Genomic DNA, 55,489 nt, shown 5'->3' on the forward strand with positions numbered 1-55,489 from the left:
ATCGCTGCCATACCATCATGAATTGCGCTAAAACCTGCCCGAAAGGGCTGAACCCGGCCAAAGCGATTGCCGAAATTAAGAAAATGATGGTGGAGCGCACTGTTTGAACGATATAGGGTCGGCATAGTATTAATTTTCATGTGTGATGGAAATGCCGACCCTAACTGAACTAAACTCCGAATACAGCGTTGTCTCCAGTGGGCTTGCACAGAGTGGGCCTCAGAACGCCGCGCTCTCTGATGGGCGACAAGTCGTAACCTGGCAGACCAGAACCGGTTTGCTTTACTTCAAAATCGTGGATTCAGAAGGCAAGTCCACGGGCTCTTCAACGCTGGTCTCGACTATCGTTGGACCGAATTCCCCTAGTGATGTCAAAACGTTGTCGGATGGCAGCTTTATTGTCGTCTACACAGAGCAAATCTCTTCGAACAACAGCGAAATTCGTGCGACCCGCTATTCGGACACGGGTCAGAAGATCGGTACAGAGATGAATCTGATGACCGATGCCAGGGAAATCCTGTTTGCTCCAACGGTCACCTCTCTTTCTGATGGTGGGTTTGCCGTATTATCGGGCGGATACAGTTCGAGCGATAGCGATCATTCGACTTTTGTCAGGGCTTTCGATATAGATGGCACGCCGCGCGGGCCGATGGCTCAACTGGATTTGACCACTGCGGGCAAACAGGTTTTCCCCGAAGCGGTTGGTGTCGAAAATGGCGGCCTGGTTGCTGTCTGGACTTCTGGAACCGGCGATGGCTCTGGCACCTCGGTCAAGATGCGACTTGTCGATGGAAACGGGGTTCCTCAGGGACGCGAAATACAAGTCAATCAATACACGCCTAGCGATCAACAAGAGCCGGCAATCGCGCGTCTTGATGACGGCAGTGTCATCGTTGTCTGGCATTCGAAGGGTCAGGATGGCAGCGAAGGTTCAATCATCGCGCGTCACTTTTCGGCCCAAGGTGTCCCGCAGGGAAACGAATTCATCGTAAACGTGACACGCGCAGGTGAGCAGACGCTGCCAACCGTGGTCGCCTTGAACGAGGGCGGGTTCGTTGTCGCCTGGACGAATCTCACGTCTCGCCCGGATACGATGGCACGACAGTATGATTACAATTTGCGTCCTGTGACCGGAGAAATCAAACTGTCTCAGGGAAGCCTCTCCCGCGATATTGGGCCCGAGCTTTCCGCATTGTCCAACGGCGGTGTCGGATTTGTCTGGATGGACATTTCCGTCGTCGCTTCCTTGCCCACCCTTGGTGTCGAGGTTCGAACAACCCATCCTTCGGATTTCAACCCGACCGAGGGGAATGATCTGCTTTCGGGCGACGCCGGCAACAACAGGATCTTTGCCCGTGATGGAGACGATTGGGTCTCACCCGGAATAGGGTCGGACACGGTCGATGGTGGCGCGGGCAACGATATGGTCAGTTTCATTGATCACCGGCAGGCTGTACGTGTCGATTTGTCAGAGGGCCGGGTGACGTCGGGTCGGGATATCAACCATTTGTCGAATGTCGAAAACGTCACCGGGTCAAGCTTTGCCGATTACATCGTCGGTGACGATGGCGATAACCGTTTGCGTGGTGCCGGCAGCTATGACTGGTTCATTGGATCGGACGGCGCTGACTTCTACGATGGCGGTTCCGGTCGCGATATGGTCAGCTACGTCTCTTCCTCTGGTGCGGTTCAGGTGGATCTGACCCGTGGGCGGGGCCAGGGTGGGATGGCCGAGGGGGATCGTTACCAGAGTATCGAACGCGTGACGGGTTCGTCGTTCGAAGATCACCTAACAGGTGATGCCGGTGATAATGACTTGCGCGGGCTGGGCAGCTACGATTGGTTTGTAGGCACCGCAGGTCGCGACCGCTACGACGGCGGCTCTGGGCTGGATATGATCAGCTATGCATCGTCATCCGCCGCCGTTTCCGTAGACCTGTCACAGGGACGGGGAACAAGAGGCGATGCAGCTAAAGACAGTTATGTCAGCGTCGAACGCGTTACTGGCAGCAGTCATGACGATGTCCTGATTGGTGATGACGGTCGAAACGTGCTGCGCGGTCTCTATGGCGAGGACACATTGTTGGGCAATGCAGGCGTTGATCGTCTGCATGGCGGTGCGTCCGATGACTTTCTGGATGGTGGTGCCGGTTGGGACTTTGCCATCTTTGACGGCAATCGCGACGACTACAATGTAACCCGGCAAGGAGAGCGAACACTGGTTGAGCGCGTGTCGCCTGGAAACGAGGGGATCGACACTCTCGTCAATATCGAAGTTATCCAGTTTCAAGACGACTTTCTCTACCTGTAGGTCGGGTCGGTCATCTTTGCATAAGCAAGTAAGTCAAGCGCACCTCAGGTGCGGTGCGCTTGACCGCGGATCACTCTTCAGACAGCAAACTGGGGGGTTTGCGCGTATCTCCTCGAAACACCCATGAAGAGGATATGACCGGTCCCGCACGGGATTGACCGGTGCCGGGTCGGTTCGTTCTGACATTGCTTTTCGCGGTCAACCTCATGCAGTTCATGCATGGCTAGTCTGCTGCTTTGGGGGATGCGGTAGGTGTGCCCCGAGTTTAAATTGAGGCGCAGGGAGGGGCCAAATCTGACACAAAGGATGACGCCCATGAAAGCCGCAAACAAACCCGCCAGCCCCCAAATCCCCGCGCATCAGGCGCTGGCCCTGCTTGAGCAGGCCTGGGCCTATTACACACCCGAGCCGGTCCCGGCTGCACAGGAAGAGCAACCCGACCTGTTCCAATACGCCAACGCAGCCTGAGCACGGATTGCCGATGCGAGCATGACGAGATAGGACGGGAGCATGCCCGTCCTTCTTCTGATCCTGGCGCTTGGCGTGTTTGCCTATTTCTTCTGGCGCGCCCGCAGTACCACACTGTCCCGCAATTGCCGTTGGCGGCTGGATCGCAGGCGGGGCGATTGGGCCTGCGCATATTGCGGGGGGCGTATGGCGGGGCCTGTGGATAAGCCGCCAACCTGTTGCGTGCAAACAGCAAATCGAGGCAGGTAGGCAGAATTTTCCGGTCCGCGAAAATTCCTCTTGAAACGACTCATCTTTGGGCAGATATCGCGATTCAAGACGCCAACGCACGCGCCTCTGTCGTAAGGGACGCACCCTATGGTTACGCAGCGACGGTAACGTCTCCACTTTTGCCGCACGGCTCTGCCGCGTCTGTTGGAGATGACCTTGAACGCAGTTGTAACCGGGCCCTTGGCCTGCGAAAGCGCGACTCTGTCCCGCGCCGAAACCTTTATTCTGGCCAATCGTTTCGATCGCCCCACGCTGGTGATTGACACCCAGGCCGTCGCCCGCCAGTTCGCCGCGCTGGCGCAGGGGCTTGGCCGCGCGGGTATCCACTATGCGGTCAAGGCGAACCCGCTGCCGGAAATCCTGTCGACGCTGGCTCGCTTGGGCAGCAACTTCGACGCCGCCTCGCGCGTCGAGATCGAGCTGTGCCTGGCCGCAGGTGCCTCGGCTGACCGTATTTCCTTTGGCAACACGGTCAAGAAACCGGCCGATATCGCCTGGGCGCATGCCGCCGGGATCGCGCTATTTGCCGCCGATGCCGAAGACGAGTTGGACAAGATCGCAGCCCATGCACCGGGCGCAAAGGTCTATATCCGCATGATCGTCGAGGCCTGTCAGGCCGACTGGCCGCTCAGCCGCAAATTCGGTTGCGCGCCTGACAAGGCCATCGCTGTCCTCGACTATGCGCGCTCTGTCGGTCTCGACCCGGTTGGCCTGTCCTTTCATGTGGGCTCGCAAACCCGGCGCGCCGAGATGTGGGTTCCGGTTCTGGATCAGGTGGCCGCTGTCTGGCACGCTGCCCGCGCAGCAGGGCATGATCTGAGCCTGCTGAATATCGGCGGTGGCTTCCCGGCCTTCTATGGTCAGGAAGTGGATGCGCCCGAACTCTACGCCGCCGAGGTGATCCGCCTGGTGGGCGAGCGGTTTGGTGATGTGGGGCAGATCATGGCCGAGCCGGGCCGCGGCATGGTGGCCGAGGCTGGTGCGATCGCGGCCGAGGTTCTGCTCGTCTCGCGCAAATCCGGCCATGACCTGCACCGCTGGGTCTATCTGGATATCGGCAAATTCTCGGGCCTGGCCGAAACCATGGACGAAGCGATCCGCTATCAGTTTCTGACCGAGCGTGAGCATGAGCCGACAGGCCCCTGCATCCTGGCTGGTCCCTCCTGCGATAGCGCCGATGTGCTTTATGAAAAGAAACCGGTTCAGCTGCCGCTGGGTCTGCGCGATGGCGACCGGATCGTGATCCGCAATTGCGGCGCCTATACCTCGACCTATGCCAGCGTCGGCTTCAACGGTTTCCCGCCACTTGACGTTGTCGCGATCTGAGGCATCGCTGTCGGAGACGGCCTTGCGCCGTCTCCGTTCCGACGGCTTTATGGGGCGGTAGCCAGACAGGTGACCGCCCGATGACCGATGCCCCCGCCGATGCCCCTTTGGATGCCGATGCCCGCCGCGCCGTAAAGCCGGTGATCTGTTATCCCAACGACAGTCTTCCACGCCCCGACCTGGCTCTCTATCGCGCAGCACGCGCGTCTGCTCGCAAGACGGGCGAGGTGCTGGTCCCGCCCCGTGAGGGCCGGTGTTTCGAGGTCAAAGCGGGCCAATTCTTTCGCATCAGCTCGGTCGAAGGGCCGCAGGTGGGTGATCTGAACCTGCACAACCTGCATGACCTGACCGAGCGGTTCTTTTCGGGCAAGACGCGCGCCTTGCACGGCACCCATGTCACCACGGGCGAGCGGCTATGGTCGAACCTGCCTTACCTGCGCCCGATGGCGACGATCATCGAGGATACGCTGGGCTGGTACGGGATCGACCAATATGGCGGCTCGGTTCATGATGTGATCGGCACCCGCTGCGACCCCTATACCGGCAATCTGCTGGCGGGGGGGCACTATCATCATTGCTGCCATTCCAACCTGACCCGGGCCCTGGCCGACCATACCGGCCTGCCGCTGCACGAGGCCGAGATGCTGGTGCATGACGTGTTGAACGTCTTCATGTGCACCGGTTTCACCCGCGATACGGGGCAGTATTTCATGAAGGCCTCGCCAGTGCGGCCGGGCGACTATCTGGAGTTCTTTGCCGAGATCGACCTGTTGGGCAATCTCAGCGCATGTCCAGGAGGCGATTGCTCGTCCGAGCATTCCTCGGATACGGCATCCTGTCATCCGCTCCTGGTGGAGATTTTCGCGCCGGCAGAGGGCATGCTAGGAGATTGGCCCAGTCCGTCGGTCAATGGCTATGATCGTAGCCACGGGCGTTAAGCTTGTGCGAAAACAGCCCGGCAGGGCTGGATGAGCGCATGAAAAACGCGGCCCCCAAGGGCCGCGTTTTTCCTTTTTCATGTCTCAGGCGCCGGGAAAGGCTGCGTGCAGCGCAATCTCGACCATGTCGCCGAAGCTGGTTTCGCGCTCTGCACTGGGCAGGGCAGCGCCGGTCAGCAGGTGGTCGGAAACCGTCAGCACCGCCAGCGCCCGGCATTTGTGCCGTGCGGCCAGAATGTAAAGCTCGGCGGCCTCCATCTCGACCCCCAGCACCCCATGGCGCACCATCTGTTCGTTCAGATCGGGCCGTTCGTCATAAAACACGTCCGACGAATAGATGCCGCCCACATGGGTCCGTACGCCCTTGTCCTCGGCTGCACGCGCAGCCGCGTGCAACAGGGACCAATCGGCGCAGGGGGCAAAGCTCAGCTCGCGAAAGATCCCCCGCGACGGAGTGCCCAGCGTCGATGCCGTCATTGCCAGGATCACGTCACGAACTTCGACACTGTCCTGCATGCCGCCGCAGGATCCGATACGGATCAGTGTCTTCGCCCCATAGTCACGGATCAGCTCATTGGCATAGATCGACAGTGACGGCATACCCATGCCAGACCCGTGAATGGTCACCCGGTTGCCTCGCCACATGCCGGTAAACCCCAACATGCCGCGAACCTCATTCACCAGGACCGGGTTATCCAGAAACGTTTCCGCTGCCCATTTCGCGCGATAAGGATCGCCGGGTAATAGAACCGTTTCCGCAATCTCTCCGGGATTGGCGCCGATATGGATCGTCATTTCCGAAAAATCCGCTTAGATTTCGAGTTCGGAAATATCCGCGCCACCCTGAATGGCATCATGCACCCATTGCGGTTTGCGTCCGCGTCCCGACCAGGTCTGTTCCGGGTTTGCGGGATTGCGGTATTTCGCCTGGGCCTTTGTGCCTTTGGTCGACCGCCGGGCCTCGCCCGACAACTCAGACAGCGAAAAGCCGAATTCAGCAGCCGCCTTTTCCGCTGCCTTCAGCGCTTCCTGGCGTTCACGCTGTTCGGCCGCCTTGATGGCCCCGTCAACCTGGTCCCTCAGGCTGATCAGTTCCTTGCGCGACATTCCGCTAAGATCGATTCCCATTTTGTGCTCCTTACGAGTTCTATTGACCGCCAGAAAAACCCTAGCGGCAATCGCGCCACATTAAGCACATAGAAGGACGCGCTTCAGCATCATATTCGCGTTTCGGCGAAATTATTCCGCCGCTATTTCTGTGTCGCTGACTAGCGTCACAATATCGCCCATTATTCCATTCAATTCGAAATCCTTGGGGGTATAGACTTTAGCGACGCCCATTGCGCGCAGTTTTTGAGAATCTTCATCGGGAATAATGCCACCAACGATCACGGGAATATGCGCGAGCCCGGCCTTCTTCATCCGCTCCATCACCTCTTCGACCAGCGGCAGATGGCTGCCAGACAGGATCGACAGGCCGACAACATGGGCTTGCTGGTCCAGGGCCGAGGCGACCAGCTCCTCGGGGGTCAGGCGGATCCCGTCATAGCTGATATCCATGCCACAGTCGCGGGCGCGGAAAGCAATTTGCTCGGCGCCGTTGGAATGGCCGTCCAGACCGGGCTTGCCGACAAGGAATTTCAACCGCCGCCCCAGCTTGTCGCTGGCCGCGTCGACTGCGGCGCGCAGGTCTTCCAGGCCTTCGGTCTTGTTCGAAACCGATCCGGATACACCGGTGGGGCCGCGATAGGTGCCATAGGCCTTGCGCATCTCTTCGGCCCATTCGCCGGTGGTGACACCGGCCCGGGCCGCCGCGATCGAAGGTTCCATCACATTCGCTCCGGTCCGGGCGGCGGCGCGCAGCGCCTCCAGCGCCGCCGCCACCGCCGCATCGTCGCGATCGGCGCGCCAGCTCTCCAGCCGCGCGATCTGTTCCTGCTCAACCGCCGGATCGACGACCATGATGCCGCCATCCTCGGTCTGCAGGGGCGAGGGTTCGCCCTCGGTCCAGCGGTTGACGCCGACCACCACGGTCTCGTTACGCTCGATCCGGTTCAGCCGTTCGGCATTGGAATCCACCAGCCGCGATTTCATGTATTCGATCGAGGCTACGGCCCCGCCCATCGAGTCGAGATTGGCAAGCTCTGCCCGCGCGCCCGCCTTCAGCTCTTCGACCTTGGCGTCCACGACCGGGTTGCCATCGAAGAGGTCGCCAAACTCCAGCAGGTCGGTTTCATAGGCCAGGATTTGCTGCATCCGCATCGACCATTGCTGGTCCCAGGGGCGCGGCAGGCCCAGTGCCTCGTTCCAGGCGGGCAGCTGCACGGCGCGCGCGCGGGCCTTTTTCGACAGGGTCACGGCCAGCATCTCGATCAGGATGCGATAGACGTTGTTTTCCGGTTGCTGTTCGGTCAGACCCAGCGAGTTCACCTGCACCCCATAGCGAAAGCGGCGGAATTTCGGATCGCTGACGCCATAGCGGCTTTCCAGGATCTCGTCCCACAGATCGACAAAGGCGCGCATCTTGCACATCTCGGTGACAAAACGGATGCCCGCGTTCACAAAGAAAGAGATGCGCCCGCAGAGCGCAGGAAAATCCTCTGCCGGGACACGCGGTTTCAACTCGTCCAACACGGCGATGGCGGTGGCCAGCGCATAGGCCAGTTCCTGTTCCGGTGTCGCGCCCGCCTCTTGCAGGTGATAGGAACACACGTTCATCGGGTTCCATTTCGGCACGTTGGTATAGCAATACTCGGCCACGTCCGCGATCATCTTGAGCGAGGGTTTCGGCGGGCAGACATAGGTGCCGCGCGACAGGTATTCCTTGATCAGGTCGTTCTGAACCGTGCCTTGCAGTTTCGAGACATCCGCGCCCTGTTCCTCGGCCACCGCGATGTAAAGCGCCAGAAGCCATGGGGCGGTGGCGTTGATCGTCATCGAGGTATTCATCTGTTCCAGCGGAATCTGGTCGAACAGTACCCGCATGTCGCCCAGATGGCAGATGGGAACGCCGACCTTGCCCACCTCGCCGCGCGCCAGCACGTGGTCGCTGTCATATCCGGTCTGGGTCGGCAGGTCGAAAGCCACCGACAGGCCGGTCTGACCCTTGGACAGGTTGTTGCGATAAAGCGTGTTCGAGGCCTTGGCGGTCGAATGGCCGGCATAGGTGCGGATCAGCCAGGGACGGTCCGCCTTGCGGTCGGGATTTGCAGTCTGACGGTCTTTTTGCATCTGCGACATGGACGGCCCTTCGATTCTGGTTCGGTAACAAAGTTTCGCTAGAAGGTTCTAAATCGCAATTTTCGGGACATGTCAATTCGCTGCATCGCGGCAATCACCGGGCGCATCAGACGATTGTGAGGCCTCGCATTTGGTGGCAGGGTGCCGGAATGACGCAGACCGTGGAACTTCCGCTTTGGCTCTTTGTGCTGATCGTGCTGTTTGCCGCGGTCACCTTCGCCTCGCATTTCCTGTTCCCCTCGGTGCGCTGGTTTTTTCGGCGCAGGCTGGAGCGTGCAGTCGCCCGTTTGAACACGCGGCTGGCGCGGCCCATTCAGCCGTTCAAGCTGGCCCGCCGCCATGACATGATCCAGCGGCTGATCTACGATCCCGAAGTGGCGCGCGCCGTGCGCGACCAGGCCCAGGCCGAGGGTATCCCCGAGGCGGTCGCGTTCGAGCAGGCGCAACGCTATGCCCGCGAGATCGTTCCGGGCTTCTCGGCCTTTGCCTATTTCAGCTTTGCCATCCGCCTCGCCCGGTTCCTGTCAAACGCGCTCTACCGGGTCCGGCTGCGCCATGTGGATGCCGAAGCGCTGCGTGCGATCGACCCCGAGGCCACGGTTGTCTTTGTGATGAATCACCGCAGCAACATGGATTACGTGTTGGTCACCTATCTGGCCGCCGAGCAATCTGCGCTCAGCTATGCGGTGGGCGAATGGGCGCGCGTGTGGCCGCTTAGCCGGTTGATCAGGGCGATGGGGGCGTATTTCATCCGCCGCAAATCGCGCAGCGATCTCTACCGCAAGGTGCTGGCCGCCTATGTCCGGCATGCGACCGATGCGGGTGTGACCCAGGCGATGTTTCCCGAAGGCGGGCTCAGCCTGTCGGGCGGGTTGGGGCGGCCCAAGCTGGGATTGCTGAAATATATCGTCGATGGCGCGATTCCCGAGGGGCGTGATGTCGTCTTTGTGCCGGTGTCGATCAATTACGACCGGGTGCTCGAGGATACGATCCTGACAGCTGCCGCCAGCCGGGGCGAGCGCCGGTTTAGGGCCCGGATCGGGGTCATCACGATGTGGTTTCTCAAACAGATGTGGTGGCGGATGACCGGCCGGTTCCATCGCTTTGGCTATGCCGCGGTCAGTTTCGGCAGGCCGCTGTCGCTGTCGGAGTTCCGTGTCCGGACCAAGGGCGATCCAACGGTGCCGCTGGCGCGAGAGCTGATGTCGCGGATCGGGGTGGTTGTCCCGGTGCTGCCGGTGCCGCTGGTGGCCTGGCTGATCCTGCGCAACGGGCCGATGACCCGCAGCGCGCTGGCCGCAGGGTTCGATAAGGTGCTTGCTGCGCTGCCGCATGCCCATATCCATATGCCGCGTGACGATCGTCATTATGCGATCGAGGTGGGTTTGCGCCAGCTGATCGAGCGCCGCATCATCGTCGAGACCGACGGCCGGTTCGGCCCCGGGACCGAACGGCAGGATCTGCTGACCTATTACGCGGCCTCTATCGCGCATCTGATGGATGGCGGTGCTGCATATGCAGAAGAACTTTCTGCAATTGCAGGGTCATAAAATTTCAAAACATCGGCCAATAGCTATTGCAATGTTGCGTGACCGTTTGTAGGTCATGCTGAGGGCCGCGATTCTGCGTTGCGGCAAAGAGATCGAAAAAGGAGGCCACCATGGCTTTGGACACCGACAGCGGTATCGCGTCCTACGCGGCGCCCGAGAAAGACCTCTATGAGATGGGTGAAATCCCCCCGATGGGATTCGTGCCCAAGAAGATGTATGCGTGGGCGATCCGCAAAGAGCGCCACGGTGATCCCGATACCGCGATGCAGGTCGAAGTGGTTGACGTGCCGACGCTCGACAGCCACGAGGTGCTGGTTCTGGTGATGGCCGCTGGCGTCAACTACAATGGCGTCTGGGCCTCCAAAGGTGTTCCGATTTCCCCCTTCGATGGCCACGGACAGCCCTATCACATCGCCGGTTCCGATGCTTCGGGTATCGTCTGGGCCGTGGGGGACAAGGTCAAGCGCTGGAAGGTCGGCGACGAGGTCGTGATCCACTGCAATCAGGATGATGGTGACGACGAGCACTGCAATGGCGGTGACCCGATGTATTCGCCCAGTCAGCGGATCTGGGGTTACGAGACGCCGGACGGATCCTTTGCTCAGTTCACCAATGTGCAGGCGCAGCAGCTGATGCCGCGGCCCAAGCACCTGACCTGGGAAGAAGCGGCATGTTACACGCTGACGCTGGCGACCGCCTACCGGATGCTGTTTGGCCATGAGCCGCATGATCTCAAGCCCGGTCAGAACGTTCTGGTCTGGGGTGCGTCCGGTGGTCTGGGGTCCTATGCGATCCAGCTTATCAATACGGCGGGTGCGAACGCGATTGGCGTCATCTCGGATGAAAGCAAGCGCCAGTTTGTCATGGACCTTGGCGCAAAGGGTGTCATCAACCGCAAGGATTTCAACTGCTGGGGTCAACTGCCCACGGTGAACACCCCCGAATATGCCGAGTGGTTCAAGGAAGCCCGCAAGTTCGGCAAGGCGATCTGGGACATTACCGGCAAGGGCGTGAACGTGGACATGGTCTTCGAGCACCCCGGCGAGAGCACGTTCCCGGTCTCGACCTTCGTGGTGAAGAAGGGCGGTATGGTTGTGATCTGCGCGGGCACCAGCGGCTACAACCTGACCTTTGACGTGCGCTATATGTGGATGCACCAGAAGCGCCTTCAGGGCAGCCACTTCGCCCATCTCAAGCAGGCAATGGCCGCGAACCAGCTGATGGTCGAGCGCCGGCTCGACCCGTGCATGTCCGAGGTGTTCACCTGGGCCGATCTGCCCGAGGCGCATATGAAGATGATGCGCAACGAGCACAAGCCGGGCAACATGTCGGTGCTGGTGCAATCGCCCCGCACCGGGCTGCGCACCCTCGAAGAGGTTCTGGACGCCCGCGGTTAACCCAACCGACAGACCTGGCTGACATCATGGCCTGCGAATCACCACTATGGTTCGCGGGCCATTTTCGTTTGCCGAGGCCGTCCACAGGGTTTCAGGAGGTTAGAATTTACCGCCTCGCTACTTTTGGGGAGTGGAAAGCAGCGAATTTCCTAACAGAACCCGCACATGCTATAGTTGTGTTAATCATTCGTTAACCGTTTCGGGGAGACTCTGATGCCGCAAACTGAGTGGATACTGGACGTTCTGTCGGACCTCAAAACCTTCGCCAGTGCGAATGGCTTGAGTGCCCTGGCCGAGCAGCTCGACGACACCAAGATCGTTGCCGCGGCCGAGATCGCGTCCAAGAGAGAAGAGGCGCTGTCACCGACCCATGGGCAGAAAGGTCAACCTGAACCCGATTTTGGAGGATTTGGACGCCACCAGCGCGCTTGAAGACCTCGAACGGGTAACGATCAAGCTCCGCGACACGCTCGAGATTGACCACATCGTCTATCACTGGGTCGACAGTGCGGGCGATCAATATGGCTGTGCGACCTATCCCAAAGCCTGGCAGGAAAGATATCTGGAGCGGAACTATCACCGTATCGACCCGGTAATCTTGGGGTGTTTCCAACGGTTTCACCCGGTTGACTGGAAACGGCTCGATTGGTCGGGCAAGGTTGCCAAGGCCTTCTTGCAGGACGCGTTGAAACATGGGGTCGGCAATCAAGGATATTCGATCCCGATCCGGGGGCCGAACGGGCAATTTGCCCTCTTCACGGTAAACCATGTCTGCGATGACCAGGCCTGGTCCGAATTTACCGAAATCTATGGGCGCGACCTGATCCTGATCGCGCATTTCTTCAACCGCAAGGCGCTGGAATTCGAACGCTCGCGCCAGCCGGACCAACCCCGCAACCTGTCGCCGCGCGAAGTGGATGCAATGACCTTGCTGGCGCTTGGTTACAGCCGGGCCCAGGTGGCGCATTCTCTGTCGATCTCAGAGCATACCCTGCGGGTCTATATCGAAAGCGCCCGCTTCAAACTGGGGGCGCTCAATACAACCCACGCGATAGCAACCGCCATGAGTCGCGGGCTTATCGTGGTTTAGTGGGCGTCCGCCCTGCTGACCAGATATTAACCATTCGGATGTACCCCTTTTGTTCCATAACGGACGGCAAGGGAACGAAAGAATGCTGCGCTATTTGTATGCGGATGAATTGCACCAGTATCCGAAATTGGCCCGATCCATGTTTCTGGATCGCGCGGACCAGTTCAAGACGCGCCTGGGATGGGATGTACATGTCAATGAAGACGGGGAAGAGCGCGACCAATATGACGCGCTCAACCCGCTTTATGTGATCTGGGAAGAACCCGATGGCAGCCATGGTGGCTCGATGCGGTTTCTACCCACCACCGGGCCGGTGATGATCAACGATGTGTTCGGCCATCTGACTGGCGGCAGCCCGATTTGCAGCCCTCTGATCTGGGAGGTGACGCGCTTTTGCATGTCGCGGCGGGCCAGCTCGCGGGTCGCAGGCGCGATCATGCTCAGCGGGGGCGAGGTGATGGAGGGCTTTGGCCTGACTCATATCGCTGGCGTCTTTGACGAGCGGATGATCCGAATCTACCGGCTGATCGGATCCTCACCCGAGGTTCTGGGTAGCGAGGGCGAAGGCCGCGATCGGATCTCGGTTGGGCTATGGCCGTTCTCGCCCGCCGATTGCGCGCGGGTGTCGGAACGGGCGGGTATCTCACGCGAGCTTTCACGGCTCTGGTTCAACCGCGCCTTTGGCAAGGTGAACCGTCGCCGCTTTGCCCAGACGGGATAATTTCCGTCACGGATCGGTCCTCTCTGGCACGGCGCGGCCCCCGCCTGTAGGGTCGCGCCATGACCACAAATGCCGTTACCTACTCCGACGATCAGGCCAGTGCCTTTGATGCCATTACCGAGCTGCTGCGCGCAGCCGGGGTCGATCTGGACGACGATGCGCTGCTGCGCCCGCCCGGCGGTGGCAAGACCGGGGTGATGGCCGTGATCGGCAAGGCCGGATCGGGCAAGACCCTGCTATTGGCCGAGTTGTGCAAGGCCCTGACCACGGCAGGGGTGCAAGTGGTTTCCGGCGACTATGAAGGGCGCAAGAGCAAGGATCGGCGCACCCTCGCCGTGTTGGCCCCGACCAACAAGGCGGCCAGCGTTCTGCGTCTGCGCGGGGTGCCGGCGACCACCATTCACCGTATCCTCTATACCCCGGTCTATGACCCCGATTACGAGCGTATCGCCGAATGGCTGGCCGGCAATGGCGAGCGGCCCGAGATCGAGGGGCTGAGCGACGAGGCGCTCGACCGGGCGGCGGCGTTTTATGCCCGCAACAGCTCGATTCCCGGCGCGCTGGCGGCGGCGGGGCTGCGCGGGTCCGATTTCATCACCGGCTGGAAGCGCCGCGAAGAGCCACTGGACATCGGTTTCATCGACGAGGCCTCGATGCTGGACGACCGCCAGTTCGAGGATCTGAAAGAGATCTTTCCCACCCTGATCCTGTTTGGTGACCCGGCGCAGCTGGCGCCCGTCAACCAATCTGGCTCGATGGTGTTCGACGCCTTGCCCGAACCGCGCAAGCTGACGCTCAGCCGCATTCACCGGCAAGAGGCGGATAACCCGATCCTCGATCTGGCCCATGCCCTGGCCGATCCGGCGGTCGATTTCGAAGCGTTCGAGCGGATGGTCGAGGACAAGGCCCGTCAGGACGACCGCGTCGTCTGGGGCGGGCGGGTCGAGGTCGATCTGATGGCCCGCAGTCCGGTCCTGGTCTGGCGGAATGCCACCCGGATCCGGCTGATCAATGCGTTCCGCTCGGTCCACGGCGCGCCCGAGACCGAGCTGCTGGAGGGCGAGCCGCTGATCTGCGACGGGATCGAATTGCCGTTGAAACACCGCAAGAAACGGCTCGACCTCGAAGCGCGCGGTCTGATCAAGGGGGCGCAGGTGATCTATCTGGGACCCGGCCGCAAGCCGGGATTCTCGCGCCTGCATGTGATGGGCGCCGAGGATCCGCAAGTCAGCGCCGCCTCGATCGTCAAGATCGAAAAGCCCGATGAAGAAGAGCCGTTCATTCCCTTCGCGGCCCGCATGGGGGCGACATTCCTGCATGGGGCGGCGGTGACCATCCACAAGGCGCAAGGGTCGCAATGGGAAACGGTGCAGGTCTTTGCGCCCGATATCTATGCCGCTGCCAGGGCCGGGCGGGTCGAGGCAGGGCAACCCCTGTGGAAACGGCTGGCCTATGTGGCGATCACCCGCGCGCAAGAGCGTCTGATCTGGGTGGTCCGCAACCGCTTGTCGAAACCGACCTATCCGCTGCGGGTGGATGACTTGCGGCAAGCCGCGGCGCCGGTATTGACGCTGGAAGAGGAGCAGGAGGCATGAACACCATCCTGCTTACCGGTCTATGCGCAGCCTGCCGCTGAACGCTGGGGGGCGCTCTCGGCCCTGCATAAGACGCGCTTGCCGTCCGAGGCGAGCATGCTCCTCATGACGGTGAGAAGCGGCCGCGACGCTCCATGACGGCGTGGCCGCGCCCTTAATTTCCGCGCAGCGCCCGGAAGGCGGCAGAGGCACCCCAGCCGGCGGCGATGGCAATGGCCAGAGACATCAGCCCGTAGAGAACCGGCTGCTGATGCGCCAGGTTGAACAGAAACCGTTCCAGGCCGACCTTGCGCACGTCGATCGTGGTCTGAAAGCTCGACACCACCCTGCCGCCCCGGGTCAGAAAGATACGCGCGATATACTCGCCCTCGGTCAGGTTGGCGGGCATGTCGATCTCGGTGCGGAACAGGGTCTGTTCATCCACTGCCACGGTGTTCTCGCGGATCGAATACAACCCCTCGTTCTGCCGGATGCGCATGACAGCGCGGGTGAACTCCTGCGCGTCGGCGATGTTCATGTCGGCTCCGACCGAGCGGATCGCCCGTCTGATCGACACCCGGTGGCGCAGGTCCTCGGTATCGCTCAGGGCCTGGCTGAAGGGGGCGCTGGTCGCAGCGGCATAAAAGCTGGGGGCTGAATCCACCAGAACGCTGTCGGTGTTGACCCAGATGCCCAGCTTCTTTTCCTTGCGCCGGACCAAAACGGGGGCCGAGGGTCCTGAAACCGCCACGATCACTTGCAGCGGGTCGCCATCGGGGATCGGTGTTTCGCGCTTGATCGCGCCAAAGATCAGAATGTCCGAGCCGTCGAAATCCGCGGTGATCGCAACCCGGTCGCGGCTGAGACCCAGCACCACCTGTTCCTCGGTGGCTGTGGCCGTCAGCGGTGCCGCCAGTAGCAGAAGGGCGGCAAGAAGGATCCGGTGCATCTCAATGCCCCCCTGAGGCGCCAAGCGAGTAAAGCTCGCTGGGCATCAGCAACAGGTCGAGAGCCAGTTTCGCACAGACCGCCAGCACCAGCCCGGCCAGCAGGATGCGCAGTTGCTCCGCCTTCATCCGGGCACCGATCACCGTGCCGATCTGCGCGCCGATGACGCCGCCAACCAGCAGCAGGACTGCCAGCACCACATCCACCGTATAGTTGGTGGTGGCATGCAGCATGGTGGTAAACGCGGTCACGAAGATGATCTGGAACAGCGAGGTGCCGACCACCACCTTGGTCGGCATGCCCAGCAGATAGATCATCGCGGGCACCATGATAAAGCCACCGCCGACCCCCATGATCGCCGACAGCACGCCCACCAGCAGACCGACCACGATCGGCGGGATGACCGAGATATAAAGGCCCGAGGTGCGGAACCGCATCTTGAACGGCATCGCATGGATCCAGCCACGCTGGCGTCGCTTGGGGACCGCGCCGCCTGCCTTGCGCGATTTGCGGATTGCATTCAGGCTTTCGATGAACATCAGCCCGCCGATGATGCCCAGAAAGACGACATAACAGAGCTTCACCAGCAGATCGACCTGGCCCAGGCTCTTGAGATAGTTGAACAGAACCACCCCTAGCGCCGCACCGCTCAGACCGCCGATCAGCAGGATCGTTCCCATTCTGAAATCGACCGTGCGCCTTCGGAAATGGGCCAGAACCCCCGAAAAGGACGAGGCGACGATCTGGTTCGCTTCGGTTGCCACAGCCACGGCGGGCGGGATGCCGATGAAGAACAGCAAGGGCGTCATCAGAAATCCGCCACCGACCCCGAACATGCCCGACAGAATGCCGACCATGCCGCCGAGGCCCAGTAGCAGGAACGCGTTGACCGAAACCTCGGCAATGGGAAGGTATATCTGCATGTTTTTTGTTAAACCGGCATGCCCCGCCAAATCAACGGGGAATGCCGCTTTGCAGCGAACAGGACCGAAATTCCTCTCGGAACTGGCCCTATCACCGCTCTTTCACATAGGGTTCACCCCCTGCGCGCGGGGGAATCGCCTTGCCGACGAATCCCGCCAGAATCACGACCGTCAGGATATAGGGCAGGGCGTCCATGACCTGCACCGGAATCACCACACCGCCAAGGTCGATGTTCTGGAATCTGAGCGCGACCGCCTGAAGCAGTCCGAACAGAAGACAGGCCCACATGGCATGCAGCGGGCGCCATTTGGCAAAGATCAGCGCCGCCAGCGCGATAAAGCCGCGTCCGGCCGTCATGTCCTTGACGAACCCGGCCTGCAGTGCGGTGGCCAGATAGGCGCCGGCAATGCCGCACAGCACGCCGCAGATCATCACCGCCGCATAGCGCAGCCCGACGACCGAGACACCGGCGGTATCGACCGCGGCCGGGTTCTCGCCCACGGCGCGCAGGCGCAGGCCGAACCGGGTGCGGTAGAGCAGCCACCAGGTCCCCGGGACCGCCAGAAAGGCGAGATAGACCAGCACCGAATGGCCCGACAGCAGTTCGGCATAGATCGGCCCCAGCACGGGGATGCCGCTCAGCGTCTCGGCCAGCGGCCAGTCGATCGGCTCGAACCGGGCGCCCCCGAACAGCGAGGGTGTGCGCCCGCCCTGCTTGAACCAGTCCTGGGCCACCAGAACGGTCATGCCGGCGGCGAGGAAGTTGATCGCGACCCCGGAAATCAGCTGGTTGCCGCGAAAGGTGATCGAGGCCAGCCCATGCAGCCCTGCCAGCACCAGAGACGAGGCGATCCCGGCAAGAAGGCCCAGCCAGACCGAACCGCTGACCGCGGCGACGGCGGCGGAAAAGAACGCGGCCATCAGCATCTTGCCCTCAAGGCCGATGTCGAAAATGCCCGCCCGTTCGGAATAGAGCCCGGCCAGACAGGCCAGCAACAGCGGCGTTGACAGGCGGATCGTCGAGTCGAGTACCTGGATGATCGTCAGGAAATCCATCACGCGTTGCCTTTCCGCAGGGCCAGGAAGACTTTCTCCAGCGGCATCCGCACCATGTTGTCCAGCGCCCCGGTAAACAGGATCACCAGCGCCTGGATCACCACGATCAGCTCGCGCGGGATATTGGTCCACAGCGCCAGTTCAGCGCCGCCCTGATAGAGAAAGCCGAACAGGATCGCGGCCAGAAACACCCCGAACGGATGGCTGCGCCCCATCAGCGCCACGGCGATCCCGATGAAACCCGCGCCCTCGGTCGAGTTCAGGACCAGCCGCTCGGCCTCGCCCATCACGTTGTTGGTGGCCATGAGCCCGGCCAGCGCGCCCGAGATCAGCATGGCGACCATGGTGATCTTGAAGGGCGAGATCCCGGCATAAAGCGCGCCGGATTCGGAATGGCCATAGGCGCGGATTTCATATCCCAGCCGGGTGCGCCAGATCAGCGCCCAGACCACGACACAGGCCAGCACCGCCACCAGCAGCGACACATTCGCCGGCGCCGCCTTGGAAAAGCTGATGCCGATCGGGGCCAGCAGCTCATGCAGGGTGGGCAGATGCACGGCGGCCGGAAAGCGTTCGCTTGCCGGGTCCATCGAGCCGTCGGGCCGCATCACGTTGACCAGCATATAGTTCAGCAAGGCCGCAGCGATGAAGTTGAACATGATGGTGGTGATCACGATATGGCTGCCCCGGCGCGCTTGCAGATAGGCCGGGATGGCGGCCCAGACAGCCCCGAACAGCATCGAGGCCGCACAGGCGGCAAGCAGCGCCATGGTCCAGTGCGGCCAAGGGATGTAGAGGCAAATCATCGCCACGCCAAGCCCGCCCAGCATTGCCTGCCCCTCGCCGCCGATGTTGAACAGGCGGGCATGAAAGGCGACGGCCACGGCCAGGCCGGTGAACATGAAATTGGTGGCGTAATAGAGCGTATAGCCCCAGCCATAGGTCGACCCCAGCGCCCCCGATACCATCATGTTGACGGCGGCCACCGGATCCTCACCGATACCAAGGATCACCAGTGCCGACAGGATCGCGGCCAGGATCAGGCTGATCAGCGGGATCAGCACCACATCGGCCCATTTGGGCATCTTGTCCATCAGGCGGCCTCCCCGTTGACACCGGCCATCAAGAGGCCAAGTTCCTTTTCATCCGTCTCGTCGGGCAGGCGTTCGCCCATGATATGGCCGTCGAACATCACCGCAATCCGGTCGGCGAGGCCAAAGATCTCCTCCAGCTCGACCGAGACCAGCAGCACCGCCTTGCCCTGATCGCGCAGGGCGACGATCTGCTTGTGAATGAACTCGATGGCGCCGATATCGACGCCGCGTGTCGGTTGGCCGACCAGCAGCAGGTCAGGATTGCGCTCGATCTCGCGTGCCACGACGATCTTTTGCTGGTTGCCGCCCGAGAAATTCTTGGCTGCCAGCCAACCATCGGCGGGGCGGACATCGAATTTCTCGATCTTGCGCTCGGTATCGGCGCGCAGGGCGGCGTTGTTCATGAAGATGCCGGATTGATAGGCCGGATCGTGGTGATAGCCAAAGGCGACGTTTTCCCAGGCGTGGAAGTCCATGATCAGACCTTCACGCTGGCGATCCTCGGGCACATGGGCCACATGGGCGGTGCGGCGGGCGCGCGCGTCGGATCCGGGTCCGCTCAGCGGCAGCGGAGCGCCGTTCAGCCGGATCGCGCCGCTGCCCGGGCGCATGCCGCCCAGAACCTCGAGCAGTTCGGACTGGCCATTTCCGGCAACGCCGGCGATGCCCAGGATCTCGCCCGCGCGCACGGTCAGGTCGATGCCCTTGACACGTTCGACGCCCTTTTCGTCGGTTACGCGCAGGTTCTCGATCTCCAGGATCGGTTTTCCGGGTTTGGCGGGCACCTTGTCGACGCGCAGCAGCACCTTGCGGCCCACCATCAACTCGGCCAGATGTTCGGGGCTGGTTTCGGCGGTCTTGACGGTGGCCGTCATCTCGCCCCGCCGCATGACGCTGACCGTGTCAGTCGCCTCCATGATCTCGCGCAGCTTGTGGGTGATCAGGATGATCGTCTTGCCCTCGTCCTTGAGCCGGTGAAGGATGCGGAACAGCTGATCGGCCTCAGCCGGGGTCAGCACGCCGGTCGGCTCGTCCAGGATCAGGATTTCGGCCTGCCGATACAGCGCCTTGAGGATCTCGACCCGCTGTTGCATGCCGACGCCGATCTCTTCGATCACCGCATCGGGGTCGACATTCAGCTCGTATTCGGCGGCCAGCTCGGCCAGGGTGCGGCGGGCCTTGGCCAGCGAGGGTTTCAGCAACCCGCCATCCTCGGCGCCCAGAATGATGTTTTCCAGCACGGTAAAATTCTCGACCAGCTTGAAATGCTGGAACACCATGCCGATCCCGGCGGCAATGGCCGCCTGGCTGTCTGGGATCTCGGTCTTCTTGCCGTTGATCCATATCTCGCCCTTGTCGGCCTTGTAGAAGCCGTAAAGGATGCTCATCAGGGTGGACTTGCCCGCACCGTTTTCGCCGATGATACCGTGAATGGTGCCGGGGGCGACGCTGATCGAGATGTCCTTGTTTGCTTGCACAGGCCCAAAGGATTTGGAAATCCCTTTGAGCTCGATGGCGGGGACGGTCATGTCTTGTCCTCGATGGCCGAAGGGGCGCTCATCCGCCCGGGCGGGCGTCTTCGCGAGGATGGCCCGCAGGGCCGGAGGAGCGCCGGGTGAATGCGGGCCGGACGGTCCGGCCCGCGATCTGGATCAGAACTTCAGTGCGGGGCAGCTGTCGTTCTCGTAATAGCTCACGACGTTCAGCTTGCCGTCAATGATGTCCTGACGGGCCTGATCGACCGCGGCCTTCATCTCTCCCGAGATCAGGGCGGCGTTGTTGTCATCCAGCGCATAGCCCACGCCCTCTTCGGCGAGGCCCATGTTGAAGACGCCGGTTTCCAGATTTTCGCCGGCCTTCATCGCGTCATAGACGGCCACGTCGACGCGTTTCAGCATCGAGGTCAGCACCTTGCCCGGATGCAGGTGGTTCTGGTTGCTGTCGACGCCGATCGACAGGATGCCTTCGTCAGCGGCGGTCTGCAGCACGCCGACACCGGTGCCGCCAGCCGCGGCATAGACCACGTCAGCGCCCTGGCTGATCTGCGCCTTGGTCAGCTCCGACCCCTTCACCGGGTCGTTCCAGGCAGCCGGCGTCGTGCCGGTCATGTTGGCCACGATCTTGACATCGGGGTTCACCGCCTTGACGCCCTGCGCATAGCCGCAGCCAAAGTGGCGGATCAGCGGAATGTCCATGCCGCCAACAAAGCCCACGGTGCCCGACTTCGAGGCCATCGCCGCCATCATGCCGACCAGATACGAGCCTTCGTGTTCGGCAAAGCCGATCTGGCGGATATTGGGCGCGTCAAGCCAGGTCACGTCCACCGCGACGAACTTGGTGTCGGGATAGTCTGCGGCCACGGCGCTCAGCGGGTCGGCCATGGCGAAGCCCATGGTGATGACCGGGTTGGCGCCCGCCTCGGCAAAGCGGCGCAGGGCCTGCTCGCGCTGGGCTTCCGATTGCAGCTCGATCTCGCGGAAGCTGCCGCCGGTTTCCTCGGCCCAGCGCTGCGCGCCGTTGAATGCGGCCTCGTTGAACGACTTGTCGAACTTGCCGCCCAGATCAAAGATCAGGGCCGGTTCGGCCAGGGCGGCGCCCGCGGTCAGCGCCATCGCGGCGGCGGCTCCCATCAGGGATTTCATCAGGGTCATTTTATACTCCCGTTGGTTATTGTTCCCGGGGCGGTGGGCGGACCAGTCACCCCGCTCAGAGCGAGCAGAACTGCTGTGATGCTGGCAATTAAGGCCGGTTGCAACCCTGCCGGTCAACCGCTTTTTGACCGAATGGTCCGAGAATGCGGCGCTTGCCGTCAGGGCAGGGGGCGCTCCATCACGATGGCATCGGCTGTCTCTCCGCTCGGGCGCCGGTAATAGCCCCGGCGCAGACCGCAGGGCGCATAGCCGCAGGCGGTGTAGAGTGCAATGGCCGGATCGTTGTCGGCCGCGACGTCAAGCAGCGCGCGGGTGGCGCCCGCGCGGGCCGCCTGCGCCTGCCACGCATCCATGCAGGCGCGGGCCAGCCCCTGTCGGCGCTGGTCCGGATCGGTGGCGATGGTCAGCAATTCGGCCTCACCCGCGATCACCTGAAACAGGGCGAAACAGCGGAGATCGCCGACGAGATGGGTATGGGGGTTGCCCAGCAACGCAGCGAACTCCGACTCGCTCCAGGGTCGCGACTGGGTGAAGGCGCGGGCATGCAGCCGGGCCAGCTCTGTCGGTGTCATGGGTCCAGCAGCACTGGCGGCCGGTCACGCGATGGCGCCGCATCTGCCGGGCGGACATAAAGCGGGGCCGGCGGGATGGTGGCATCGCGCCAGCGCGGGGCGGCGGCACGGGCGATGGCCTCGGCCAGCCCTTGCGGGCTGTACTCGGCCTGAAGCGGGCCAAGCGCCTCTGCCTGATCCCGTGGCAACAGCTGCGGGGTGCCGCCATCGGGGGCGAGGTAGACGTGATCGCGGGGCGCGGGGATCGCCGGGTGGACGCCCAGCGGCGTCAGCAGCGCGCGGGCCTCGAACCCGTCCACGCCGACTGCAGGGATACCAAGCCCCAGTGCCAGCCCGCGCGCGGCCGAGACGGAAATCCGGATGCCGGTGAAATTGCCCGGCCCGATTCCGACGCCGATGGCGTCGAGATCGTGCCAGCCCAAGCCAGCCCCGGCCAGTACCTCTTCAAGCAGCGGCATCAGCCGCTCGGCCTGGCCGCGCGTCATCTCTTCGGCGGTGGCGGCGACGATCCGGTCACCCACCAGCAAAGCGGCCGCGCAATGCGCGGCCGATGTGTCGAATGCCAGAATGACCGGGTCAGACGGCAACGGGGCGGACCTCGGTCACTTCGGGGATGTAGTGGCGCAGCAGATTCTCGATCCCCATTTTCAGGGTCAGGGTCGAAGACGGACAGCCCGCGCAGGCGCCCTGCATATGCAGATAGACCACACCCCGGTCAAACCCGTGAAAGGTGATGTCGCCGCCATCCTGAGCCACCGCCGGGCGTACCCGGCTATCCAGCAGCGCCTTGATCTGGGTCACCACCTCGGCATCCTCGCCGCTGTGTTCGGCATGGCCCGACCCGGTCTGCGCATCGGCGCCCATCACCGGCTGGCCCGACTGATAATGCTCCATCACGGCGCCCAGGATCGCGGGTTTGATATGATCCCATTCGACGCCTTCGGCCTTGGTCACGGTCACGAAATCATTGCCGAAGAACACACCGGTCACCCCGGAGACGGCAAAGATACGGGCGGCCAGCGGCGATTTCTCGGCCGCTTCGGCCGAGGGGAAATCGGCAGTGCCCACCTCCAGAACGGTTTGTCCGGGCAGGAATTTCAGCGTTGCCGGGTTCGGGGTCGATTCGGTCTGGATGAACATGGTCGGAATTCCTTATCGCTCCCCTCAGATATGAGGCGGCACCCGCTCGTTGTCAACTTTGGAACGGTTCTAAAGATCGGGTTGGCCGGGATTCGGCCAACCCCTGTGCAAGGTTTGCCGCGATCAGGCGGCAGTCAGGGCGGCGAGCGCCCGGTCATACCCTGCCTGAGGATCGTCCGTCAGCAGCGAAGGCTGGTATCTGACAAAGGTGACATCCGTGATTCCGATCGTCTCGAACCACCATTTCAGATAGGTCGAGTGAAAATCGCTGCCAAATCTGGCATCCGCCCCCTCGGACCAGACGCCGCTTGTCGTCACCACAGTTGCCTTCCTGTTCCTCAACAGGCCGGAATAGCCGTTGTCGGGGTCGAACCCGAACAGCATTCCGGGCTGGGTAATGATGTCGATATAATGTTTCAGGCGATAGGGGATCCCGCCGTTCCACATCGGAACGCCCATCACAACATGATCGGCGGACATGAAACGCTCGGTGATCCTTGCGACCGCCGACCATGCCTGTTCCTTGGAGGGGTCCATCTGACCGACCCCGAAGAAGGTCATCTTGGCGGCGGCCGGGTCGCCGTCAAATGCCGGCAGGTCTTCCGCCCAAAGGTCCAGGTGATCCACCTGAAGCGTGCTGTCCTTGGCGCGTTGCGCGGCGACAAAGGCGTCGGCAAGGGCATTCGATTTCGAGTCGCCGCCGCGCGGCGAGGCGATGATTTGAAGGAGTTTGGTCATGTGTGGGATCCTTTGTAACCACTTAAGATGGTTTAAGTGGTTACCTGCGTCGAGAAACTTGTAAAGAGCGATTTTGCCGGTTACACAACGAGTCACGCCAACGTGACCTGGATCCGGCCTCCTGACCCATGCAAACCGCTCTTCCACCGCCTTACTTGATTGCCGACGATCCGGGGCTCGAGTTGCTGAACTCGACCGGGGCACCCTATGGCACCGAAATCGACTGGTTGCAGAACGGCACCGAGATGCTGGCCTGGATGCAGGCGGTCGGCTTGCTGGGCGCCACAGAGGCCGAGTTGGTTCGCAGCACGCTTGGCGCGCGGGAACTGGATGCCGCCGCATCCGACCTACGGGATTTGCGGGCGATGTTTCGAGAGAACGTGCCGGTGGCCTCGGCCGGGTTTGTCGATCGCCTGAACGCCTGTCTTGCGGAAACCAGTGGGCATGCCCGTATCGTCATGACCGAGGCGGGCACGCAAGAGCTGCAGCATGTGCAAAGGTTTCGAACCGGTCGTGATCTGGTCGGTCTATGTGCCCTCGCCATCGCCGAACTGTTGAGCCAGGGCGAGTCCGGTCGGACCCGGCAGTGTGGCGGACCTACCTGTACCTATTGGTTCCGCGATGTCAGCAAGAACAACCGCCGCAGGTGGTGCAGCATGGCGGTTTGCGGCAATCGGGCCAAGGTGGCAACGCATCGCGCCCGCGCCAGATCGGAGTGAACTCGACCGCTCGCGCAAACGGGTGTGCGCAGGACGCCAAAGCCCCGGCCCACTCAGGACTGGGCCGCCAGCGCCAATGCCTGATCCAGCCGGTCGTCACCCCAGAACACTTCCTCTCCGACCACGAAACTGGGGGCTCCGAACAGGTCGAGCGCGGCGGCGCGTTCGCCCTGCGCAAACAGCGCGGCTTTGATCTCGGGCGATTTGGCCTGCTCCATGGCCTCGGGCGGCAGCCCGGCCTCGGCCCAGCACTCGGCCAGCACTTGCGGGTCCGATATCACCAGCCCACGTCCGAACTGCGCAGCATAAACGGCGCGGACAAAGGGTGCGATGTGGCCCATTTCGCGCGCTACCATCGCCAGCCGCGCCGCCGGAAGCCCGTTTTGCGGGAACGGGTCGGGCCGCGTCAACGGCAGGCCCTGCCGGGCGCAAAGCCGCTCCATATCGCGCCACATGTATCGCCCCTTGGCCGGAAAGAGGTTGAAGGGCGAGCTGGTCCAGCCCTGTGCCGCAAAGATCGGCCCCAGCAAGAAGGGCTCCCATGCGATGGTCACCCCCAGATCGGCGGCGGCCCGCTCGATCCGCATCGCCGAGAGATAGGAATAGGTCGAGGCGAATTCGAACCAGAATGCGATGCGCTTGCCCATGCCGGCCTCAGGTGATCGCTTCGAGCTTTTCCTTGCTCAGATCGCCCGGCACGATAGTGATGGGGATGGGCAGGCTGCCCGACGAGCGGCTGAGCTGCGACACCAGCGGGCCGGGGCCCTTCTTGTCGGTACCGGCACCCAGAACCAGAACGCCGATTTCAGGGTCTTCCTGAACATGGGCGATGATCTCGGGCACCGCCTCTCCCTCGCGGATCACCAGTTCAGGCTCGACCCCCTGCTTGTCGCGCATCCATTTGGCGAATACCTCGAAATGCGCGTGAATACGTTCGCGCGCTTCTTCGCGCATTACCTCGCCGACGCCGATCCAGTGATTGAACTCGTCCGGCGGAATGATCGACAGGATCGCCACCCCGCCCCCCGTATGCGCGGCGCGCATGGCGGCAAACCGCATTGCGTTCAGGCATTCGCGGCTGTCATCCAGTACAACAAGGAATTTGCGCATCTCGGTCCTCCACAATCCCGGCCAATCTGCCTGAGGGGCCTAACGCTGTCCATCGCTTTTCCCTTGCCCCCGTCGGGCGACATCGGTGGCGTAGAGGGTCAGGACAACCGCCAGCACCGACAGGCGAAACAGATGCGCCGCCGCGACAAAACTGGGATCGGCGCCCAGGGCGGCGCTGAGAATGATCATGGTTTCGAGGCCACCCGGCGAAAACCCCAGCAATACATCCAGCAGCGGCAGACCGGAAAGATAGGCCGCCGGCAGCGCCGCCAGGGTCGCCAGCCCGGTGGTCAGCACGACGATGGCAAGACCAGCGGTCAGGCTTTGACGCAGCTCGCGCCAGCCCATGCCGCCAAACCGGCTTCCGATCATCGCACCCATCAGGATCAGCGACGCCTGCGCGGCCCAGCCCGGCAGGCCGCCGGCGGTCCAGCCGGCCAGATGCGTGGTTGCCGCCACCACGATCCCGGCGATCAGCACATGGGCGGGCAGCTTCAACGCTTTCAGAACCGGGGCCAGCAACAGGGCGGCGACAATCTGGCCAAGGATCCAGGCCCAGGGCGTCACGGCCGCGAGCTGGGGCAGGCCCGGGCCGATCTCGATCCCCGCCAGGGATGCGGCCAGCGGTACCAGCAGCGTCAGCGCCATCAACCGGATCGAGGCCAGAACGACCGGGCGGGTCAGCGACAGTTGCAGGCTGTCGGCCAGGGCGATGACAAGGCTCAGATGCCCGGGGGCCGCGGCCAGAAACGCCTCGTCCCGGTCGATGGGCAGCAGGCGCGGGATCAGCCAGCGCCCGGCCCAGGGGGTGGCCAGGGTCAGCCCGGCCAGCAGCCCAAAGGCTACCGGCCAGCGCATCATCGCCTCGATGCTTTCGGGCCCCACCAGCGATCCGATGCTGAGCCCGATGACCAGGAAGCCCGCGTCGCGCAAACGCGGCGAAATATGAAGCGAAAGACCGCAAAGCCCTGCCAACGATACCGCGACGGCGGGGCCGGCCAGCAGCGCCATCGGCATGTGCACGAGGGTCGCGATCAGGGCGCCAAGGGCGCCGACCGCCAGCGTCAGCAGGTCCCGGCGCGGATCGCCGATCTGCGCGATCACGCGGTGGATTTCGCCCAGTCCCAATAAAGCGCGCGCGCGCGCCGGGCGATCGGCCCGATCTGGTACTGGGTGTCGTCCAGCGCAGTAACCGGGGTCACCTTGCTCATGTTGCCGGACATGAACACCTCGTCGGCTGCGTGGAAATCGGCAAAGCTCAGCACCGTTTCGTGCACGGGAACACCGTCAGCGCGCAGGTTCTTGATATGCCGCGCGCGGGTGATGCCGGCCAGGAAGGTGCCGTTTGCGATCGGTGTGAACACCTCGCCATCCTTGACCATGAAGATATTGGCGGTGGCGGTTTCGGCCACATTGCCCAGCGCATCGGCCACCAGCGCGTTGGTGAACCCCTTCGACCGCGCCTCTCGCAGCATCCGGGCGTTGTTGGGGTACAGGCATCCGGCCTTGGCATTGACCACCGCATCCTCGAGCACCGGGCGGCGGAACCGTGTAGTTGTCAGCGTGGCCGAGGCCGTGGCGGGGGCCATCGGGATCTCTTCCAGGCAGACGGCGAAACCGGTGCTGTCGGCCTGCGGGATGATCGCGGTCGGATCCCCGTCGATGCCCCAGTACATCGGCCGGATATAGACTGCCTGATCCGGCCCATAGGCCTTGAGCCCCTCGCGCACGATCTCGACCATGTCTTGGGTCGATACCGTGGGGGTCAGCATCAGCGCCTCGGCCGAGCGGTTGACTCGGGCGCAATGGGCCTCCAGGTCGGGGGCCATCCCGTCGAAATAGCGGGCGCCGTCGAACACGCCCGATCCCAGCCAGGCGCCGTGATCGGCGGCGCGGATGATCGGGGCATCGCCCTCGTGCCAGCTGCCTTGGAAATAGGTGCGGATATTGCTGCCGGTTGCCATGATCGCCTCCCTCGGTTGCGACGAGGGTAGGCCCGACTGGGTCAGAGGTCCAGACCTTTCTAGCGGCGGATCGCGGGCAGGCTGTCGCGCTGGACCATGGTGCGCAGGGCGAAGTTGGACCGCAGGTTGCGGATGCCGGGGATCTGCATAAGTCGGTTCTCCAGGAACGCATCGAATGCCGCCAGATCGGCCACCAGAACCCGCAGCAGGATATCGCGCGAACCGGTCATCAGATAGCATTCCATCACCTCGTCACAGGTGCGGATCGCCCGTTCGAATGCATCGACGGCGGCGCGTTCCTGCCGCTCCAGTTCGACCGAGACAAAGACCGACACGCCCAGCCCCAGCTTGGCCGGGTCGACCCGGGCGCTGTAACCGGTAATCACGCCGTCACGCTGCAACCGTTCCAGCCGCCGGGCGCAGGGGGTCGGCGACAGCCCGACCTTGTCCGCCAGATCCGAGATGGTCATGCGCCCGTCGCGTTGCAGGGCGCGGACAATGCGGTGGTCGATCTGATCCATTGGTGAATGTCTCCAACTTTTGCCAGTGAGTTGGAGAATAGCTCTAATCTTTGCCAACGCAGCGCGCAATCTTGGTGAAAAACAGCGTCGCAGTTGTGGCAGATAAGGGGTCATTCAGCGGAGGATTCCATGCAGATTACACCCGTCGCAGCGCCCGAACACGAACAGGTGGTCCGTATAGCGGACCCTGAAAGCGGGCTTCTGGGCTTTATCGCCATCCACTCCACCCGGCGCGGTCCCGCTGCGGGCGGCGTGCGGATGCGCCCCTATGCGCAAGAGGCAGACGCGCTCAACGACGCGCTGCGCCTGTCGCGCGGCATGACCTATAAGAATGCCGCCGCGGGCCTCGATCTGGGCGGTGGCAAGGCGGTGATCATGGCCGATCCCGCAACCCAGAAGACGCCGGACCTGCTTGCCGCCTTCGGCTCTGCGGTCGAGACGCTGGCGGGCCGTTACTGGACGGCCGAGGATATGGGCATGACCCCCGCCGACATGGCGCGGATCGGCACCCGCACCACCTGTGTTGCGGGTCTGGCCGACGGGGATTTCGCCAGTGGCGACCCCTCGCCGATCACCGCGCGCGGAATTTTTTACGCGATCCGCACGGCGGCGAAACACCGTCTGGGTTCCGTGGACCTGACCGGCCGCACCGTCGCGGTGCAGGGTCTGGGCCATGTTGGTCACTATCTGTGCGGCTACCTGCATCAGGCTGGTGCAAACCTGATCGTGACCGATATCGACCGCGCCCAGGTGGCCCGCGTGGCAGAGCGCTACGGTGCCACCGCCGTCGCGCCCGACGCGATCTACGGGGTCGAGGCCGATATCTTTGCGCCCTGCGCCATCGGAGCCATCCTGAATGCCGAGACCATCCCGCAGTTGAAGGTACGGGTGGTCGCAGGTGGTGCGAACAACCAGTTGGCGACGCCCGAGGATGCCACCCGCCTGCACGATCTGGGTATTCTCTACGCGCCCGATTACGTGGCCAATGGCGGCGGCATCATCAATGTGGCGACCGAGATCCTCAAGATCTCGGGGCGCGAGGCCTGGGTTGCCAGCCGCCTGGCGGCGCTGGACGACACCATGGACCGCATCCTGACCCGCGCCCGCATTCTGTCGGTCAGCCCCGCCGAGGTGGCGGATGCCACCGTGGATGAGATCCTGCAGGCCAAGGCCGCCTGAGCGTGGCGTGACCGGGGCCTATCCGGCCTCGGCCAGCAGCGCGGGGATGTCGAGCGGCGCGTTTGTCATCGCGAGATTGCCCTCGCCATCGCGCGGCCAGTCCTCGGGTGCGCGGTCGCGATACAGTTCGACCCCGTTGCCGTCGGGGTCGCGCAGATAGACCGCCTCGCTGACCCCGTGATCGGCAGAGCCGTCGATCGGTATCCCGGCCTCGATCACCTGCCGGAGCACCGTTCCCAGCGCCTTGCGGTCGGGATAGAGGAAGGCCGAATGATACAGACCGGTCGCCCGCGCGGGCGGTTGCGGGCCGCCCCGGCTGTGCCAGGTGTTCAGCCCGATATGATGGTGATAGCCACCGGCACCCAGAAAGGCGGCGGCGTCGCCGTATCTCTGTTGCACCTCGAATCCCAGCACATCGCGGTAAAAGGCGATGGCCCGGTCCAGATCGGATACTTTCAGGTGGACATGGCCGACACAGGTGCCGGCAGGGGCGGAATAGGTCATGATGCGTCTCCTTTGCCCGAATATCGGATGGAACCGCGTTCCGGCAAAGGGGCGATCCCGCGCAGATCCCCTGCGCGGGCGCACATTAATCCCGGGTGTCAGGACACCATAATCCCGGGTGTTACGACACCATGCCGACGATTTCATAGGTCCGCTTCAGGATCGGCGCGGTGATGGCGCGGGCGCGTTCGGCGCCACGGGCCAGGATGCGGTCGATCTCGGCCTGATCGTTCATCAGCCGCGCCATCTCGGACGAGATCGGGGACAGTTTCGCAACGGCCAGTTCGGCCAGCATCGGCTTGAACTCGCCAAATTGCTTGCCGCCCACATCCGCAAGCACCTGCTCGACGCTCCGGTCGGCAAGGGCAGCATAGATGTTGATCAGGTTGCGTGCGTCCGGCCGCCCCTCCAGCCCGTCGATCTCCGAGGGCAGGGCATCCGGGTCGGTCTTGGCCTTGCGGATTTTCTGCGCGATGGCGTCGGCATCGTCGGTCATGTTGATCCGGCTCATGTCGGACGGGTCTGACTTGGACATCTTCTTGGTGCCGTCCCGCAAGCTCATCACCCGGGTCGCGGCGCCCTCAATCACCGGTTCAGTGACCGGAAAGAAATCGACTCCGAAATCGTTGTTGAACTTGATCGCGATGTCGCGGGTCAGTTCCAAATGCTGTTTCTGGTCCTCGCCCACCGGCACATGGGTGGCATGATAGATCAGGATGTCGGCGGCCATCAGCGACGGATAGGCAAACAGACCCAGCGAGGCGTTCTGCTGGTTCTTGCCGGCCTTGTCTTTCCATTGGGTCATCCGCTGCATCCAGCCCATGCGGGCGACACAGTTGAAGATCCAGGCCAGTTGCGCATGTTCGGGCACTTGGCTTTGATTGAACAGGATCGACTGTTCCGGATCGATCCCGGCTGCGATGAAGCCTGCACACAGTTCCCGCGTGGAATGCGCAAGTTCCTTGGGATCCTGCCAGACGGTAATCGCGTGGAGATCGACCATGCAATAAACGGTCTCCATCTCGGGTCCCTGCATATCCACAAATCGCTTGAGCGCTCCGAGGTAGTTCCCAAGATGCAGGTTTCCCGAAGGCTGGATGCCGGAAAACACACGCGGCGTGAACTGGGTTTCGGTCATGATGGGGAACTCCCGTCTGGAAAATTCGGTCCCCGTCGCTTACCCATGGGGCAAAGGGACGTCAACAGCCGCGAAAGGCCCGCCCATGAGCAGTGATAACGATACATCGCCGGTCAATCCGCTACCGCCCGTTGTGGTGGCGCTGGTGCTCTTCATCATGGGGATCGAGATCACCTTTTCCCTCGGCGCACGCGGCATTGTCGGCGGGCCTCAGGCAGTGGGCTGGCGACTGGCGGCGATGCAGTCCTATGCCTTTTCGCCCGATATCCTGACCTGGATGTGGGAAACCGGGCGCTGGCCTGTCGAACATGTGATCCGTCTGGTGAGCTATCCGTTTGTCAGCGTCTCGTTCACCCAATCGCTGTTTGTCTGCGTTTTCGTACTGGCAATGGGCAAGATGGTGGCCGAGAGCTTTGGCAGCCTGGCGATGCTGGTGGTATTCCTGGTTTCGGGCATCGGAGGGGCGCTGGGATATGCGCTGCTGACCGGTTCGCCGGTGGCGCTGATCGGGGGCTTTCCACCTGTCTATGGGCTGATCGGGGCCTTTACCTGGCTCTTGTGGCGCAAGCTGTCGCTGGTGGGGCAGCATCAGGCGCGGGCGTTCAGCCTGATCGCCTTTCTGATGGGGGCGCAACTGCTGTTCGGCCTGCTGTTTGGCGGCGGGCTGGATTGGGTCGCCGATCTGGCGGGCTTTGCCACCGGATTTGCGCTGTCCTTCCTGCTGTCGCCGGGCGGCTGGGCGCGGATGCGCGGCCGGATCCGCCACGATTAGGACGGTCCGGCCGGGTCGATTTATTTCTTCAGCGGGCAGGTGTTCAGGCCCAGGATGGTGTAAAGCGGGCAGGACCCCACCAGCCCGGTCAAAAGCGGGATCAGGCCAACCAGACCCCACATGGTCTTGGGGCCGATCACGGTCAGCGACAACAGGACCAGGCCCAGAATGATACGGGCGGCACGGTCGAGGGTTCCTTCGTTGCGGGTCATCTTGCGAATCCTTTCAGGTCAGAGGTCTGCGCCCCTTTTGACCGATCCCGCGGCGCCTGTCGGTGACAGTGTCACCGTTCCTCTGCGGCAATCCGTTCCAGCCCGGACCGGTCGCACAGCGTCACCCGTCCACGCGCCAGCTCTACCAGACCCTGGCGCGCAAATTCGGCCAGTCGGCGGCTGACAAAGGCCCGGCCCGAGGCGGTCTCGGCGGCCAGCGCCTCATGCGTCGCGGCCACGGTATCGCCCTTTGCCAGCCGCAACAGAACCCGCGCCAGCCTTGTGTCGAACCCGGTCAGGGCCACGTCCTCGACCAGATGTTCGAAATCGGCAAAGCGGCGCGCCACCGCCTGCATGACCTCGGTGCGGAACGCCTCGTCCCGGGCCAGCGCGGTGCGAAAGTCGGCATGGCTCATCAGATGTCCGCGCACCCGGGTTTCAGCCACCCCCTCGGCGCTGTAGCTGCGCCCCTCGGTCAGGCAGGCGAAGGTCTGCAGGCAGACATCGCCCGGCCTGACCCGGTAAAGCACCACCTCGCGCCCGTTGGCGGCGGTCAGGGTGACGCGGATCGAGCCTTCGTCCAGACGCAGGAAGCCGGGGCAATCCTGCCCGGCGCGGAACAGGACGGTGCCGGCTGGACAGTCGAGCGCGCTCATGACCGCCTCAAGGCGCGGCGGAATTCCGACAGGCGGAAGGCGCCGATCAGATGGCCGACCCCGAAATAGACCACGGCCGCAAAGAGGATCAGCGCCAACAGGCCCAGATAACGCCAGCTGGGCAGGTCGAACACCCAGCCGAGCGGGATCAGCACCGCATAGAGCGCCGCCCCCATGATCAGCGAGGCCATCAGGATACGCCAGGCGCGGCCGTGGAAGCGGGTGTCGAACCGGGCCACCTCGCCCATGCGGCGCGCACCCAGGGCCAGCTGGGCCACCATGGTCCAGCCCGCGACTGTGGTGGCTATGGCGGGTGCGATCCAGCCCAGCAGCGGATAAAGCGCAAAGGCCAGCACCGCGTTGATCACCATGGCGACCACCGCATAGCGGAACGGGCTCTTGGTATCCTCGCGGGCAAAGAACAGCGGCTGGAACACCTTTTGCAGCATGAACGCGGGGAGGCCCAGCCCGTAGATCGCCACTGCGATAGCGGTGGCGGCGCTGTCCTCGGGTGTAAAGGCGCCGCGCTGGAACAGCACCGCGACCAGCGGCAGCGGGATCGCCATCAGCGCCATTGCCGAAGGCAGGGTCAGGATCAGAGAGAATTCGCCCGCGCGCGAATAGGCCTCGCGCGCGCCGGTGTCGTCGCCGGCGCGCAGGCGGCGCGACAGGTCGGGCAACAGCACGATGCCCACCGCAATGCCCACCACGCCCAGCGGCAGTTGATAGAGCCGGTCCGCGGTAAACAGCCAGCTGACCGCGCTTTCGGTGCGCGAGGCGACGAGCTGCCCGACCACCAGGTTGATCTGCGTCACCCCCATCGCCAGCGCGGCGGGAAAGGCCACCCGTACCAGCCGCCGCATAGCGGGGCTGAGCCGGGGAAGACCGGGGCGCAGCCGGATGCCCGCACGTTCGGCCGCGACCCAGACCAGCGCCAGCTGCGCCACGCCCGCGACAGGGATCACCCAGATCAGCCAGTCGATCACTTCGCCACCCAGGGCCGAGCCCGCCAGCATCGCGGCGCAGGCGAAAACGTTCAGCAGAACCGGCGCGGCGGCAGCGGCGGCAAACCGCCCGGTGGCGTTCAGCACCCCGGAGAACAGCGCCGCCAGCGACATGAACAGGATATAGGGAAAGGCGATCTTGCCATAGCCCACCGCCAGGTCGAACCGCTCGTCCCCGACAAAGCCGCTGGCGGTGGCCCAGATCAGCGCCGGCATGAAGATCATGGCCAGCGCCACCAGGGTCAGCACCGCCGCGCCCAGCAAGTTGAACGCCTGCTGGGCAAAGCCCTCGGCATCCTCGCCCCCTTCGAGCCGCTTCGAGAACATCGGCACAAAGGCCGCGTTGAACGCGCCCTCGGCAAAGAAGCGGCGGAACAGGTTGGGCAGGCGAAAGGCCGCGACAAAGGCATCCATCACCGGGCCGGGGCCGATGTAGGCGGCCAGCAGGATTTCGCGCGCAAAGCCAAGGATACGGCTGGCCAGCGTCCAGAATCCGACCGTGAAGAAACCGGCCATCAGGCGGATCGGTTTCATGATGCGGCGGCCCGTTCGGCGCCTTCGGTGATGGCCTTGCGCAGCTTGGTCTCCAGCGTGCGCTGCTTGGCCTCGGAATGGTACTTCAGCCCGAACATGTCCTTGACATAGAAACTGTCGACCACCTGTTCGCCATAGGTCGCGATCACCGCATTGGCGATATAGACATTGGCCGCCGCCAGCGCCCGGGCCAGATCATACAACAGGCCGGGCCGGTCGCGGGTATCGACCTCGATGATCGTGTAGATGTCTGATCCCTCGTTGTCGAAGGTGATATGGGTCGGCACGTTGAACGCCTTTTCCCGCTTCTTGATCTTGTCGCGGGATTTCAGCGCATCGCGGGCCACCACCTCGCCCTTGAGGGTTTTCAGGATCATCTGGCTGAGCCGGGGCAGGCGGGCCGCCTCGTAGGGGTGGCCTTCGGCATCCTGGATCCAGAACGCATCGGTCACATAGCCGTCCTTGGTGGTATAGCTGCGGGCATCGACCACATTGGCCCCGACCAGCGCCAGCGCACCGGCCATGCGCGAAAAGATGCCGGGGTGATCCGCCATTGCGAAACAGGCGCGGGTGGCGTCGCGGTCCTCGTCCGGGTCGAGCCGGATTTCGATGCCGCCGGGGTCGCCGCTGTGTTCCAGCTGGCGCAGCATCTCGGCAAAGGTGACATGGGTTTCGACGTTGAACCCCTGCCAATAGGGGGGATAGTGGCGGGCGATCTCGGTCTTGACCTCGCCAGCGGGCCAGTCGGACAGGGCGGTGCGCAGCGCCTTCTTGGCCTCGTTGCCGCGCCCTTCGCGGTTGAGCGCTTCCATCCCCATTTCCAGCGCCCGCTTGGTTTCCGCATGCAGGGCGCGCAACAACGTGGCCTTCCAGTTGTTCCAGGTGTTGGGGCCGACGCCGCGAATGTCGCAGACGGTCAGCACCGTCAGCAGGTCCAGCCGCTTGGTCGTCTGCACCGCCTTGGCAAAGTCGCGCACGGTGCGCGGATCGGAGATATCGCGTTTCTGCGCCATGTCCGACATCAGCAGGTGATAGCGCACCAGCCATTCCACCGTTTCGCAATCGGCTTTGGACAGGCCCAGGCGGGGGGCTACCTTGCGGGCGATGCGGGCCCCCAGGATCGAGTGATCCTCGGGCCGGCCTTTGCCGATATCGTGCAGCAGCAGCGCCACATAGAGAACCTTGCGGTTCACCCCGGCCTTGAGGATGGACGAGGCCAGCGGCAGCGACTCGACCAGCTCTCCCTTTTCGATCTGGGCCAGGTTGACGATGGTCTGGATCGTGTGCTCGTCCACCGTATAGCTGTGATACATGTTGAACTGCATCATCGCGACGATGGGTTCGAACTCGGGCACAAAGGCCGACAGCACCCCCAACTCGTTCATCCGTCTGAGCGCCCGTTCCGGGTTGCCGTGTTTCAGGAGCAGGTCCAGGAAGATGCGCCGCGCCTCCTTGTCGTTGCGCATTCCGTCATCAATCAGGTCCAGATTGGCGGTGACCAGCCGCATCGCATCGGGATGGATCAGCATGCCGGTGCGCAGCGCTTCCTCGAAGATGCGCAACAGGTTCAGCTTGTCGGCCAGGAACGCCTCGGGGTCGACCACGTCCAGCCGGCCACGGACCACCTTATAGCCCTGCTTGATCCGGCGGCGGCGGCGAAAGATGCGCTCCAGCAGCGGCGCGCCCTTCATATGCGCCGCCTCCAGCTTGGTCAGGAAAATCCGCGTCAGCTCGCCCACGCGCGTGGCCTCGCGGAAGTATTTCTGCATGAACACCTCGACCCCGCGTCGCCCGGCGCGGTCCTGATAGCCCATGCGCGCAGCCACCTCTACCTGAAGGTCGAAGGTCAGCTGTTCGGTGGCCCGCCCGGTCACCAGATGCAGATGCGCGCGCACCGCCCACAGGAATTCCTCGGCTTGCACGAAGGTGCGGTATTCCGACGGGGTGAACAGGCCCAGCGGCACCAGTTCGGCGGTTTCCTTCACCTCGTAGATATACTTGGCGATCCAGTAGAGCGATTGCAGGTCGCGCAGCCCGCCCTTGCCTTCCTTGACGTTGGGCTCGACCATGTACCGCTCGCCCTGCTTGCGGTGGCGGGCGTCGCGTTCTTCCAGCTTGGCCTCGATGAATTCGCGCTGCGTATCTTTGTAAAGCTCGCTTTTCAGACGCTGATCCAGCGAGCGCGCCAGCGGGGCGTGCCCAGCCAGAAACCGGTGTTCCAGCATCGCGGTGCGGATGGTGAAATCGTCGCGTCCCAGCCTGATGCAATCCTTTACCGTGCGCGAGGAATGCCCGACCTTCAGCCGCAGATCCCAGAGGATGTAGAGCATCGATTCGATGACACTCTCGGCCCAGGCGGTGATCTTGTAGGGGGTCAGGAACAGCAGATCGACATCGGAAAACGGCGCCATCTCGCCGCGCCCGAAACCGCCCACCGCCAGTACAGCGATCCGTTCGCCCTGGGTCGGCGTGGCCAGCGGGTGCAGAATTTCCGAGGCCACATACATCGCCGTCTTGACCATCCCGTCGGTCAGATAGGTATAGGCGCGGGTCAGCGGGCGGGCGGCAAAGGGATCCTCGGCGAAGCCTTCGGCAATCGCGGCGCGGCCCGCATTCTGGACATCGCGCAGGATGGCCACGACGGCGCCGCGCAGGGCGGCGTTGTCGGCGGCCTCGGCCGCCGCCTCGGTGATCCGCGCGAACACGGCCGGGGTGTCGAACACCTCGGCCGGGTCGCAGATCAGATCGCCGGTCAGCCAGGGCTGGATCGGCAGGGCGCTATCGGCCGGTTCAGAATCCGGCGCCGGAGAAGCTTTGTGGGGCAGGGTCAATCACAACCACCTGTTTGTTCTGGATCGTGGCAATGGCCAGCCCCCGTTCATTAGTCCCGTCCGGGCGCAGACGGAAGATGCCGCCAACACCCTGGAACCCGGCGCTTTGCGTCAGGGCGGCGCCGGTCAGGGCGTCCGACTTGCCCGCGCCGACCAGCGCGCCGATGGCGGCAATGCCATCATAGGCCAGTCCGCCGATCGGGTGCGGTGCGCCGCCATAGGTGCTTTGATACCGGGCCCGGAAGGCGGCCGCCTTGGACGGATCGGGCAGTGCGAACCAGCCGCCCTGCACGCCAGGCAGTTCCAGCGTCTGCGCCGGAATGTCCCAGCGGGTGAGACCGATGAACTGGGTCTGGGCCGGCGAAACGCCCGCCTCGGGCAACAGCTGGGTATAAAGCGGCAGCGCCCCGGCGGTGGTCGAGGTAAAGAAGACCGAGTCGGCGCCGGTGCCATCGACCGTTGCCTTGACCTGCGGAACCGAGTTGATCACGCCCTGCTGCGAGCGCTCGTAGGCGACCGTTCCGGCAAGCTTGGCACTGCTGCGCGAAATCGCGTCAGAGATCGCCGCCCGGCCCAGCTGGCCGGCCTCGTCGGTGCTGTGCACCACGACGATGTTGCCCTTGCCTTGACGCGCGGCAAAACTCACCAGCCGGTCCGCGCTGTTGTTGAAGGTCGGCCCCAGGACAAAGACATTGCCCCCGGCGATATTGACGTTGTTGGAAAAGGACAGAACGTTCACGTTCTGGTTCAGAACTGCCAACCCCGCGGCATTGGCCGCCTGGGCATAGACCGGGCCGAGGATGATCTTGGCGCCCTCGCCAACGGCCTGTTTGGCAACCGCCGCCGCGGTGCCGGCATCACCCGCCGTGTCATAAACGCGCAGGTCGATCTGTACATTCTGCAGATCGGCGATGGCCATGCGGGCGGCGTTCTCCAGGCTTTGCGCCAGGACCGCGTCACCCGACTGGGCCGAGCCGCGTGGCACCAGCAGTGCAACGGGAACCGGTTTCGAGGTATTGATGCTGGGACCGCCGCCACCGATGGCGACCGGCTCGCAGGCCGATAACAGCGCAGCCGCCGCCAAGGCCATCGCGGAAAGGGCAATCTTGCGGGCGGGGTTGAAAACGGCAAACATCTAATCAATAGCTCCTTGATCCGGCGGCGGCCCGCCGCATTGGTCGAGCCGCGATAATAAACGTCATGAAACACGGGTCCAGCGTTGAATTACCAAAAGCTCAGATTGCCTGCGGGCCTGTATTTCGTCGGCACCCCGATCGGGTCGGCGCGCGACATCACGCTCAGGGCGCTGGATGTGCTCGCTTCGGCCGAGGTGATCGCCGCCGAGGATACACGCTCGCTGCGCCATCTGCTTGATATTCACGGTGTGCCGCTCGATGGGCGGCGGGTCCTTGCCTATCACGATCATTCCGGCGCCGGGGCGCAGGCGCGGCTGCTGGAGGCATTGGCCGAGGGCAAGTCGGTGGCCTATGCCTCGGAGGCGGGGATGCCATTGATCGCCGATCCCGGTTTCGAATTGAGCCGCGCCGCCGCCGAGGCGGGACATATGGTGACCTGCGCACCGGGGCCATCGGCGGTGCTGACGGCGCTGACGCTTGCGGGCCTTCCGACGGATGCGTTTTTCTTCGCGGGGTTCCTGCCCAACGCCGCGGCGGCGCGCAAAACCCGACTCGAAACTTTGCGCGGGGTGCCCGGCACGCTGGTGTTTTACGAATCGCCCAAACGCCTGGCGGCCAGCCTGCGCGACATGGCAGAGGTGCTTGGCGGTGAGCGGCCAGCGGCACTGTGCCGTGAGTTGACCAAGAAATTCGAAGAGACCCGCCGCGATACCTTGGCCGGTCTGGCCGAAGCGCTGGCCGAGGCGCCGGTCAAGGGCGAGGTTGTGCTGCTGGTGGATCGCGCCCGTTCAGGCCCGGTTAAGGATTCCGACATAGAACAGGATCTGCTTGCGGCGCTTGAAACGCATTCCGTCCGGGATGCCGCCGATCTGGTGGCGCGCATGCATGATGTGCCCCGGCGCCCGGTCTACCAGTTGGCGCTGAAGCTCGGGAAGGGATGACATGAAGGCGCTTGCATCGCGCGGGACCCGAAATCACCTGGCCGGAGAAGCGGCCGAGAATTCGGTGCTGCGCGATTATGAGCGGCGCGGATATCACCTGGTCCGCCGCCGCTGGCGCGGCAGATGCGGCGAGATTGACCTGATCGCCCGGTCGGGTGACGAGGTCGTCTTTGTCGAGGTCAAGCAGAGCCGGGATTTCGCGCGTGCCGCCGAAAGCCTGGGTGCGCGCCAGATGAAACGCCTGCATGCGGCCGCGGCCGAGTTTCTGGCAGAGGAACCCGACGGGCAGCTGACGCCGATGCGCTTTGATGTGGCACTTGTCGATGGAACCGGTCGGCTTGAAATCGTCGAGAATGCCTTTGGTCATGGCTGATCGCCATTGAACCCACTGCCCCTCTGCGCCATGTATCTGGGCAATCGATAGAGGGACTTGCCATGAAGATCGCCTTTCAGATGGACCCGATCGGGGCCGTGAACATCAATGCCGACAGCTCTTTCCGGCTGGCCGAAGAGGCGCAGGCGCGTGGGCATGAGCTGTTCTATTACGGCCCTGATCAACTGGCCTATCAAGAGGGCCGGATCACCGCGCGTGGGCATGACATGACCGTGCAGCGCGTGGCTGGCGACCCGGCCGTTCTTGGGCCGCTGCGCGAGGTCGATCTGGCCGAATTCGATGTGGTCTGGCTGCGCCAGGATCCGCCGTTCGACATGCATTACATCACCTCGACCCATCTGCTGGACCGGCTCAAGGGGCAGACGCTTGTGGTCAACGACCCGTTCTGGGTGCGCAACTATCCCGAGAAGCTGCTGGTTCTGAATTTCCCCGAGCTGACCCCGCCCACCACCATCGCGCGTGATCTGGACACCATCCGCGCGTTCAAGGCCCGACATGGCGACATCATCCTGAAGCCGCTTTATGGCAATGGCGGTGCTGGCGTGTTCCGTCTGGACGAGAATGACCGCAACCTGTCGTCGCTGCACGAATTGTTCGTGGGGTTCTCGCGTGAGCCGCTGATCGTGCAGAAATACCTGCCGGATGTGCGCAAGGGCGACAAGCGGGTGATCCTCGTCGATGGAGAGGCCGTCGGTGCCATCAACCGGGTGCCCGCCGAGGGCGAGGTGCGGTCGAACATGCACGTGGGCGGGCGGCCCGAGAAGATCGGGTTGACCGACCGCGACCGCGAGATTTGCACCGCCATCGGCCCGCTCCTGCGGGAAAAGGGACAGATCTTTGTCGGGATCGACGTGATCGGCGACTATCTGACCGAGATCAACGTGACCTCGCCGACCGGTATTCAGGAACTGGAGCGCTTCGATGGGGGGAACATCGCCGGTCGTATCTGGGAAGCCATCGAGGCCAAGCTCTGAGCGTGCGGCAGGCGGCCGTTTTCCGTCGCGGAAAACGGCCCGGAAAACGAGTCGTTTTCCGGCACCCTCAATTCAATGCCTTGGCTGATACCCGAAAGCTGAGCGCTTCGGCGATATGGGGGCGGCGAATATCGGGTTCTCCGGCAAGATCGGCGATGGTGCGTGCCACCCGCAGGATGCGGTGATAGGCGCGCGCCGACAGGCCGAACCGGTCGGCGGCGGTGAGCAATAGATCGCGTCCCTCGGCATCCGGCGTGGCGATTTCTTCCAGCGCCTTGCCCTCGGCATCGGCATTCTGCCGCAATGTCGGATGGCCGCCGAAGCGCGCGGTCTGAACCGCCCGCGCCGCCGCCACCCGGGCCGCCACCTCGGCCGAGCCTTCGGCGCTGGGCGGCAGGTCGAGATCGGTGAAGGCCACTGGTGGCACCTCGATCCTGAGGTCGAACCGATCCATCAGGGGTCCCGAGATGCGACCCAGATAGTCTTCGCCACAGACGGGCACCCGGGCACAGGCCCGCGCCGGATCGCTGAGATAGCCGCAGCGGCAGGGATTGGCCGCCGCCACCAGCATGAACCGGCAGGGATATTTCACATGGGCGTTGGCGCGCGCCACCATCACCTCGCCGGTCTCGATTGGCTGGCGCAGGGTTTCCAGCACGGTGCGCGGAAACTCGGGGAATTCATCCATGAACAGCACCCCGTTATGGGCCAGGCTGATCTCTCCCGGTTTCGCGCCCTTGCCGCCGCCCACAATCGCGGCCATCGAGGCGGTGTGATGGGGTTCGCGAAACGGCCGGGTGCGGCTGATCCCGCCCTGGTCGAGCAGGCCGCAGAGCGAATGGATCATCGAGGTTTCCAGTGCCTCGACGGGGGTCAATGGCGGCAGGATGCCGGGGATGCGGGCGGCCAGCATGGATTTGCCCGACCCGGGTGTGCCGATCATGATCATGTGATGTCGGCCCGCCGCCGCGATTTCCAGCGCCCGTTTGGCCCGTTCCTGTCCCTTGACCTCGCGCAGATCGCGCTCAAAGGCGGCGGCGCTGACCTCTCCGGGGCGGGCTGCGTCGATCGGGGCCTGCCCGGTAAAATGGCGCACCACCGCTGATAGGGATGTGGCCCCGATCACCTTGGCCGCGTCAACCCAGGCCGCCTCGGCGCTGGACGCTTCGGGGCAGAGCAGCAGCCAGTCCTCTGCAGCTGCCGTCATCGCGGCGGGCAGCGCGCCAACCACCGGCACCAACGACCCGTCGAGCGACAGTTCCCCCAGCGCCAGCGTCGCCTCCGCGGCATCTGCGGGCACGATCTCCAGCGCGGCCAGCAAGGCCAGCGCGATGGGCAGGTCGAAATGGCTGCCCTCCTTGGGCAGGTCGGCGGGGGACAGGTTGATGGTGATCCGTTTCGATGGCAGCGCGATGGCCATGCCGCTGAGCGCGCTGCGCACCCGGTCGCGCGCCTCGGACACCGCCTTGTCCGGCAGGCCGACAATGGAGAAGGCGGGCAGGCCCGGCGTGACGGCGCATTGCACCTCGACCGGGCGGGCCTCGACCCCCTGAAACGCAACGGTATGGGCGCGGGCGACCATGTGGAACCTGCCTCTTGGTTAACGCTTCGTTGCTACCCCGAGGCAGGTTTAAGAATGGTTAACCCTTGGCCACCATCGCGGTGAATTTCGGCCATGCGCCGGGATCGGCCACCGTCTTGTCACGGCAGAACGCGTTGCAGAACCCCCAGACGCGCCCATCGAGTTCCAGGAAATCGCTCACCGGATCGCCGGAATAGGGGCAGGCTGTGTTGACCGAGGGGCCGGCCTCGACCGCGCGCGCGGCGCCGGGGGTGCCCACGGGCCAATCCCGCACCGGCAGGTCCAGCCCATAAGGCATCGGATCGTAGCGCACCGTCAGCCCCATTGCCCGCCATTGCCGTACGGCGGTATCGCCGAGCAGGAACAGGCAATAGTCCCGCGCCGCAGCGCTAACCGGCAGGCCATAACCGATGATGCGCGCGGCGACCGGCACATAGAACACATCCGCCAATGAATAGGTACCAAAGAGCGGCCCTGTCGCGGCGCCCGACACCGCCCTGGCATGCGACCAGAGCGTTTCGATGCGCGCCAGATCGGCCAGCGTTCCCGCACCGGGCTGAAACCCCTCGTAGCAATGGAGAAGCTGCATCGGGCATTCGCCGCGCAGGGCGGTGAAGCTCGACACCATCTCGGCGCACAGCCAGCGGGCGGTGGCGCGGGCGGCGGGATCTGCGGGCCACAGCCCGGCCTCGGGATGCCGCTCGGCCAGGGTCTCGGCCATGGCGAGGCTCTGGCCCAGTGCGATGCCGTCGGGTGTGCGCAGCGCCGGCACCTGTCGTGCCGGAGCCACGGGCGCCAGATCGGCGGCCATGGTGCCGGAATAAAGCCCCACCAGATGCGAGCGATAGGGGATACCGAATTTCTCAAGCATCAGCCAACCGCGCAGCGACCAGCTGGAGAAACTGCGGTCGCCGATATAAAGATCATATGTCATGAGCGGCACGTTACGCGGCAGGCAAATCGCCGGTAAATCGACGTTTCGTGCGGCGTAGCATCACACCAGATGATTGATCCGCCCGACCTCCCACCCCTGCGGCAGGCGCGTGATCTCGGTCACCGACAGGTTGTCGATCCGGTGGGCAAAGGCCTGGTCGGCTTCCAGCCGCAGCGCGCGCTGCACCTGGGTCAGGATCATGCCGAAATGGCCGACCACGATCAGATCGGCACCGGGATGGGCGGCGATCAGCGCGTCGATCTCGGCATCGACGCGGGCACAGACCTCGTTCCAGCTTTCACCGCCAGGCGGGCGCACATCGCCGGGGGTTTCCCAATAGGCGCGGATATGTTCGGGATCCTCGGCCTCGATTTCGGCAAAGCGGCGCAGTTCCCAGGCGCCAAAGTGGATCTCGCGCAGCGCGGCCCGGTGCGGCAGGCGGGTGCGGTCACCCTGGATGGCGCTGGCGGTATCGGCGGCGCGGCGCAGGTCGGACGAGACGACCAGCGCCTGTGGCGGCAGATGCGCCGCGAGGCGGGTCAGAAAGCCGGTATCACTCAGATCGGCGGGCAGGTCGGACCAGCCGACCATGGATTTTGCATGGGTGGGGCCGTGACGGACCAGATGTAGGCGGGTCACGGCAACTGCCCCTTAAGCGCCAAGGGCAGCCCGGCGACCACCAGCACGACCAGATCGGCCTCGGCCGCCAGCGCGATGTTGAGCCGCCCCTGCGCCTCGCGGAACCGGCGCGCCAGTGCGTTTTCGGGCACGATGCCGTGCCCCACCTCGTTCGAGACCATGACTAGCTGCGCCGGGCAATGGCGGATCGCGGCCATCAGCCGTTCCTGCGCGGCGTCCAGATCGCCCTCGGCCAGCAAGTGATTGCTCAGCCACATGGTGGCGCAGTCAAACAGGCAGATATCCCGCGCACTCAGCGCGGACAGGGCCGGGCCGGGCTCCAGCGGTTCCTCGATCGTGGTCCAACCCGGCCCGCGCTGGACCAGATGCCGGTCGATCTTGGCCTGCATCTCGGCATCAAAAACTTGTGAACTGGCGAAATAAACACGGGATTTTCCAGTGGAAACAACCATCTGTTCGGCAAATGACGACTTGCCCGATGCCGCACCGCCCAGAACCAAGGTGAATTTGGGATACAACATTCCTACCTTTCTGGTGATCCATCCGCGCAATCCGTGCGTAATGGGGAGGACGGCTCAGGGAAAGTCAAGCTGAGCGCCGGACATTTGGGGAGAGATGTATGGCACTGAACGACCCGCAGGACAAACGCATGTCCCGACAGGCGATGAAGGCCGAACTGCTCGATGCCGAGACCGAGCTGGCCCTGGCCTATGCCTGGCGCGACCACCGCGACGAGGCCGCCTTGCACCGCCTGATCACCGCCTATATGCGGCTGGCGATCTCGATGGCGGCCAAGTTCAAACGCTATGGCGCCCCGATGAACGACCTGATCCAGGAGGCCGGTCTGGGCCTGATGAAGGCCGCCGACAAGTTCGACCCGGATCGGGGCGTGCGGTTTTCGACCTATGCGGTCTGGTGGATCAAGGCCAGCATCCAGGACTATGTGATGCGCAACTGGTCGATGGTGCGGACAGGCTCGACCTCAAGCCAGAAATCGCTGTTTTTCAACATGCGCCGGGTGCAGGCCCGGCTGGAGCGCGAGGCCGCCACCGACGGGCTGGCGCTGGACCGGCATCAGCTGCACCAGATGATCGCCTCGGAAATCGGGGTGCCGCTGCGCGATGTGGAGATGATGGAGGGCCGGCTTTCGGGCTCGGATTTCTCGCTGAACGCGACCCAGGCCTCGGACGAGGAGGGGCGCGAATGGATCGAGGCGCTTGAGGACGAGAGCGAGCAGGCCGCCGAACTGGTGGCCCACCGGCACGATACCGAACAGCTGCGCGACTGGCTGATCGAGGCGATGCAGGCGCTGAACGAGCGCGAGCGCTTCATCGTGCGCGAGCGCAAGCTGCGTGACGAGCCGCGCACGCTGGAAAGCCTGGGCGATGAACTGGGGCTGAGCAAGGAGCGGGTGCGGCAGTTGGAAGCGGCGGCCTTTGCCAAGATGCGCAAGAGCCTTGAAGCGCGCTCGCGCGAGGTGCAACACTTCCTGGTATGAAACAGTTTTTTGCCGCGGGCCTGGCGCTGGCCCTGTGTTTGATCGCCCCGTTGCGGGCGGCATCCGCCGGTGAGCTGATCCCCGAGGACATCCTTGCGGCCATGCGGCAGGCTGACGTGGTGATCCTGGGCGAGACCCATGACAACCCGCGTCACCATCTGGTGCAGGCCGAGGCAATTGCCGCGCTTCAACCGGGTGCCGTAGTTTGGGAGATGTTGACCGAGGAGGGTGCCCAGCGCCTCAGACGCAAGGCCGTGAACGATCCCGCCGAGCTGGAACGCATCCTGCAATGGGCGGAGCTGGGCTGGCCACCGCTGGCGATGTACCTACCGGTCTTCGAGGCGGCGGATGCGCCCGTTTATGGCGCGCTGGTGCCGCGGGCCGCGGCGCGGGCGGCAATGGAGACCGGGGCCGCCGCCGCAATGGGCGCGGATGCCGCGCGCTTTGGTCTGACCGTGCCGCTGGCCGAGGCGGATCAGGCCGCGCGCGAGGCCGATCAGCAGGCTGCCCATTGCAACGCGATGCCGCCCGAGATGCTGCCACAGCTGGTGGCGATCCAGCGCCTGCGCGACGCGGTGCTGGCGCGGGCCATCCTGCGGGCGCAGGATGAAACAGGCGGCCCGGTCGCGGTGATCACCGGCAATGGCCACGCGCGGGCCGACCGGGGCATCCCGGTCTTTCTGTCCCGGATATCCCCGGGCCTGCGCGTCTATGTGCTGGGCCAGTCCGAAGGTGGCCTTATCGAGGGCCGGTTCGATGCGGTGATCGACAGCCCCGCCGCCCCGCGTGAAGACCCTTGTGCCGCTTTCGACAAGAGCTGAGGCCCGGGGTTTTGTGCTGGCGCTTGACCGGCGGCGGGCCTAAGTTCAGGGCCGACCCGGGTTTTCGGAGACGCGCGCCATGCTGGCTTCCAAACGCATCCTGCTGATCATCGGTGGCGGCATTGCCGCTTACAAGACGCTGGACCTGATCCGGCGGCTGCGCGAACGCGGCGCAGCGGTGACGCCGGTGCTGACCGGTGCCGCCGAGGAGTTCGTGACGCCGCTTTCGGTCTCGGCCCTTGCGGGAGAAAAGGTCTATCGCGCGCTTTTCGACCTGACCGACGAGGCCGAGATGGGCCATATCCAGCTGTCGCGCTCGGCCGATCTGGTGGTGGTGGCGCCCGCCACCGCCGATCTGATGGGCAAGATGGCGGCGGGGCTGGCCAATGACCTCGCCTCGACCCTTTTGATGGCAACGGATACCCCGGTGCTGATCGCTCCGGCGATGAATGTGCGCATGTGGCAGCATCCGGCGACACGGCGCAACCACGCGCAGCTGGCGGCGGATGGCATCCGTTTCATCGGGCCGAACGAGGGCGACATGGCCTGCGGCGAATACGGGCCGGGGCGGATGTCGGAACCGCTGGAAATCGTGGCCGCCATCGAGGCGGCGCTGGGCGACGGGCCGCTCAAGGGCAAGCGGGTGCTGGTGACCTCGGGCCCCACGCATGAGCCGATCGACCCGGTGCGCTACATCGCCAACCGGTCCTCGGGTGCGCAGGGAACAGCGGTGGCGCGTGCCTTGGCGGCGCTGGGCGCCGAGGTCGTGTTTGTTACCGGCCCGGCTGACGTACCGCCCCCGGATGGGGTCGAGGTGGTGCGCGTTCAAAGCGCGCGCGAGATGGACGCCGCCGTTGATGCGGCCCTGCCGGTGGATGCAGGGGTGTTTGCGGCGGCGGTTGCCGATTGGCGCGTGGCCAGCGCCTCGGACCGCAAGCTGAAGAAGTCCAGGGACGGGCTGCCGGTGCTGGAATTTGCCGAGAACCCGGACATCCTGAAACGGGTGAGCCGGATGGAAGCAGGCCGCCCGCCGCTGGTGGTGGGATTTGCCGCCGAGACCAATGACGTGATCGAGAATGCCACTGCGAAGCGGCTGCGCAAGGGCTGTGACTGGATCGTGGCCAATGATGTCAGCCCGGCCACCGGCATCATGGGCGGCAGCGAGAATGCGGTGATCCTGATCACCGGCGAGGGGGCCGAGGAATGGCCGCGCATGAGCAAGGAGGCGGTTGCCGACCGTCTGGCCCGGCGCATCGCCGAGACCTTGGTGGGGTAGAGATTTTTCGCCGAAAAATCTCGCGCGCCGCGCGGGAGGCGCAATGGAACAGGAAGGGTCGACATGGTTGCCATTCGGGTGATCCGGGATGCGGGGGCGGATACGCAGGTACCGCTGCCGTCTTACGAGACGACCGGCGCGGCGGGGGCCGATATCCGGGCCAATTTGCCTGATCGCGGGTCGCTGACGCTGGCCCCGGGCGGGCGGGCGCTGATCCCGACCGGACTGCGCGTCGAGATCCCTGCAGGTTACGAGATTCAGATCCGCCCCCGGTCGGGCCTGGCGCTGAAACACGGGATCACCCTGCCCAACACGCCTGGCACCATCGACAGCGATTATCGCGGGCCGCTTGGGGTAATCCTGCTGAACGCGGGCGCCGAGCCGTTCGAGGTGGTCCATGGCGAGCGGATCGCCCAACTGGTGGTGGCCCCTGTGGTGCAGGCCCGGTTCGAGTTGACCGAAGCCTTGGGTGAAACAGAACGCGGGGCGGGCGGTTTCGGCTCGACAGGGCGCGGCTGATGCTGCTGGTGCTGGCACTGGCGGCGGGTCTCTGGACCATGGGCCATGTGATGGGCGTGTCCCGCCGGGCCCGGCTGGTGATGCTCTGCGCCCTCTTTGCCGTTGTTCTGATGTTGCAATTCGCCTTGCCTGTGTCGCACCCGCTGCGCGCGGCGACCGGCGGGTCGCCTGCGCTCTGGCTGCTGATTGGCGGCTTTGCCCTTCTGGCCTTTGGCTATGGCAGCGGGGTCGCCTGGCTCAAGGCGCGCGCGCAGGGCCGACCTGCCGAGACCACGGCAAAACCCGGCAGTTTCACCGAGACCGAGCTGGACCGTTACGCCCGCCATATCGTGTTGCGCGAGTTGGGCGGACCAGGGCAGAAGCGGCTGAAGCAGGCGCGGGTTCTGGTGATCGGGGCCGGGGGGCTGGGCGCGCCCGCGCTGCAATATCTGGCGGCGGCAGGGGTCGGCACCATCGGTGTGATCGACGATGATGTGGTCGAGAACGCCAACCTGCAACGGCAGGTGATCCACCGCGATGCCGATATCGGCAAGCCCAAGGTGTTTTCGGCCGAGGCCGCCATGCTGGCGCAGAACCCGGCGATAGCCGTGCGCCCCTATCACCGGCGCCTGACCGAAGAGATCGCGGCCGATCTGTTTGCCGATTACGATCTGATCCTGGACGGGACCGACAATTTCACCACCCGCTATCTGGCCAACCAAGTGGCGGTGGCACAGGGCAAGCCTCTGATCTCGGGGGCGCTGTCGCAATGGGAAGGGCAGCTGAGCGTCTTTCACCCGGCAGGCGATACGCCCTGTTACCAGTGCATCTTTCCCGAGGCGCCCGCGCCCGGGCTGGCGCCGTCCTGTGCCGAGGCCGGGGTGATCGGCCCCTTGCCCGGCGTGGTGGGGGCGATGATGGCGGTCGAGGCGATCAAGCTGATCACCGATGCCGGAGCGCCCCTCAAGGGTGAAATGCTGATCTATGACGCGCTTTATGGCGAAAGCCGCAAGATTCGGCTCAGCCGCCGGGCCGATTGCCCGATTTGCGGCCAGGGGTGACCCGGCCCGAGGTCGCCGACGCGAGATGAGCACAGAAACGTTTCACGCCGAACTGGCCAATTATCTCGGGGTCGGGGACCTGCGCAGCGACTATCCCGATGGCGGCTGGTCGTGGAACCGCCACAGGCTGACACTGGGCCGCTACCGGGTGGAGTTGACGCAGGACCGCCAGATCGTCGCGCAGCGCCCGCGTGGTGGCGGGCTGATCCCGTCCACCCAACTTGCCATTTCCGGTGTGCGCAGCTTTGCCGAGGGCGAGCGGGTGAGCGACGATCTCTGCCGCCTGTTGTCATTGGCGGCGCAGTCGCAGGTGGTGCCGCTCAGCTACCGGTTCGGCGGTCGCGGACGCCAACCCCTGCACCCGATGGGGCAGGCAATCTATTTACGTCCTCTGTTGCCCATTCGTGACGGCGCCGCGATGCGGACCTATTTGGAAACGGTCTGGCCGCCTTGTTACCCTGCGCAACGAGATCGTGCATTTCGGCCTGTCCCATCGCCCTACGAGTCGCTGCGCGACCACCACGACCGTAGAAAGGAAATCCTGCACGAATACCTGCTGCGCCTGTTGGACTATCGCGGTCGGATGCTTCTCTATCGCCATGCGGCGCGGGTGGGCAAGGATATCGGTTGAACACACGGCAACCGCGCCGGGGGCCCGTTGGGCGCCCGGCGCCGGGCCCAACGCCGCCAGTGGGCATCTTTGATGCCTGCGCGGGGGCGGGAGCCTCCCCGGCCTGGATCAGACCTGGATCAGACCGGCTCGGATTTCGCCGATTTGGTCGCCTTGCGGGCCAGATCTTGGGCTTCGTTCAGCGTTTCGCCAACCGCCTCGGCCTCGGTCTTGGACACGTAATCGGCACAGCGCGAGACGGTGTCGAACCACTCGCGCGCATCCTCGACCAGCCGTTCGACCGAATGGCGCTGCCAGTCCATCACGGTTTCCATCGCCTGGGCCGGATTGGCCGGATCAGCGGCGGTGGCGCTGCGCGCTGCGTCCAGCGCGGTGCGGATCGCCTCGTGCCGGCGCTCGAACCAATGGCGGGTAAAGCGCTCGGATTCGGCCAGCAGCTTCTCCTGCGCGTCCCAGAACTGTTCCAGCTGCGGCTTGACCAGCGATGTCATCGACACCGGTCCTTGCATGGATTTCAACACCTCGGTGAACGAGGCGGGGGTGATCTTGGTTGTTTCTGTCTTGGCCATCTCTTCTCTCCCGGTCACGGTTACCGGCCCGAGTCTGGCAGACCCGCGCGGGGCCTGCCTTAACCCAGATCAATATGGCGGGTTTCCGCCTGCGCCCCGGCCTGTCGAGGTTAGGCGATCGCCCGATCCAGATCGGCGATCAGGTCCTCGGGGTCTTCCAGCCCCACCGACAGGCGGAAAATCCCGTCGCCCGCATAGGCGCGATAGGCTTCCAGTTGGGCGCCCTCCAGCCGGAACGAGGTTTCCATCAGCCCCTCGGTCCCCATCCAGAAGATCAGGCTGCGGTGATGGCCCAGAGACACGGCATAATGGATCACCTCAAGCCGCTCGATCATCTGCCGGGCCAGGCGTTCGCCCGTGGCGGCATCGCCCACCTGGAACGAGATCATCGCCGACATGTTCGACATCTGCCGCGCGGCAAGCTCCGCCTGCGGATGTGATGGCAGGCCGGGATAGATCACCCGACCGACGCGGGGATCGGCCTCCAGCCACTCGGCCACCGCATGTGCGCCCGCCGCATGCGCCTTCATCCTGAGCGGCAGCGTGGCGGCGCCGCGCGCGATCAGCCAGGCGTTGAAGGGTGACAGCACCCCGCCGTGATGGATCGCCGCCTCGACCCGCATCCGCGAGACCAGATCGGCCCGGCCACAGACCGCACCCGCCACCGCATCGCCATGGCCGCAGATGTATTTGGTGACCGAATGCATGGTCAGATCGACGCCCAGTGCAACCGTGTCCATTCCCAGGGGCGAGGCAAAGGTGGCGTCACAGCTCAACAGCGCGCCTGCCTGCCGTGCCAGGGCCGAGATCGCGGCCAGGTCGGTCAGCCGCCCGATCGGGTTCACCGGCGTTTCGGTATGGATCAGCCTGGTCTCGGGCCGGATCGCCGCCGCCACGGCGGCAAGGTCGGACATGTCCACGGTGCTGACCGCGATCCCCATCCGGGGCAGCGTGTCGCGCGCCAGTTCCGCCACGCCCGCATAAGAGACATCGGATACGATCACATGATCGCCTGCCGACAGGAAGGTGAAGAAGATCGCCGCCGCCGCCGCCATGCCCGACGCGGTGCACAGGCAGGCCTCGGTTCCCTGCATCGCGGCGATCTTGGCCTCGAGCATCGCGACGGTTGGATTGGCCCAGCGCGAATAGGCATAGGGGCTTTGCGGCGTCAGGTCATGGGCAGAGAAGCCCAGCACATCCTCGGACACATAGGTCGAGGACATGTGGATCGGCGGTGCCGAGGCCAGCGTTGCCGGATCCGGGGCCTCTCCGGCGTGAATTGCGGTGGTCATCGGGCCCGCCGGGCGGTTGGTCTTTGTCATAGTGTCTCCTCCTCGCGGCCGAGCCTGCGGGGCCAACGAACGGGATGCAACCCGGTTTCGCGCTGGCACCTCTGGACCATTGCGGCCCGCGCTCCTAGCTTGTCGGACAAAGGAGAGCCGCATGACCAATCCCATCCTTGCCGACTGGCAGACCCCGTTCGACATCGCCCCGTTCGACCGGATCGCAGACAGCGATTTCGCCCCGGCGCTGGAGGTGGCGCTGGCCGAACACCGGGCCGAGATCGCCGCCATCGCCGACAGCCCCGAGGCGCCGACCTTTGCCAATGTGATCGAGGCGCTCGAGGCGGCAGGCGGCGCGCTGGACCGGGTGCTGGGCGTGTTCTTTACCGTGGCGGGTGCGGACAGCAATCCGGCGCGCGAAGAATTGCAGCGCGCGTTCTCGCCCCAGCTGGCGGCGCATTTTTCCGAGATTTCGGCCAACAAGGCGCTGTTCGCCCGCGTCGCCGCCGTGTGGGAGGCGCGCGCGGATCTCGAACTGAGCGACGAACAGCAGCGGGTGCTGATGCTGACCCATCGTGGCTTTGTCCGTGCGGGCGCGGCGCTCAGCGGTGAGGCTGAAGCGCGGATGAAAGAGATCAAGGCGCGACTGGCGGTGCTGGGTACCGAATTCACCCAGAACCTGCTGGCGGACGAGCGCGACTGGTTCATGGACCTGTCCGAGGACGATCTGGAGGGGCTGCCTGATTTCGTCACCGCCGCCGCCCGCGCGGCGGGGCAAGAAAAAGAGGCCGCAGGCCCGGTGGTGACCCTGTCGCGCTCGCTGATCGTGCCGTTCCTGCAATTCTCGCCGCGCCGCGATCTGCGTGAGCGGGCCTATCGCGCCTGGGTGGCGCGTGGGGCCAATGGCGGCAAGACCGACAACCGCGCCATCGCGACCGAGACCCTGACCCTGCGCCAGGAGCGCGCGGCGCTATTGGGCTATGACAGTTTCGCCGCATACAAGCTGGAAACCGAGATGGCGCGTAGCCCCGACCGGGTGCGCGATCTCTTGATGCAGGTCTGGGCACCCGCCCGCGCGCGGGCCGAGGCGGATGCCGAGGTGCTGACGGCGATGATGCAGGAGGACGGGATCAACGGCCCGCTGGAACCCTGGGACTGGCACTATTACGCGGCACGGCGGCGCAAGGCCGAGCATGATCTGGATGAAGCGGCGCTGAAACCCTATCTGCAGCTCGACCGCATGATCGAGGCGTCCTTTGCCTGTGCCAACCGCCTGTTCGGGCTGGAGTTCCGCCCGCTCGACATCGCGCTCTATCACCCCGATTGCCGGGCCTGGGAGGTGACACGGGATGGTCGGCATGTGGCCGTCTTTATCGGCGACTATTTCGCGCGCGGCTCGAAACGCTCGGGCGCCTGGTGCTCGGCGATGCGGGCGCAGGCGAAGTTCCCGCGCACCCAGGCGCCGGTGGTGATCAACGTCTGCAACTTCGCCAAGGGCGATCCGGCGCTGCTGAGCTATGATGACGCGCGCACTCTGTTTCATGAATTCGGCCACGCGCTGCACCAGATGCTGTCGGATGTGACCTATGAAAGCGTGTCGGGCACATCGGTCGCGCGCGATTTCGTGGAACTGCCCAGCCAGCTTTACGAGCATTGGCTGGAGGTGCCCGAGGTGCTGGCCGAGTTCGCCACCCATGCCGAGACCGGTGCGCCGATGCCCGCCGAGATGCTGGAAAAGGTGTTGGGCGCGGCCAATTTTGACCAAGGGTTCCAGACGGTGGAATATGTCGCCTCGGCCCTGGTGGACCTGGCGTTTCACGACGGCCCGGCGCCGTCTGATCCGATGGCGAAACAGGCCGAGGTGCTGGCGGAGCTGGGGATGCCCCATGCCATCGGCATGCGGCACGCCACCCCGCATTTCGCGCATGTCTTTGCCGGTGATGGCTATAGCTCGGGCTATTACAGCTATATGTGGTCCGAGGTGATGGATGCCGACGCCTTTGCCGCGTTCGAGGAGGCGGGCGGTGCCTTTGACCCGGACCGGGCCGAAGCGCTGGAGCGGCATATCCTGTCGACAGGCGGGTCGCGCGATGCCGAGGACCTCTATCTGGCCTTCCGGGGCCGCTTGCCGGGGGTCGAGGCCCTGCTCAAAGGCCGCGGATTGATCGCGGCCTGAGATTTTTCGTCGAAAAATCTCGCCTCCGGCGGGCGTGTTTTCGGTGAAATGAAGGGGCGCAGGGTCAATAGCCGAGGCTGCGGTCGACCAGGTGCAGGAACATCTCGCCGCTTTCGCCCCGGCGAATATTCTCGCAGATCACCTGTGCTGCCGTTTCGGGACGGGTTTCCGAGGCGATATGCGGGGTGACGGTGACATTGGGATGTCCCCAATAGGGATGATCGCGGGGCAGCGGTTCGATGCGGAACACATCGAGCGTCGCATGGCCCACCTGCCCGCTGTCAAGCGCGGCAAGCAGGGCGTCGTCGTCGATCAGCGGCCCGCGTCCGGGATTGATGATGCGGGCGCCCCGGGGTAGGCGGGCCAGCGTTTGGGTATTAAGCGTGTTTTCGGTTGCCGCTGTGCTGGGCAGCAGCAGAACGAGGATTTCGGCGCGGGCCAGCGCCTGGTCCAGCCCGTCCGGCCCATGCAGGCAGGCGATGCCGGGCAGTTCCTTGGGCGATCTGCTCCACCCCGTGACCTGGAAGCCGAGTGCGCTCAGGGCGCGCGCGGCGGCCTCTCCCAGCGCGCCGAGGCCCAGGATGGTGACCTGCCTCTGGCTGGCCAGTGGTGGCACGTCCTGGCGCCAGTCGCCGTTCAGCCCGTGGATATGGGCATCCATCCCGAGATGGTAGCGCAGCACATGCCCCACCACCCATTCGGTCATGCCCTGGGTCAGCCCGTGATCGACCATCCGCGCCAAGGGCACCGTCAGGGTGGGATTGTCCGCGATGCTCTCGACCCCGGCCCAGAGGCTCAACACCGCCTTGAGCCGGGTGAAGGGGGTGAAATCGCGCAGGCCGCCATTGGGGGCATAGACGACATAGTCGACCTCCTCCGGTGGGAAGTCTCTGCGCAGGTCAAAGTCGATGCCCATTTCACGGAGATAGGTCGAGATCAGCGGCTGATAGACGGGCCAAAGTTCGGAACGCGCGGAAAAGAGCACATTTGCGGGCATCAGGGAGCCTTTCACTAGGTCAGCGGGGCCGGTGGATATGGGCGCTGTGCACAAGGCCGAACGCCACCAGCAGCACCAGCATGGCAGAACCGCCATAGCTGACCATCGGCAGCGGCACCCCGACCACCGGGGCGAGCCCCATCACCATCGACATGTTAACCGCAAAGAACAGGAAGAAATTGACCGCGATCCCCAGTGTCACAAGCGAGGAGAACCGGTCGCGCGTGGCAAGCGCGGTGGCCACGCAAAACGCGATGATCAGCGCATAGAGCGACAGCAGAGAAATACCGCCGATAAAGCCGAACTCCTCGGCCAGCGTGGTAAAGATGAAATCGGTATGTTTTTCGGGCAGGAAGTTCAGCCGAGACTGGGTGCCCTGCATGAAGCCCCGCCCCGACCAGCCGCCCGACCCCAGCGCGATCTTTGACTGGGTGATGTGATAGCCGGCGCCGAGCGGATCCGAGGACGGGTCCAGAAAGGTGTCGATGCGGCGGAACTGATAATCCTTGAGCAATTGCCAATCGGTTCCACGGCTTTTGAACACGGCCGTGATCAGCCCCACGCCCGCCGCGATGACGGCGGCGAAATAGGCCCAATGCACCCCGGCCAGGAACATCAACGCCCCACCCGCAGAGAGCAGCAGGATGGCGGTGCCCAGGTCGGGCTGTTTCAACACCAGCGCGGTGGGGACCAGGATGATCAGCACCGGCACCAGCACCCAGAGCGGGCGCGAGGTCTTCTTGCCCGGCAGCCAGTCGTAATAGGCTGCCAGCACCATCACCAGGGTGATCTTGGTCAGCTCCGAGGGTTGCAGGCGCATGAAACCCAGGTCGATCCAGCGCTGGGCGCCCATGCCGACGGCGCCGAACAGCTCGACCATGACCAGCAACACCAGCGATCCGCCATAGGCGACGGCGGCCATGTTGC

General features: G+C 64.1%; 57 protein-coding genes (2 of these 57 only partly in view). 24 read left to right on the forward strand and 33 right to left on the reverse strand.

Translation table 11 applies throughout. From position 1 onward, the window contains the following. The 5 genes from SPO_RS01835 to SPO_RS01850 all read left to right on the forward strand — a co-directional run. On the forward strand, positions 1-107 hold the 3' portion of the coding sequence (locus tag SPO_RS01835; RefSeq protein WP_011046122.1) for a succinate dehydrogenase iron-sulfur subunit. It extends 673 nt beyond the left edge of the window; 107 of the gene's 780 nt are visible here — the last part of the coding sequence; its start codon lies off the left edge, out of view; its stop codon occupies positions 105-107. A gap of 38 nt (positions 108-145) precedes the next feature. Further along, complete coding sequence (locus SPO_RS01840) at positions 146-2,311, forward strand: hypothetical protein (RefSeq protein ID WP_044027809.1); 2,166 nt, start codon at positions 146-148, stop codon at positions 2,309-2,311. A gap of 315 nt (positions 2,312-2,626) precedes the next feature. Then, positions 2,627-2,779 (forward strand): hypothetical protein, encoded by a 153-nt coding sequence (locus SPO_RS23180; protein ID WP_193385770.1) that lies wholly within the window; start codon positions 2,627-2,629, stop codon positions 2,777-2,779. A 420-nt stretch (positions 2,780-3,199) separates the two neighbouring features. Beyond that, positions 3,200-4,375 (forward strand): type III PLP-dependent enzyme, encoded by a 1,176-nt coding sequence (locus tag SPO_RS01845; RefSeq protein ID WP_051420301.1) that lies wholly within the window; start codon positions 3,200-3,202, stop codon positions 4,373-4,375. An 80-nt stretch (positions 4,376-4,455) separates the two neighbouring features. Further along, positions 4,456-5,313, forward strand: coding sequence for an urea carboxylase-associated family protein (locus tag SPO_RS01850; protein ID WP_011046126.1), 858 nt, complete (start codon positions 4,456-4,458; stop codon positions 5,311-5,313). An 84-nt stretch (positions 5,314-5,397) separates the two neighbouring features. Here the strand turns inward: SPO_RS01850 and deoD are convergent, their stop codons facing one another. The 3 genes from deoD to SPO_RS01865 form a co-directional block, all read right to left on the reverse strand. Continuing rightward, positions 5,398-6,108, reverse strand: a complete 711-nt coding sequence (gene deoD / locus SPO_RS01855; protein ID WP_011046127.1) for a purine-nucleoside phosphorylase — start codon at positions 6,106-6,108, stop codon at positions 5,398-5,400. Positions 6,109-6,123: 15 nt separating this feature from the next. Beyond that, positions 6,124-6,441, reverse strand: coding sequence for an H-NS family nucleoid-associated regulatory protein (locus SPO_RS01860; protein WP_011046128.1), 318 nt, complete (start codon positions 6,439-6,441; stop codon positions 6,124-6,126). Between the two features lie 111 nt (positions 6,442-6,552). Further along, the gene (locus tag SPO_RS01865; protein WP_011046129.1) at positions 6,553-8,553 is read right to left on the reverse strand and encodes a protein meaA; all 2,001 of its coding nucleotides are present in this window, start codon (positions 8,551-8,553) and stop codon (positions 6,553-6,555) included. Positions 8,554-8,702: 149 nt separating this feature from the next. Here SPO_RS01865 and SPO_RS01870 point away from each other — a divergent pair, with 149 nt between their 5' ends. From SPO_RS01870 to SPO_RS01890, 6 genes are all read left to right on the forward strand, one after another. Further along, positions 8,703-10,103, forward strand: a complete 1,401-nt coding sequence (locus tag SPO_RS01870) for a 1-acyl-sn-glycerol-3-phosphate acyltransferase (RefSeq protein WP_044027812.1) — start codon at positions 8,703-8,705, stop codon at positions 10,101-10,103. 110 nt (positions 10,104-10,213) lie between these two features. Then, positions 10,214-11,500, forward strand: a complete 1,287-nt coding sequence (gene ccrA / locus SPO_RS01875) for a crotonyl-CoA carboxylase/reductase (RefSeq protein WP_011046131.1) — start codon at positions 10,214-10,216, stop codon at positions 11,498-11,500. A 213-nt stretch (positions 11,501-11,713) separates the two neighbouring features. Beyond that, positions 11,714-11,932 carry a hypothetical protein gene (locus SPO_RS22740; RefSeq protein WP_144083945.1) on the forward strand — a complete coding sequence of 73 codons (219 nt, stop codon included), beginning with the start codon at positions 11,714-11,716 and terminating at the stop codon, positions 11,930-11,932. Next, entirely contained in the window at positions 11,871-12,590 is a 720-nt protein-coding gene (locus SPO_RS01880; RefSeq protein WP_011046132.1) for a helix-turn-helix transcriptional regulator, read from the forward strand. Before SPO_RS22740 ends, SPO_RS01880 begins: the two co-directional genes overlap by 62 nt. 82 nt (positions 12,591-12,672) lie before the next feature. After that, positions 12,673-13,311 (forward strand): acyl-homoserine-lactone synthase, encoded by a 639-nt coding sequence (locus SPO_RS01885; protein ID WP_011046133.1) that lies wholly within the window; start codon positions 12,673-12,675, stop codon positions 13,309-13,311. Positions 13,312-13,370: 59 nt separating this feature from the next. Next, positions 13,371-14,906, forward strand: a complete 1,536-nt coding sequence (locus tag SPO_RS01890) for an ATP-dependent DNA helicase (RefSeq protein ID WP_044027813.1) — start codon at positions 13,371-13,373, stop codon at positions 14,904-14,906. Between the two features lie 154 nt (positions 14,907-15,060). Here the strand turns inward: SPO_RS01890 and SPO_RS01895 are convergent, their stop codons facing one another. From SPO_RS01895 to SPO_RS01940, 10 genes are all read right to left on the reverse strand, one after another. Continuing rightward, positions 15,061-15,834: a TIGR02186 family protein gene (locus tag SPO_RS01895; RefSeq protein WP_044027814.1), complete on the reverse strand. Its 774-nt coding sequence runs from the start codon at positions 15,832-15,834 to the stop codon at positions 15,061-15,063. Between the two features lies 1 nt (position 15,835). After that, positions 15,836-16,756 carry a sulfite exporter TauE/SafE family protein gene (locus SPO_RS01900; RefSeq protein WP_044027815.1) on the reverse strand — a complete coding sequence of 307 codons (921 nt, stop codon included), beginning with the start codon at positions 16,754-16,756 and terminating at the stop codon, positions 15,836-15,838. A gap of 91 nt (positions 16,757-16,847) precedes the next feature. Next, complete coding sequence (locus SPO_RS01905) at positions 16,848-17,813, reverse strand: ABC transporter permease (RefSeq protein ID WP_044027816.1); 966 nt, start codon at positions 17,811-17,813, stop codon at positions 16,848-16,850. After that, a complete protein-coding gene (locus SPO_RS01910; RefSeq protein WP_011046138.1) occupies positions 17,813-18,907 on the reverse strand; it encodes an ABC transporter permease in 1,095 nt (364 codons plus the stop codon). Before SPO_RS01910 ends, SPO_RS01905 begins: the two co-directional genes overlap by 1 nt. Then, a complete protein-coding gene (locus SPO_RS01915) occupies positions 18,907-20,436 on the reverse strand; it encodes an ABC transporter ATP-binding protein (protein WP_011046139.1) in 1,530 nt (509 codons plus the stop codon). Before SPO_RS01915 ends, SPO_RS01910 begins: the two co-directional genes overlap by 1 nt. A gap of 123 nt (positions 20,437-20,559) precedes the next feature. Then, positions 20,560-21,558 carry a BMP family lipoprotein gene (locus SPO_RS01920; protein WP_011046140.1) on the reverse strand — a complete coding sequence of 333 codons (999 nt, stop codon included), beginning with the start codon at positions 21,556-21,558 and terminating at the stop codon, positions 20,560-20,562. A gap of 158 nt (positions 21,559-21,716) precedes the next feature. After that, positions 21,717-22,130: a GNAT family N-acetyltransferase gene (locus SPO_RS01925; RefSeq protein WP_011046141.1), complete on the reverse strand. Its 414-nt coding sequence runs from the start codon at positions 22,128-22,130 to the stop codon at positions 21,717-21,719. After that, positions 22,127-22,717: a tRNA (adenosine(37)-N6)-threonylcarbamoyltransferase complex dimerization subunit type 1 TsaB gene (tsaB, locus tag SPO_RS01930; RefSeq protein ID WP_011046142.1), complete on the reverse strand. Its 591-nt coding sequence runs from the start codon at positions 22,715-22,717 to the stop codon at positions 22,127-22,129. The genes SPO_RS01925 and tsaB overlap by 4 nt, the downstream gene beginning before the upstream one ends. Then, on the reverse strand, positions 22,707-23,270 hold the full coding sequence (locus SPO_RS01935) for a NifU family protein (protein WP_011046143.1): 564 nt from the start codon (positions 23,268-23,270) through the stop codon (positions 22,707-22,709). Before SPO_RS01935 ends, tsaB begins: the two co-directional genes overlap by 11 nt. A 123-nt stretch (positions 23,271-23,393) precedes the next feature. Then, positions 23,394-24,008 (reverse strand): FMN-dependent NADH-azoreductase, encoded by a 615-nt coding sequence (locus tag SPO_RS01940; protein ID WP_011046144.1) that lies wholly within the window; start codon positions 24,006-24,008, stop codon positions 23,394-23,396. Positions 24,009-24,136: 128 nt separating this feature from the next. Between SPO_RS01940 and SPO_RS22095 the strand changes: the two genes are divergently transcribed. After that, complete coding sequence (locus tag SPO_RS22095) at positions 24,137-24,727, forward strand: CGNR zinc finger domain-containing protein (RefSeq protein WP_011046145.1); 591 nt, start codon at positions 24,137-24,139, stop codon at positions 24,725-24,727. Between the two features lie 53 nt (positions 24,728-24,780). On the opposite strand, the gene SPO_RS01950 is transcribed toward SPO_RS22095, so the two are convergent. The 5 genes from SPO_RS01950 to SPO_RS01970 are packed head-to-tail and all read right to left on the reverse strand — an operon-like array spanning position 24,781 to position 28,322. Further along, on the reverse strand, positions 24,781-25,374 hold the full coding sequence (locus tag SPO_RS01950) for a 2-hydroxychromene-2-carboxylate isomerase (RefSeq protein WP_011046146.1): 594 nt from the start codon (positions 25,372-25,374) through the stop codon (positions 24,781-24,783). 7 nt (positions 25,375-25,381) lie between these two features. Then, on the reverse strand, positions 25,382-25,837 hold the full coding sequence (locus SPO_RS01955; protein WP_044027819.1) for a universal stress protein: 456 nt from the start codon (positions 25,835-25,837) through the stop codon (positions 25,382-25,384). Between the two features lie 39 nt (positions 25,838-25,876). Continuing rightward, on the reverse strand, positions 25,877-26,941 hold the full coding sequence (locus tag SPO_RS01960; protein ID WP_011046148.1) for an AbrB family transcriptional regulator: 1,065 nt from the start codon (positions 26,939-26,941) through the stop codon (positions 25,877-25,879). Beyond that, positions 26,938-27,801, reverse strand: coding sequence for a branched-chain amino acid aminotransferase (locus SPO_RS01965; protein ID WP_011046149.1), 864 nt, complete (start codon positions 27,799-27,801; stop codon positions 26,938-26,940). Before SPO_RS01965 ends, SPO_RS01960 begins: the two co-directional genes overlap by 4 nt. A gap of 59 nt (positions 27,802-27,860) precedes the next feature. After that, positions 27,861-28,322, reverse strand: coding sequence for an Lrp/AsnC family transcriptional regulator (locus SPO_RS01970; protein ID WP_011046150.1), 462 nt, complete (start codon positions 28,320-28,322; stop codon positions 27,861-27,863). Positions 28,323-28,451: 129 nt separating this feature from the next. Between SPO_RS01970 and SPO_RS01975 the strand changes: the two genes are divergently transcribed. Continuing rightward, positions 28,452-29,501 carry a Leu/Phe/Val dehydrogenase gene (locus SPO_RS01975; RefSeq protein ID WP_011046151.1) on the forward strand — a complete coding sequence of 350 codons (1,050 nt, stop codon included), beginning with the start codon at positions 28,452-28,454 and terminating at the stop codon, positions 29,499-29,501. A gap of 18 nt (positions 29,502-29,519) precedes the next feature. Here SPO_RS01975 and SPO_RS01980 read toward each other — a convergent pair whose 3' ends face one another. Further along, entirely contained in the window at positions 29,520-30,005 is a 486-nt protein-coding gene (locus SPO_RS01980) for a VOC family protein (RefSeq protein ID WP_011046152.1), read from the reverse strand. A 121-nt stretch (positions 30,006-30,126) separates the two neighbouring features. Next, the gene (trpS, locus tag SPO_RS01985; protein ID WP_011046153.1) at positions 30,127-31,143 is read right to left on the reverse strand and encodes a tryptophan--tRNA ligase; all 1,017 of its coding nucleotides are present in this window, start codon (positions 31,141-31,143) and stop codon (positions 30,127-30,129) included. Positions 31,144-31,228: 85 nt separating this feature from the next. Between trpS and SPO_RS01990 the strand changes: the two genes are divergently transcribed. Continuing rightward, positions 31,229-31,915: a rhomboid family intramembrane serine protease gene (locus SPO_RS01990; protein ID WP_044027821.1), complete on the forward strand. Its 687-nt coding sequence runs from the start codon at positions 31,229-31,231 to the stop codon at positions 31,913-31,915. Between the two features lie 20 nt (positions 31,916-31,935). Here SPO_RS01990 and SPO_RS01995 read toward each other — a convergent pair whose 3' ends face one another. The 5 genes from SPO_RS01995 to SPO_RS02015 form a co-directional block, all read right to left on the reverse strand. Continuing rightward, positions 31,936-32,127, reverse strand: coding sequence for a YgaP family membrane protein (locus tag SPO_RS01995; protein WP_011046155.1), 192 nt, complete (start codon positions 32,125-32,127; stop codon positions 31,936-31,938). Between the two features lie 71 nt (positions 32,128-32,198). Further along, entirely contained in the window at positions 32,199-32,783 is a 585-nt protein-coding gene (locus SPO_RS02000) for a Crp/Fnr family transcriptional regulator (RefSeq protein ID WP_011046156.1), read from the reverse strand. Next, positions 32,780-34,321: a murein biosynthesis integral membrane protein MurJ gene (murJ, locus tag SPO_RS02005; protein ID WP_011046157.1), complete on the reverse strand. Its 1,542-nt coding sequence runs from the start codon at positions 34,319-34,321 to the stop codon at positions 32,780-32,782. Before murJ ends, SPO_RS02000 begins: the two co-directional genes overlap by 4 nt. Next, positions 34,318-37,152, reverse strand: coding sequence for a [protein-PII] uridylyltransferase (locus tag SPO_RS02010; protein WP_044027823.1), 2,835 nt, complete (start codon positions 37,150-37,152; stop codon positions 34,318-34,320). Before SPO_RS02010 ends, murJ begins: the two co-directional genes overlap by 4 nt. Beyond that, complete coding sequence (locus SPO_RS02015) at positions 37,112-38,287, reverse strand: penicillin-binding protein activator (RefSeq protein ID WP_011046159.1); 1,176 nt, start codon at positions 38,285-38,287, stop codon at positions 37,112-37,114. The genes SPO_RS02010 and SPO_RS02015 overlap by 41 nt, the downstream gene beginning before the upstream one ends. Positions 38,288-38,371: 84 nt before the next feature. Between SPO_RS02015 and rsmI the strand changes: the two genes are divergently transcribed. From rsmI to gshB, 3 genes are all read left to right on the forward strand, one after another. Then, positions 38,372-39,229 carry a 16S rRNA (cytidine(1402)-2'-O)-methyltransferase gene (gene rsmI / locus SPO_RS02020; protein WP_011046160.1) on the forward strand — a complete coding sequence of 286 codons (858 nt, stop codon included), beginning with the start codon at positions 38,372-38,374 and terminating at the stop codon, positions 39,227-39,229. 1 nt (position 39,230) lies between these two features. Then, positions 39,231-39,602 (forward strand): YraN family protein, encoded by a 372-nt coding sequence (locus tag SPO_RS02025; protein ID WP_011046161.1) that lies wholly within the window; start codon positions 39,231-39,233, stop codon positions 39,600-39,602. A gap of 62 nt (positions 39,603-39,664) precedes the next feature. Further along, entirely contained in the window at positions 39,665-40,597 is a 933-nt protein-coding gene (gene gshB, locus SPO_RS02030; protein ID WP_011046162.1) for a glutathione synthase, read from the forward strand. Positions 40,598-40,664: 67 nt separating this feature from the next. Here gshB and SPO_RS02035 read toward each other — a convergent pair whose 3' ends face one another. Genes SPO_RS02035 through cobU form a run of 4 tightly spaced genes read right to left on the reverse strand, consistent with a single transcriptional unit; the run spans position 40,665 to position 44,273 of the window. Further along, positions 40,665-42,179, reverse strand: coding sequence for a YifB family Mg chelatase-like AAA ATPase (locus SPO_RS02035; protein ID WP_011046163.1), 1,515 nt, complete (start codon positions 42,177-42,179; stop codon positions 40,665-40,667). 58 nt (positions 42,180-42,237) lie between these two features. Beyond that, complete coding sequence (locus SPO_RS02040) at positions 42,238-43,113, reverse strand: glutathione S-transferase (protein ID WP_030003165.1); 876 nt, start codon at positions 43,111-43,113, stop codon at positions 42,238-42,240. Between the two features lie 60 nt (positions 43,114-43,173). Beyond that, on the reverse strand, positions 43,174-43,752 hold the full coding sequence (locus SPO_RS02045; RefSeq protein WP_011046165.1) for a histidine phosphatase family protein: 579 nt from the start codon (positions 43,750-43,752) through the stop codon (positions 43,174-43,176). Further along, entirely contained in the window at positions 43,749-44,273 is a 525-nt protein-coding gene (gene cobU / locus SPO_RS02050; protein WP_011046166.1) for a bifunctional adenosylcobinamide kinase/adenosylcobinamide-phosphate guanylyltransferase, read from the reverse strand. Before cobU ends, SPO_RS02045 begins: the two co-directional genes overlap by 4 nt. 98 nt (positions 44,274-44,371) lie before the next feature. Between cobU and SPO_RS02055 the strand changes: the two genes are divergently transcribed. The 6 genes from SPO_RS02055 to SPO_RS02080 all read left to right on the forward strand — a co-directional run bounded on the left by SPO_RS02055 (position 44,372) and on the right by SPO_RS02080 (position 49,537). Then, complete coding sequence (locus SPO_RS02055; RefSeq protein WP_011046167.1) at positions 44,372-45,250, forward strand: RNA polymerase factor sigma-32; 879 nt, start codon at positions 44,372-44,374, stop codon at positions 45,248-45,250. After that, positions 45,247-46,071 (forward strand): ChaN family lipoprotein, encoded by an 825-nt coding sequence (locus tag SPO_RS02060; protein WP_011046168.1) that lies wholly within the window; start codon positions 45,247-45,249, stop codon positions 46,069-46,071. Before SPO_RS02055 ends, SPO_RS02060 begins: the two co-directional genes overlap by 4 nt. Positions 46,072-46,150: 79 nt before the next feature. Next, complete coding sequence (gene coaBC / locus SPO_RS02065) at positions 46,151-47,347, forward strand: bifunctional phosphopantothenoylcysteine decarboxylase/phosphopantothenate--cysteine ligase CoaBC (RefSeq protein ID WP_011046169.1); 1,197 nt, start codon at positions 46,151-46,153, stop codon at positions 47,345-47,347. A gap of 63 nt (positions 47,348-47,410) precedes the next feature. Further along, positions 47,411-47,866, forward strand: a complete 456-nt coding sequence (gene dut, locus SPO_RS02070) for a dUTP diphosphatase (protein ID WP_011046170.1) — start codon at positions 47,411-47,413, stop codon at positions 47,864-47,866. Beyond that, positions 47,866-48,906 carry a HesA/MoeB/ThiF family protein gene (locus tag SPO_RS02075; protein ID WP_011046171.1) on the forward strand — a complete coding sequence of 347 codons (1,041 nt, stop codon included), beginning with the start codon at positions 47,866-47,868 and terminating at the stop codon, positions 48,904-48,906. The genes dut and SPO_RS02075 overlap by 1 nt, the downstream gene beginning before the upstream one ends. 25 nt (positions 48,907-48,931) lie before the next feature. Beyond that, positions 48,932-49,537: a hypothetical protein gene (locus SPO_RS02080; protein ID WP_044027825.1), complete on the forward strand. Its 606-nt coding sequence runs from the start codon at positions 48,932-48,934 to the stop codon at positions 49,535-49,537. A 119-nt stretch (positions 49,538-49,656) separates the two neighbouring features. On the opposite strand, the gene SPO_RS02085 is transcribed toward SPO_RS02080, so the two are convergent. Both SPO_RS02085 and SPO_RS02090 read right to left on the reverse strand, forming a co-directional pair. Then, on the reverse strand, positions 49,657-50,106 hold the full coding sequence (locus SPO_RS02085; protein WP_051420305.1) for a phasin family protein: 450 nt from the start codon (positions 50,104-50,106) through the stop codon (positions 49,657-49,659). Positions 50,107-50,216: 110 nt separating this feature from the next. Beyond that, complete coding sequence (locus SPO_RS02090; protein ID WP_011046174.1) at positions 50,217-51,428, reverse strand: trans-sulfuration enzyme family protein; 1,212 nt, start codon at positions 51,426-51,428, stop codon at positions 50,217-50,219. Positions 51,429-51,549: 121 nt separating this feature from the next. Here SPO_RS02090 and SPO_RS02095 point away from each other — a divergent pair, with 121 nt between their 5' ends. Further along, positions 51,550-53,565, forward strand: coding sequence for a M3 family metallopeptidase (locus tag SPO_RS02095; protein WP_011046175.1), 2,016 nt, complete (start codon positions 51,550-51,552; stop codon positions 53,563-53,565). Positions 53,566-53,629: 64 nt separating this feature from the next. On the opposite strand, the gene SPO_RS02100 is transcribed toward SPO_RS02095, so the two are convergent. Then, the gene (locus SPO_RS02100; RefSeq protein WP_030003166.1) at positions 53,630-54,562 is read right to left on the reverse strand and encodes a 2-hydroxyacid dehydrogenase; all 933 of its coding nucleotides are present in this window, start codon (positions 54,560-54,562) and stop codon (positions 53,630-53,632) included. A gap of 19 nt (positions 54,563-54,581) precedes the next feature. After that, positions 54,582-55,489, reverse strand: the 3' portion of a protein-coding gene (rodA, locus tag SPO_RS02105; RefSeq protein ID WP_011046177.1) for a rod shape-determining protein RodA. Its footprint extends 232 nt past the window's final position; the window shows 908 of its 1,140 coding nt (coding positions 233-1,140); its start codon lies beyond the right edge, outside the window; it ends in the stop codon at positions 54,582-54,584.

This window comes from Ruegeria pomeroyi DSS-3 (genome assembly GCF_000011965.2).
In the GTDB taxonomy this organism is placed as follows: Bacteria; Pseudomonadota; Alphaproteobacteria; order Rhodobacterales; family Rhodobacteraceae; genus Ruegeria_B; species Ruegeria_B pomeroyi.

Excerpts from the sequence above, each read along its gene's own strand:
- SPO_RS01840 (WP_044027809.1), top strand. The coding sequence starts at position 146 with ATGGAAATGCCGACCCTAACTGAACTAAACTCCGAATACAGCGTTGTC.
- SPO_RS23180 (WP_193385770.1), top strand. The coding sequence starts at position 2,627 with ATGAAAGCCGCAAACAAACCCGCCAGCCCCCAAATCCCCGCGCATCAG.
- SPO_RS01845 (WP_051420301.1), top strand. The coding sequence starts at position 3,200 with ATGACCTTGAACGCAGTTGTAACCGGGCCCTTGGCCTGCGAAAGCGCG.
- SPO_RS01850 (WP_011046126.1), top strand. The coding sequence starts at position 4,456 with ATGACCGATGCCCCCGCCGATGCCCCTTTGGATGCCGATGCCCGCCGC.
- deoD (WP_011046127.1), bottom strand. The coding sequence starts at position 6,108 with ATGACGATCCATATCGGCGCCAATCCCGGAGAGATTGCGGAAACGGTT.
- SPO_RS01860 (WP_011046128.1), bottom strand. The coding sequence starts at position 6,441 with ATGGGAATCGATCTTAGCGGAATGTCGCGCAAGGAACTGATCAGCCTG.
- SPO_RS01865 (WP_011046129.1), bottom strand. The coding sequence starts at position 8,553 with ATGTCGCAGATGCAAAAAGACCGTCAGACTGCAAATCCCGACCGCAAG.
- SPO_RS01870 (WP_044027812.1), top strand. The coding sequence starts at position 8,703 with ATGACGCAGACCGTGGAACTTCCGCTTTGGCTCTTTGTGCTGATCGTG.
- ccrA (WP_011046131.1), top strand. The coding sequence starts at position 10,214 with ATGGCTTTGGACACCGACAGCGGTATCGCGTCCTACGCGGCGCCCGAG.
- SPO_RS22740 (WP_144083945.1), top strand. The coding sequence starts at position 11,714 with ATGCCGCAAACTGAGTGGATACTGGACGTTCTGTCGGACCTCAAAACC.
- SPO_RS01880 (WP_011046132.1), top strand. The coding sequence starts at position 11,871 with ATGGGCAGAAAGGTCAACCTGAACCCGATTTTGGAGGATTTGGACGCC.
- SPO_RS01885 (WP_011046133.1), top strand. The coding sequence starts at position 12,673 with ATGCTGCGCTATTTGTATGCGGATGAATTGCACCAGTATCCGAAATTG.
- SPO_RS01890 (WP_044027813.1), top strand. The coding sequence starts at position 13,371 with ATGACCACAAATGCCGTTACCTACTCCGACGATCAGGCCAGTGCCTTT.
- SPO_RS01895 (WP_044027814.1), bottom strand. The coding sequence starts at position 15,834 with ATGCACCGGATCCTTCTTGCCGCCCTTCTGCTACTGGCGGCACCGCTG.
- SPO_RS01900 (WP_044027815.1), bottom strand. The coding sequence starts at position 16,756 with ATGCAGATATACCTTCCCATTGCCGAGGTTTCGGTCAACGCGTTCCTG.
- SPO_RS01905 (WP_044027816.1), bottom strand. The coding sequence starts at position 17,813 with ATGGATTTCCTGACGATCATCCAGGTACTCGACTCGACGATCCGCCTG.
- SPO_RS01910 (WP_011046138.1), bottom strand. The coding sequence starts at position 18,907 with ATGGACAAGATGCCCAAATGGGCCGATGTGGTGCTGATCCCGCTGATC.
- SPO_RS01915 (WP_011046139.1), bottom strand. The coding sequence starts at position 20,436 with ATGACCGTCCCCGCCATCGAGCTCAAAGGGATTTCCAAATCCTTTGGG.
- SPO_RS01920 (WP_011046140.1), bottom strand. The coding sequence starts at position 21,558 with ATGACCCTGATGAAATCCCTGATGGGAGCCGCCGCCGCGATGGCGCTG.
- SPO_RS01925 (WP_011046141.1), bottom strand. The coding sequence starts at position 22,130 with ATGACACCGACAGAGCTGGCCCGGCTGCATGCCCGCGCCTTCACCCAG.
- SPO_RS01935 (WP_011046143.1), bottom strand. The coding sequence starts at position 23,270 with ATGTTCATCCAGACCGAATCGACCCCGAACCCGGCAACGCTGAAATTC.
- SPO_RS01940 (WP_011046144.1), bottom strand. The coding sequence starts at position 24,008 with ATGACCAAACTCCTTCAAATCATCGCCTCGCCGCGCGGCGGCGACTCG.
- SPO_RS22095 (WP_011046145.1), top strand. The coding sequence starts at position 24,137 with ATGCAAACCGCTCTTCCACCGCCTTACTTGATTGCCGACGATCCGGGG.
- SPO_RS01950 (WP_011046146.1), bottom strand. The coding sequence starts at position 25,374 with ATGGGCAAGCGCATCGCATTCTGGTTCGAATTCGCCTCGACCTATTCC.
- SPO_RS01955 (WP_044027819.1), bottom strand. The coding sequence starts at position 25,837 with ATGCGCAAATTCCTTGTTGTACTGGATGACAGCCGCGAATGCCTGAAC.
- SPO_RS01965 (WP_011046149.1), bottom strand. The coding sequence starts at position 27,801 with ATGGCAACCGGCAGCAATATCCGCACCTATTTCCAAGGCAGCTGGCAC.
- SPO_RS01970 (WP_011046150.1), bottom strand. The coding sequence starts at position 28,322 with ATGGATCAGATCGACCACCGCATTGTCCGCGCCCTGCAACGCGACGGG.
- SPO_RS01975 (WP_011046151.1), top strand. The coding sequence starts at position 28,452 with ATGCAGATTACACCCGTCGCAGCGCCCGAACACGAACAGGTGGTCCGT.
- SPO_RS01980 (WP_011046152.1), bottom strand. The coding sequence starts at position 30,005 with ATGACCTATTCCGCCCCTGCCGGCACCTGTGTCGGCCATGTCCACCTG.
- trpS (WP_011046153.1), bottom strand. The coding sequence starts at position 31,143 with ATGACCGAAACCCAGTTCACGCCGCGTGTGTTTTCCGGCATCCAGCCT.
- SPO_RS01990 (WP_044027821.1), top strand. The coding sequence starts at position 31,229 with ATGAGCAGTGATAACGATACATCGCCGGTCAATCCGCTACCGCCCGTT.
- SPO_RS01995 (WP_011046155.1), bottom strand. The coding sequence starts at position 32,127 with ATGACCCGCAACGAAGGAACCCTCGACCGTGCCGCCCGTATCATTCTG.
- SPO_RS02000 (WP_011046156.1), bottom strand. The coding sequence starts at position 32,783 with ATGAGCGCGCTCGACTGTCCAGCCGGCACCGTCCTGTTCCGCGCCGGG.
- murJ (WP_011046157.1), bottom strand. The coding sequence starts at position 34,321 with ATGAAACCGATCCGCCTGATGGCCGGTTTCTTCACGGTCGGATTCTGG.
- SPO_RS02015 (WP_011046159.1), bottom strand. The coding sequence starts at position 38,287 with ATGTTTGCCGTTTTCAACCCCGCCCGCAAGATTGCCCTTTCCGCGATG.
- SPO_RS02025 (WP_011046161.1), top strand. The coding sequence starts at position 39,231 with ATGAAGGCGCTTGCATCGCGCGGGACCCGAAATCACCTGGCCGGAGAA.
- gshB (WP_011046162.1), top strand. The coding sequence starts at position 39,665 with ATGAAGATCGCCTTTCAGATGGACCCGATCGGGGCCGTGAACATCAAT.
- SPO_RS02035 (WP_011046163.1), bottom strand. The coding sequence starts at position 42,179 with ATGGTCGCCCGCGCCCATACCGTTGCGTTTCAGGGGGTCGAGGCCCGC.
- SPO_RS02040 (WP_030003165.1), bottom strand. The coding sequence starts at position 43,113 with ATGACATATGATCTTTATATCGGCGACCGCAGTTTCTCCAGCTGGTCG.
- cobU (WP_011046166.1), bottom strand. The coding sequence starts at position 44,273 with ATGTTGTATCCCAAATTCACCTTGGTTCTGGGCGGTGCGGCATCGGGC.
- SPO_RS02055 (WP_011046167.1), top strand. The coding sequence starts at position 44,372 with ATGGCACTGAACGACCCGCAGGACAAACGCATGTCCCGACAGGCGATG.
- SPO_RS02060 (WP_011046168.1), top strand. The coding sequence starts at position 45,247 with ATGAAACAGTTTTTTGCCGCGGGCCTGGCGCTGGCCCTGTGTTTGATC.
- coaBC (WP_011046169.1), top strand. The coding sequence starts at position 46,151 with ATGCTGGCTTCCAAACGCATCCTGCTGATCATCGGTGGCGGCATTGCC.
- dut (WP_011046170.1), top strand. The coding sequence starts at position 47,411 with ATGGTTGCCATTCGGGTGATCCGGGATGCGGGGGCGGATACGCAGGTA.
- SPO_RS02075 (WP_011046171.1), top strand. The coding sequence starts at position 47,866 with ATGCTGCTGGTGCTGGCACTGGCGGCGGGTCTCTGGACCATGGGCCAT.
- SPO_RS02080 (WP_044027825.1), top strand. The coding sequence starts at position 48,932 with ATGAGCACAGAAACGTTTCACGCCGAACTGGCCAATTATCTCGGGGTC.
- SPO_RS02085 (WP_051420305.1), bottom strand. The coding sequence starts at position 50,106 with ATGGCCAAGACAGAAACAACCAAGATCACCCCCGCCTCGTTCACCGAG.
- SPO_RS02090 (WP_011046174.1), bottom strand. The coding sequence starts at position 51,428 with ATGACAAAGACCAACCGCCCGGCGGGCCCGATGACCACCGCAATTCAC.
- SPO_RS02095 (WP_011046175.1), top strand. The coding sequence starts at position 51,550 with ATGACCAATCCCATCCTTGCCGACTGGCAGACCCCGTTCGACATCGCC.
- SPO_RS02100 (WP_030003166.1), bottom strand. The coding sequence starts at position 54,562 with ATGCCCGCAAATGTGCTCTTTTCCGCGCGTTCCGAACTTTGGCCCGTC.